Source organism: Vibrio injensis, from assembly GCF_001895205.1.
Taxonomy (GTDB): Bacteria; Pseudomonadota; Gammaproteobacteria; order Enterobacterales; family Vibrionaceae; genus Vibrio; species Vibrio injensis.
Genome location: NZ_BDJF01000011.1, coordinates 230,686 through 288,356 on the forward strand (window position 1 = coordinate 230,686; position 57,671 = coordinate 288,356).

Sequence of the window (57,671 nt, forward strand, 5' to 3'; positions counted from 1 at the left end):
GGAGGGCTGATCATGCTTTACCCCGCTGACGACGACAACGCTCTGAACAATAGTTCACTTCGTCCCAACAACGTTGCCATTTCTTCCGCCAACGAAAGGGGCGCTTACACACTACACAGAGTTTTTCAGGTAAAAAGGGCTTTTGATGACTTGTCATGACTATTGATCGCTAAGTTATCGTGATATTAACTACGTGAAGCTTTTAATCACGATCACGGTTTTAGCTAAAAAAGTGCTGTTTTATAAGCTAAAAAACCTTTCTTTTGGTTAAAAGGCACAAATTGTGAACAATTTAACACTGATTGGACCATTAAAACTTTTCTTGGGGCTATAATCGGCAACAGTTTTTATGAACAAGTGTTGATTATGCTGCTTAAACCTTATTTTTCATCTGCTGAACATCAATTTCAATTTACTCGCCAACAAGCGAGCCATTTTGCTAAAAAAGTGGCTGGTGATTTCAATCCGATCCACGACGAAGACAGTAAGCGTTTTTGTGTCCCCGGCGATCTGCTGTTTGCAGTGCTTTTGAAAAAGAACGGTATTAGCCAAAAAATGCGCTTTACTTTCTCCGGCATGGTCAGTGATGGCATTGCGCTGCATGTTGAAAATCAATGCAGCCAAATGAGTGCGTTGGTGGATGAATCTGGTAAAGAATATTTATTAATGCAACGCGAGGGAGAAGTTTCCCACGATGCCGTGTTTATTGAGCATGTGATAAAAAGTTATGTCCAGTTTTCCGGTATGAACTTTCCTCATATTATGGTGCCACTGATGGAGCAGCAACAAGTGATGATCAACTGCCAGCGTCCATTGGTGATTTATGAAAGTATGGAAGTGGAATTTGAGCGGTTGGATCTTAGTCATCCAGAAGTTGAATTTAGTGGCGCAACCTTCGAGGTGGATGGTAAACGAGGCGTCGTGACCTTGAATTTTACCTTTAAAGATCAAGGCCAATTAGTCGGTAAAGGCATCAAACGTATGGTTGCCAGTGGATTAAAGCCTTATAATCAAGCCGATATTGATGATTTAGTGCAGCGCTTTAACGACCGCAAAGTGCGTTTTCTGGCTGAGTTATCACAAGCTGCCTAATCATTTCCGCTCCGCCGTTATCGGTGGAGCTATATCCAACGCCTAACTCGCGCTTTATAATGGGTATAACGCTCACCAAACACCCGCTCTAATACTCGCTCCTCAGGCTGGATCTGAAACCGATTCATATAACCAACAAACCCAATCACGACCAATAAACTCACTATGTTGTGATGCCAATAAGCGATGCCAATCAATAGCAACAGTAATGCTAAATACATAGGATTACGGCTGTAGTTAAAGATCCCTGAATCGACAACAGTCGAAGCTTGGTCCGGTTTGGTTGGATTGACCGTAGTATTTGCACGACGAAATTGTACAACGGCAGAAATACCGACCACTCCCGATAACATAACGCACAAGACAAAGATGAGCTTAGTATATGGAAGCGCAAGATCGGCAAAACTAAATAGATGAGCTAACCGATTACAAAGTACCACTGCCACGATAAACAATGCCACCGGTGGAATTTTCAGTTCCAAATAACGCATAACTCCCCTCCTCATCAGTTAAACGGCCATCCGAAGATGACCGTTAGCGTTAGTTACAAAATCTCTAATAAAGCTTGGATAGGATGCCTTGGCTGGATTTCCTCAAAGCGTTTCACTTGGCTACGACAAGAATAACCCGTCATCAAACAGCGTTCTTTAGGAAGTTTATCCAAACTTGGCTGCCAGCTTAAGCCATAAATATCTTTCGACATCTGTAGCTTATCGACTTCATGACCAAAGGTACCCGCCATACCACAGCAACCTACAGGTACGGTCTGCAACTTGGCACCAAAATGACTGAAGATCTGTCCCCACTCTTTTTCAGCATTAGGTAACTTGGTTTTTTCGGTACAATGCGCCAATAAATACCAAGGCGCTTGTGGTGCCTGTCCTTGATCAATATTCGCTTGAGTAACGTTGGCTGGTGATGGTATCTCAGCCAAACGTGGCAATAACCATTCATGTGCAGTAAGCACCTCGAACTCACCCCGTTGTTGGCCCAAAATTTCCACGTATTCATCGCGATAACAAAGCACCAGAGCTGGATCAACCCCAACCATAGCAATATTAAGATCCGCGACTTGCGATAAAAATCCAGCCGTACTGGTTGCTGTACTCTTAAAGCGCTGTAAAAAACCCTTAATATGTTGCGCTTTACCGTTGGGCTTAAACGGCAGCAAGATGGGTTTTTTACCCAGCTTAATGACCAGAGCGATAAAATCTTCCACCACCTGCGCATCATAATAACTGGTGAACGGGTCTTGTACGATAATCACATGTTCAGAGCGCTGTTGCTGAGAAAGCGCCATCAATTGTTGGCGATCAAACGGCACAATATTATGGCGACGAGCGCGTGCCGCTAAGGTCGGGATAGATAATCGGGGGGTATCGACATAACCGACTGTCGCCGCCGTTAAGCGCTCAACCCATGGTTGACCAATAACCGCATTAACCATTTGTGGCGCTTTCGCCATCAGCGGTAACATGGTTTCAATGTTCGCGACTAAGTAATCTTTAACCGGACGTGGATAGCGCGTGTGATAAATATTTAAGAAACGGGAACGAAAACTCGGCACATCTACTTTAATTGGACATTGACTAGCGCAAGCCTTACAAGCTAAACAACCATTCATCGCTTCATACACTTCATGAGAGAAATCATACTCATGGGAGGGACGAATACGCTGCCGAACGCGATCCAGTAGCGTTTTAACACTGGCTGTTTTCTGCAAAGCTTGTTGCTCTAAATCGAGGATATCAATCCCTTGCTCAGTCAGTTGGCGCAACCATTCACGCACTAAACCCGCTCGACCTTTCGGTGAATGACGACGGTCGGCAGTGACCTTCATCGATGGACACATCGGAGAGCTGGTATCGTAGTTAAAACATAGCCCATTGCCGTTACATTCCATCGCTTGCTTAAAGCTATCACGGACTTTAACGTCAATCTGCCGATCAAAATAGCCACGCTTGGTATCCGATACTTTAACCAACTCAAAACTGCTATTAAGCGGCGTACAAATCTTACCGGGATTCATCTTATTGTGCGGGTCAAACGCCGCTTTTACTCGGCGTAATTCGGTAAAGAGTTCGGCTCCGAAAAACTCAGGTCCATATTCAGATCGATAGCCTTTACCGTGTTCCCCCCACATTAAACCGCCGTATTTGGCCACTAACTTAACGACTTGATCAGAGATCTCATGCATCATCAATTCTTGCTTGGGATCGCATAAATCAAGCGCGGGACGCACATGCAATACCCCCGCATCCACATGACCAAACATACCGTAACTGAGACCTTTTTCATCAAGCAGCGCACGAAATTCACTAATAAAATCCGCCAAGTGCTCCGGTGGTACACAAGTATCTTCGGTAAATGGAACCGGTTTAGCTCGTCCTTTGGCCGCGCCCAATAAACCCACCGCTTTTTTACGCATGGTATAAATACGGTTAATGCTGGCTAAATCATCACACACTTGATAACCAATAATCCCCGCTTGTTGCTGGCTGATCATCACATCTAAACGCTGGGTCAATTGCGTGACTAATTGTTTTACCTGCTCTGGGTCTTGGTCTGCATATTCAACCATATTGATGCCAAGTAATTCCTTGCCCGGAACATCGGTCAATAAATCACTGACGCTGTGCCAAACAATATCTTGCTTAGCTAAATTAAGCACGTTTGAATCTAGCGTCTCAACCGATAGTGCATTGGCTTCAATCATTAGCGGCGCATTACGTAATGCCGAGTCAAAACTGTCATATTTGATATTGACTAACGTGCGCGCTTTAGGAATTGGTGTGAGGTTAAGTTTCGCTTCGGTAATAAAAGCCAATGAACCTTCAGCGCCGCACAGCACACGAGTGATATTAAATTCCCCCGTTTGTTCATCAAGGGCATTTTTTAAATCATAACCGGTCAAGAAACGGTTTAAAGGCGGAAACTTGGCAACTATCTGCTCTCGCTGGTTACGGCAGACGGCTTCGGTAACTTGCATGGCTCTTTCAGCGTAGCTATTGACTTGCGGGTTGCCCCGTGAGCCGTCAGTTTCTAATATTGACCCATCGGCAAATACCGCTTGCAGCGAAAGTACGTGATCGGAGGTTTTACCGTATTTCAGTGAACCTTGGCCTGAAGCATCGGTATTAATCATACCACCCAATGTAGCTCGGTTACTGGTCGAGAGATCCGGGGAGAAAAAATAGCCATAAGGGCGCACCGCATCATTCAGTTGATCTTTAATCACACCAGCCTGAACCCTAACCCAACCTTGCTCTGAATTAATTTCAAGGATTTGATTCATATGGCGAGATAAGTCAACTACAATCCCTTTGGTTAAGGCTTGACCATTGGTGCCAGTGCCGCCTCCACGCGGAGAAAACGTGACACGTTCAAATTCTGGTTTAATACTTAACTGGCCAATAAGAGAAACATCGTGGCTGGTTTTAGGATGAACAACCGCTTGTGGAAGCTGCTGATAAACACTGTTATCAGTAGACACAGCTAAGCGACTGGCATACTGTGTTTCGATATCGCCCGTAAATCCAGCTGTTTTTAATTCGTGTAAAAAAGTTAAAACAACCGGATCAACATCAGATTGGAGGTGAAGTCTTGGTAACATTTGCTTCCTGCCCGAACTACGCTGATCCAATCAGCGCTACGTAATGGGTGAATTTTGATTTATTTTTTGAATTTGATCACTTTACAACATTTAAATCAGTGATCAAATCAGAATCTTAACAACAATAGCGTTAAGCCATTTTTTAGATAACGAAAGAGTTGAATGACTGCCAAATCCAGCTATCGTTAAGTAAACACATGGACATTTTCGTCACCCATTTTCCTAAGCGGTCACTGATTAACCACTTAGCCCTGACACATTCATGGACCTAGATATGAAAAAAAATAAAGTCGTTACCACAGAAGATATTCTTTTGAAACTTTGCCAATCGGTTTCAACGGTTCTTTCTTCAGCCACAGGCTCACAGATCACCTACTCAGCCATGGTGCAAAAAATCACCAAAACGTCCCTCAAGCCCGATTTCGGTTGTTTTGTGTTATTTGATGGCGGGTTTTCTGGTTTGGTCGTAATTAACTTTACCGCCAAAGCCGCTTTAGAAGTGTATACCCAATACATGCGCAACATGGGCATGCCAGAAGATGAACTCGCGGTATTACATACTTCTGACGAAGTTGGCGATGTACTCGGTGAGCTGATGAACCAGCTGGTGGGTGATTTCACCAATAAAGTGCGCAAAGAGTTACAAACCAACATCACCCAAAACCAACCAAAAATGTTATCGCTGAACAAACAAGTCAATTTATCAGTAGACACCAACTTAGATCGCCCACAAGCACGCCGCGTGACTTTCTCTACCGAAAACAACAATATCTTCTATCTAGAACTTGCGATGGATCGTACTGAGTTTATCCAATTGGAAGATTTTGAAATTCAAGAAGACGAAAGTCCTGATTCTATTCTTGCAGACACACAACAAAAAATGGCCAATAAAACCAAAAACAGTCAAGTCGATAATGACCTATCTTCAGACCTATTAGATGAACTAGGTATCTAACTCTCTACTAATCAAGCATAATCACGTTGCGGATAACTCCAATCCGCAACTTTTTCATCGTTAGTTATCAAAGCCTTACCGCGAGACGGAAAACAAGAAATCCCTTTCAGTCTAAATAGGCAGCCAGCTTCAATAAACTCAATCTAGCCCTCCACACTACAACGCCAAACCGCTTGGGTACCCCCAGTTAAAAGCCCCCATCATGACTGAATAATGGCATTTACTTTCACTACATCAATAAAAACGGTAAAATGGCTAACTTTTCTTAGTGCAGCGGAACCGATTTTATAATTCAATGGATAAACAAAAAGCGTTAAAAAAAATAGCTAAATGTCTTGAGTTGGGGAATTCAGCCAACGTTAATGAAGCCGCTAATGCTATCAAGATGGCTCATCGATTGATGCTCAAATATGGTCTTGATAAAGACGATATTGAATTTATTAAGATGGGGAAAACCCAATCGACTCATTTACTTCCCGCTTCAATCAGTTCAGCCATTTTACGCGTTATTCGTGGTATCAATACTAAGTTTGGCGTTGAAGCGGTATTGATTAACCATAAGGGTTTGAAGCGTGTTGAATTTATCGGAGAAGCCGATCGCGCTATTTTTGCTGCTTTTGCCTTTGATATTGTTTACCGTGAAATGAATGAACATACCGGACAATTTCGTAACAGCTTTGCAGGCAGTGGCACATCAAGTAGCGAAGTGACCCGAAGGGTTAATTCTTTCTTATCAGGTTGGATTGAAGGTGCACTGGAAAAACTGCCCATTATCACCCCCGATGAAAACTCAATGAATAAAATCAATAGCTACATTGATAAAGAATTCGAGAATATTGATCGAGAAACCTTTAAGCAACAGCTACGTGATGCGATGAAGAACATCACCGCAGATTATGAAGTCGGGCTCAAAAAAGGCCGTAAAGTTTCCGTTAATAGACCGATTGATGGTGCACAAGCGCCAAAACGACTTAAATAACCTTGTGTCTATAACGCTCAGTTAAGTGATGCGAATGTAAAATTTAGATCAATGGATTGACTTTATTCGATAAGTTTTGTTTATTTCAGGCTAATTCCAACCAAACTTAAAAAGTTTAAGGCTATAAACTACACATAGCGTAGCCAATAAGCGGAAATAAACTCATACTGCCAACACGGAGAGAAAACATTGAAAAAAATTACTTTGGCGATGGCATTGGTCATCACATTATCTGGCTGTGCGGCTACACAAAGGCAAAATGCTACAACAGGCGAAACAGAAACGAATGCCGCCACTCGTGGAGCATTAATTGGTGCCGTAGCGGGTGCGGCAGCAGGTTTGGCTACCGGAGATAACGCGAAGCAGCGTCGTCAACGCGCTTTAATTGGTGCGACGGGTGGAGCCGCTGTCGGGGGTGGCGTCGGTTACTATTTTGATCAACAAGAAGCCGCTTTACGAGAAGAGTTACTTCATTCAGGCGTACAAGTTCAACGTGTCGGCGACAACCAACTTTTATTGCGTATGGAAAACGGCATCGGTTTCCAAACCAACTCTTATCAGCTCGACTCAAGTATTCATCGTACACTACGCGGTGTAGCCAAAATTCTTGTTGAATATCCAGACACAAGTTTAGTGATTGATGGACATACCGATAGTACTGGTGGGGATACCACTAACCAAGTGCTATCAGAACGTCGTGCTGAGTCAGTACGCAGCTTCTTATTGTCGCAAGGTGTCGCTCCGGGACGCGCTATTGCGCGAGGCAATGGTTCTCGCTTCCCAATTTGTACTAACAGTACCGTGGAAGGCCGTGCTTGTAACCGCAGGGTAGACATTCAAATTTTGCCGCTAAAATAAACCTTCAACAAGGCAAGTTGAGTGAACAAGAGTATACTTAAAAGGCCTATCATTGGGCCTTTTTCTTATTACTGGCGATGCTGTTACTCCACCTTCAACTCATTAGGACACGCTAAGCATGCACCTTTTATCACCCTGGTTACTGCTGTTCTTCACCTTGGTGTGTTCATCACCTCTTGTCGCACAAACCAACGAAGTTCGCCAACAAGCTCGTTTAGGTAATCCTGAAGCACAATTTCAATTAGCATTAAGTTATCAACAAACGCAGCAGCCAGATCAAGCCTACTACTGGTTTCTACAAGCAGCGGAGCGCGGCTATCAACCCGCTATGACATCGCTAGCCGACGCTTATTTACAAGGGCTAGGCCACCCTGTTGATCCAACTCAGGCCCTACTTTGGTATACAAAATCAGCCACCTTAGGTGATGCTGAAGCCGCTTTAGCGATTGGGCGTTTATATCAGCAAGGAGAATATATTCCGCAATCCTTGATCATGGCGGAAATTTGGTATCACAGTATTGCCGATCGTCATCCGTTAGGTGAACAGCGCTACAATGAGCTATTACAACAACGATTCAATCAACGCCGAGCCAATCAATTAATTGCCTTACAAAATCTCGAAATACAAGCGCAACAGGACGATTTAAGGAACGAGGACGAAGATAAGGCGTTACAAGAACGCCAGACTCAAGATCATACGATGTCGTTGATGAGCGATTTTTTATTCGTTTTAATTGGCCTATTGTTAATTATGGGCATCTTGTCTCTCTACCGTTCAATCAAAACCAAACAACAGCATCAAGCTGAACAATTGAATCTGGAGCAAAAAGAGCAACTTCAACAACAAGCCGCCGTCATTAAACAACAAAAACGTCAACTTGATAAACTCTATCAAGAGTTTAAAAAACAACAACAGCAGCAAACCCATCATCAACACGATCAGACTTTTTCTTTGGCCTGTGCGTTACTCGGTTTCCACCCTCATCGATTACCCGATGAAAAAACCATCAAACAGCGCTATAAGCAGTTGAGTAAGATCTATCATCCCGATCTGCAAGGCAGCGAAGAAGAGATGAAACGCCTGAACGGCGCAATAAAAATCATTACTCAAAAGTTAAACAAAGGTTAGTATTTATAACAACCATATCGCAACCCCTTCTAAATAAATCACTAAGCAAACGATTAGCATCGCAAACTCAGTAACAGATACTTAACTTAATTACTAAGCATGTGCGATAATCTGCACAGATTAAACACCAAACAGAATAAGGTGGCAAAAGTGATGTTTACTGTGAGCGGTGTGTGCGATTGGTGCAAACTGTCAAACCAATTAACCAAGCATGAATATATTGATGGTAAAGCGCATTATTCTTGTCCAAATTGTCATGATCTGGCAAAAATGGACGTCAGATTATTCAACCTTGATGAACTTGCCTTCCGTGAACGACAAATACACCAAGCGTCCTAATCCTAAAGCGCCATCAGGGCGCTTTTTTGTTCCATAACATTTTTGCTTGTTCTCTCTCCTCCTTTCATAAACTGCCAATTTGATCACAAATTCACATCTTTGGCTTACTCTCTCGTTCAAAAAACAACCGCTTATTTATCAATCATCTAGGATAAAAGTCCTAGCTAAATACCAATGATGGACAAAAAACAAACACAATTATTGCTTGATCAATATCCATACTCAGATTACTGTATATTCATACAGCATGTATATGAGGACAGTATTATGCTTAACACGACCTTCCATTATTCAGATACTATTTATGACTCTTGCTCGGTCAATCGCCACTGCGTGCCACGACTCAATCATCCTATATTATCTCGTTTGGCGCAGTTATCCGAACAACGCCAATGGATTCTCTATACGGCACAATGTCCACGTCCTCGCTATCAACAATTAAGTATGCACCGGATTCAGTGTCATAAAATTATTCATATGAAGGCTTCACACTCCGACTCTGAAATAGACACAGTGATCAAAGCCATTAAATCGGGTAATGCCAGTGCCATTGTTGCCTCGGCAAATATCGATAAGGTTAATCAGCGTCGTTTACAACAGATGGCAAAGCTGCACCAATGTGAAGTTTTTTTCCTGAATGAAACCTCACCGATCTTCCATTAGTCACCATACTTAAAACAGACACAGAGTTTATCGATACCCCAGCAAAGCAAACGTTTGCTTTTTATCTGGCGACAGAAAATAATTCTGGTATGATGCGTGCAATAAACAAGACCCAATGTTCGGTTTGCAGACCAAAGGGTCTTTCTTGTCAACGCTGTTTAATCCAGATAGGAATGTTTCATGAGCCTTGCTGATCAAGTTCTTGCCGTCAATGACGACCTCCCCATTCGTACTCACCAGCCTGTACACAGCGGTAAAGTCCGCTCGGTTTACTGGCTCACTGAACAAGACAGCCAGCGATTGATCCAAGAAAAAGGTTATCCGATTGCCAAAGATGCGCCACTGGCGATTATGGTGATCAGTGACCGTATCTCTGCTTTCGATTGTATTTGGCATGCCGAAGGAGGATTAAAAGGCGTTCCAGGTAAAGGCGCTGCGCTCAATGCTATTTCTAACCATTGGTTTAGCCTTTTCAAACAACAAGGGTTAGCCGATAGCCACATCGTCGATATTCCCCATCCTTTAGTATGGATTGTACAAAAAGCCAAACCGATTAAAATCGAAGCGATCTGCCGCCAATACATCACTGGTTCGATGTGGCGTGCTTACGCTAAAGGTGAACGCGAATTTTGTGGCATTGCCCTTCCTGATGGATTGAAAAAAGATAGCCTACTCCCTGAACTTTTGATCACGCCATCAACCAAAGGCATTTTAACTGGGATCCCTGGTGTTCCTGAAGCCGATGACGTTAACATCACTCGACACGACATCGAACAGAATTTTACTGCATTTAACTTCACCAACCCTGCTGATATCGATCTTTACGAAACACTGCTTAAGCAAGGTTTTAACGTTATTAATGAAGCACTAAAAAATATCGGACAACTGTTTGTCGATACCAAGTTTGAGTTTGGTTATGTAAAAGATGCCAACGGACAAGAAAAACTGATTTATATGGATGAAGTCGGCACGCCTGATTCTTCACGTATTTGGGATGCTAAATATTATCAGCAAGGACAAATTGTCGAAAATTCAAAAGAAGATTTCCGTCAATTCTTACTTAGTTACTTCCCCGACCCAGATATTTTACTCAACAAAGAACGCATGGTAGAACGCGAAGCGTTGGCAAAAAATAACGCACTCCCAGTAGAAACGTTGATGGATATTTCACGCACGTATTTAAGTATTGCAGAAAAAATTGTTGGACACCCCATCAAGCTGAGCAGCAACCCAAAACAAGAGATCATCGCTATATTACGTGAACACTATGATTTGATTGTTTAATCTCATTTTATCTGCACTCATCATCGAATTGATGAGTGCAGATAATGATAGAAAGGTTAAATCGTAGGTGAAGATGGGGTAATGATCACCAAAAATTCATCCCCTTGAACAGGCTGCAGTACAACCTCAGCACTTTTCTCGATCAACGATATCTGAGCTGGTTCCAATGCATAAGGCATGATCAGTTTGAGCTCTTCTATCCCTTCTGATTTTGCTAACTTGAGCAATGCGATGAGATTGGCTTCATCACTTCTACGGCTAGATAAGGTACTGAACGCCAAATCCCATAACCGCTCTTCGTGGGTTTTACTCTGTTTAACCGTATCTTGCCAGACAGTACCAAAGATGGGAGCAAAAGAGGCTAATATTTCAGAAAAATTCCATCGTTTCGTACACGATGCACCTAAAAAGCTCGCATAATCAAACACGACAGAAACTCGTTGTGATTGTTGCATGTTTACCTCAATGTAAAAATCTATCCTAGCGCGCTTACTATTATGCAGGAATACTTATATAGCAATACGATATATAAAAACAATCTTTTATGCGAAGGATTCCCACCTAACTGGAATATAAACCACCAATCTTTTAACAAGATACAAACAACCTTAACCCACTATGTTTCTTCTTAGTATTTATCACGTCAACAGAAGGTTACTAATCAAAAGTGGTCGAAGGTGACCGATTTAAACTTCAATTGAGTCTATAATGAAAATAATCACTTAAAGGTAAAGGCTTATCTATTTACAACTTAGCTGATAAGCCGCTATCATTTTTAACCATCTGTTCCCACCTACCCTACATAGGCACCAAATGAATAACGATAAACGTCCGCTTTATATTCCTTATGCTGGTCCAGCGCTACTTAGCACCCCTTTATTGAACAAAGGCAGTGCCTTTAGTGCCGAAGAGCGTGCATCTTTTAACTTGGAAGGCTTACTTCCAGAATCAACAGAAACGATTCAAGAACAAGTCGTTCGCGCCTACCAACAATATTGTAGCTTTGAAAGTGATATGGATAAGCATATTTATCTGCGCAATATTCAAGACACAAACGAAACCCTCTTCTACCGTTTAGTGCAAAATCATATCTCTGAGATGATGCCAATCATTTACACTCCAACGGTTGGCGCCGCCTGCGAAAACTTCTCCAATATTTATCGCCGTGGCCGTGGGCTATTTATCTCTTACGCTAACCGAGATCGTATCGACGATCTGCTTAATAACGCTGCAAACCATAACGTTAAAGTGATCGTGGTGACCGATGGTGAGCGTATTCTTGGCCTTGGCGACCAAGGGATTGGGGGTATGGGCATTCCAATCGGTAAATTATCACTTTACACGGCTTGTGGCGGAATCAGCCCGGCCTATACCTTACCTATCGTATTGGATGTCGGTACCAATAATCCACAACGCTTAGCAGACCCGATGTACATGGGCTGGCGTCATCCTCGGATCACCGGAGCCGAATACGATAACTTTGTCGAAGATTTTATCCAAGCGGTACAACATCGTTGGCCAGATGCTTTGATTCAATTTGAAGATTTTGCGCAAAAAAATGCCATGCCACTGCTGGAACGCTACAAAAATCGCATTTGCTGCTTTAATGATGATATTCAAGGCACCGCGGCGGTCACCGTAGGTTCGCTACTGGCGGCGTGTAAAGCGGCTGGTAGCCAATTATCACAACAACGGATTACCTTCTTAGGTGCAGGCTCCGCTGGCTGTGGTATTGCCGAAGCGATTATTGCCCAGATGGTCTCAGAAGGGATCTCTGATGCTCAAGCTCGTTCACAAGTTTACATGGTCGATCGTTGGGGTCTGTTAGAAGAAGGGATGCCGAATCTGCTTGATTTCCAACAGCGCCTAGTACAGAAAAAAGACAATACTCAAGATTGGACTTCTGAAGGCAATGGTTACTCATTGGTCGATGTAGTACGTCATGCCAAACCAACAGTATTGGTGGGTGTTTCAGGTGCTCCGGGTCTGTTCAGTGAGGAAGTGATCAAAGAAATGCATGCGCATTGCCCTCGACCGATTATTTTTCCCCTCTCTAATCCGACGAGTCGAGTTGAAGCGACGCCTGCCGATATTATTCACTGGACCAATGGTGAAGCATTAGTCGCCACTGGTAGCCCGTTTGCTCCCGTCATCCATGATGGTAAGACGTACGCGATTGCCCAGTGTAATAACAGCTATATCTTCCCCGGGATTGGCTTAGGCGTACTCGCCGTAGGAGCGAAACGAGTGACCGATGAGATGTTAATGGAATCGAGCCGAGCCTTATCACTCTGTTCACCATTGGCGATTAATGGTCACGGGCCGCTTCTTCCTCCGCTAGAATCGATTCATTCTGTCTCGAAGAAAATTGCCTTTGCTGTTGCTAAAAAAGCGATAGAACAAGGTGTTGCGTTAGAAATTACGGATGAAGCTTTGGACGTTGCCATTGAACAGCATTTCTGGCAACCTGCTTATCGTCGTTACAAACGTACCGCTTTTTAATCCGTCCCGTTGAACAAAGCGTTAATAGGAGCTGTTAATGTTTGCGCTGTTTTGTCGTGCAACGTTAGCAGCTTCGAGGCTTTAATCACTAGAGTACCGATATGATGAGTTTTTTGGCCCCAGCCGGTCAGTATCTAGCCCCCTATCTCGCTGAAATCTCGATGGCGCTGATCGCCTGCTGGTTGGTGATGCTGGGTGGAGAAGTTAATGCCTTACTACGCCGCCTGATGCGTAACCAGCATTTTATTATCCGCACTTTAGTCTTTATTATCGTCAATGCGTTTGGCTATGGTTTACTGATTGTCAAAGCCAGCCCTTACTTAACTCGCACACTGGCCAACTTAGAGCGAGGCATGATGTTTAGTATCATCATGATCAGTTTTATTGTGATAGGTTTATGGGCACAAAAAAACCGACAAATTTAATGATTCGCCGACTGAAAACGCTTTTACGTTGGTTTCTTCGCGGCGTGGCTTTGCTGATACTGCTTGTCTTAATTGCAGTGACCGTCATTTTTTCCATTGACCGCTGGGTAAGCTGGCAGACACAACAATATATTATTAGTGATATCAATAAATTACCCAAGTTTGATGTCGCTGTTGTCTTAGGAACCAGCAAATACCTTGGCAGAACCTTAAACGATTATTATCTACACCGTATTGAGGCGGCAGTTGAGCTCTATCAACTCGACAAGACCGACTATTTTCTACTGAGTGGCGATAACGCTCATCGATCTTATAACGAACCTTGGACGATGAAGCGTGATTTACTCAAAGCGGGCGTGCCCGATGAGCAGATCTATCTCGATTATGCTGGCTTTCGTACTTTAGATTCGATTGTCCGAGCGAAACGCATCTTTGATACCGACGATTTCTTGATTGTCACTCAACGTTTCCATTGTGAACGCGCGCTCTTTATCGCTCAACATCACGACATTAATGCCACCTGTTTAGCGGTGCCGGGTCCTAAAAATCATCTGGGGTATAAAGTACGTTTACGTGAAGTCTTCGCGAGAAGTAAAGCCGTTTTAGATCTCTATTTACTCGATACGCAACCGAGATTCCTCGGCCCAAAAGAACCTATCCTGTCTGAATCTCGTGATAGTGGTACACTAAGCGAGAACACTGTCGATGAGTCTGATTGGACTCAATAATAAGCCTATAATTCCAAACCCAAACGACCGAAAACACATCGTTAATAACCTAAGCTCTGGCTTACGGATCTCAATAATCCGTTGATTAACTTGGCCATAAATAACGTAAGTGTCGGTCAGTAAGGGATAACAACACACAAAAGAGCGATGTCATGTCTTTAACTATACGCGGCGTATTACAAAAAATGCGTGCTCAACATCATCAAACGGTTCATTACCAACTTCCCGTTGGCGAGCATTTGGTCAACCTTAATCCGCTGATCGGCAAAACGCTGACACTTCATCATACGGGTAATATTTTTTGCAATTCATGCGGCAGAAAGACCAAAAAAAGTTACTCTCAAGGTCATTGCTTTGTATGCATGAAGAAGCTTGCTAGTTGCGATATGTGCATCATGAAACCAGAGACCTGCCATTTTGAACAAGGCACCTGCCGTGAACCTGAATGGGCACAAACTCACTGTATGGTCGATCACTATGTCTATCTGTCCAACACCTCAAGCTTAAAAGTCGGCATCACTCGCCATAATCAAATTCCGACACGCTGGATAGATCAAGGCGCTACTCAAGGATTACCACTCTATAAAGTCAAAACTCGACACATTTCAGGCTTACTCGAAGTCGAACTGGCTAAGCATATCGCGGATAAAACCAACTGGCGAACACTGCTCAAAGGAGATGGAGAACCTTTGCCTTTAGCCGAACATGCCGCAAAATTAACACCATTATTAACCTCAAAAATTGCAGAGTTAAGGCAGCAATTTGGAGCCGATGCAGTGATTGAGTTGGACGAGAACGGCACCGAAATTCGTTATCCAGTTGAACAACATCCAGTCAAAATCACCTCTCATAATTTTGATAAGCAGCCGTTAGTTAGTGGTGTGTTACAAGGTATTAAAGGTCAATATCTGATTTTTGATAGCGGGGTCATCAACATTCGCAAATACACCGCTTACGAAGTAGAAGTAAGTTACAACGAATAATATCGGAAATAATCCAACGAGCCATCGAGCAAACAAGTTTGCCCGATGGCGACTGACGGCGTTACTCGACGAGCGATACTGGCTCAACCAATGGCGCCAATACGTTAAAAAGCTGATCGATTTCTTCAACGGTGTTGTAATGCATTAAACCAATTCGCACTACCCCACCTTTCGCTTCTAACCCCAGTTGACGAATCAATCCCAGCGCATAAAAATGCCCATTCCAGACACAAATATTTTGTTCGCCTAACGTCTTGGCTATCCATTCTGGTGAATGATCAGCGATACGAATCGCAAACGTCGGGGTACGCTTATCGCTGTCTGCTTCCCATCGACCATAGAGTTGAACTTGCGGTAATTGTTGTAACTTACTAAGAAAATAACCACTCAACTTCTGCTCATGTTGATTAAATTGAGCAAAACTCTGCGCCAAACGCTGACGTAAAGGTGCACCGCTTTCTCCCCATTGAGCCAAATAATCAATCGCAGCCACTAAGCCTGCTAAGCTTTCAAAACTCTGCGTTCCCGTTTCAAATCGGCCGGGACCAATATTCGTTGCTGGCTCCACTTTATAAGGTTGCAAACTGTGTAACCATTGAGAGTGGATATAGGCAATACCGATGTGGGGCCCGAAAAATTTATACGCCGAACACGCTAAGAAATCACACTCCAAATCTTGGACATCAATCAAATGATGCGGCGCATAATGGACAGCATCCACGTACACTTGAGCCCCTACCGCATGAGCGGCCTTGACAACCCTTTTGACATCGACGATTGAACCTGTCGTATTCGAAGCATACGTCAGGGCGACTAAAGTAGTTTTGCTATTAATCAGGCTTAAAAGATGATCAACATCCAGCGTACCGTTTTCAGGGTTGATCCGCGCTTGATGAATCAGTGCGCCTTTATCTTGTGCGGCCTGCTCCCAGCTCGATACGTTAGAATAATGATCCAAGGCCGTAACAACCACTTCATCCCCAACTTGCCATTCTCGACTGATGGCTCGACTGAGTTGAAACGTCAAGGAGGTCATATTAGCACCAAAGATAATGTTGCCCGACGATTCAGCATTGAGTAGCGCTTGGGCCGATTCTCTTGCTTGTAACGTGAGATCCGTTGTCCGCTGACTCGAAAAAAAGTGACCACCAAGATTAGAATTAAAGTGCCCCAGATAATCCGTCATCGCTTGCAGCACCGAGCGAGGCACCTGAGAACCACCAGGGCCATCAAAGAAATAAACCGGCCTACCGTGATGGGTCTGACTTAAAGCAGAAAACTGCACCCGTGCTTGTTCAGGAGTGAAGCTCATGGCGACCATCCTTAGCGGTTAGAACAAAAACATCCATATGCCCTTCTTGAGTGTGATCCACCGAGCGAATGGGACTCGCGTTGTGCCATAACTTACTGTCTGCCAGTATAGCCACCTCGCCATTATCAAGCACTTTACGGAAAAATGGCGCTTCATGGCAGTCGTTATAAAGCATAATATCGCCACCCACGATGTTGTGGCGGTCAATACTGACTAAAGCGATATGATCAAAACCATCTTGATGAACCCCTTCTGGAGCCACTTGAGTTTCATCATAAATCGCCGTGACTCGAATTTGGTGAATCTCTATCTCTTGCCCATTCGGTAACTCATTTGCCTGCATAAATAACTCGCATACCTCTCGCATTCCCTCACTATTTAGAGTCTCGGCAAGAATAGGCTCAAACTGACGAACAATATCCCCTTGAAAATGGTTAATGTCCTCACTTTGCACAAACTCATTTTTTCCAAGAGAAACCACTTGACCATCTCGATACTGAATCACCGAATAACGACGCAAGCGATATTTACCGTCTGCATGCTCAGTATGGGGCAGCGTGGCAAACGATGGCGCTAATTGGCGTGTAGCCTCTGGACTTAAATGAGTAATTTGTAAGGTTGTTTCATGTGCAGATAACATTATTGACTCCTTAATGAAAACACATGCGAAATACTTTTCATTAACACTTCATTTACATAAAGAATACGGAGAAATAGGCTTTATTCAAGCCAGGCAGCCCACAAATTCCAACCATGGAAAGAAATAAGATATAAAAAACCATAATTTAAACTTATATTAGATATAAAATCTAAATCCATTCCTCTCAAGGGCTAAATTTTAGACCGACTGTCTAAAAAAATAAAAAGTTCAATAAATACATTACCTTAAAGAATAATAGCGAGCTTTAATCGATCCATTCTGCATACTGATGTACTCCCCATGCCATACCCAGAATTTGTACATACACAACTGAGCTTTAATTCTCTTGCATTCCCCACTTAGTTAGTTAGACTAACTAAATTAAAGTGAGGAGTAACATCGTGGATTTAAGACATTGTTTACAACATTTAGAATGGCATTTATGGCACCACTGGCGTGAATACGCGAAACAAAATGGTAATCTAGATTTAACAAGCAGCGAGTTACAATATCTATATACCCTGCTCACTCACGCCGAACAGGGTATACGTTTGACCGAATTGGCCGAGCAGATGAAAGTGAGTAAAGCTTCCGCCAGTACCATGGTTAACAAGTTAAAAAAGCAAGGTTACATTATTCGCGAACCTTGTCCTGAAGATGCCCGAGCGCAACGACTTTTCCCTAGCGCCAAAATGTTAGCCATGCGAGATTATGAACAAGATGTTTATCAACCTGCGCTATCACACTTTAAACAAACCTTAACCAGCGATGAACTAAAACTACTGGAACAGTTATTAGTCAAAGCTTGTCGTGATTTAGACCTTGGGGACATGGATCCACCTCAACTGGCCTCTCGTCCTTATTAATTGAGAAACAACATGATAAATTTACAGCGCACTTCAGTCGGTAAAGCGTTTTGGCACTACACGTTACCATCGATTGCCGCTCTGATGGTCAGTGGCACCTATCAAATTGTTGATGGTATTTTTGTTGGCCACTTTATCGGTGCCGATGGATTAGCCGCAATTAGCTTAGCGTGGCCATTTGTGGGCGTATTACTCGCCTTTGGTATGATGATTGGCATGGGTGCTGGCGCTCATACGTCGCTAAAAATGGGCGCAGGCGATATCTCGCAAGCGACTAATTATTTGATTCACGGCCTATTACTGCTGATCGGCGTCGGTTTACCGCTCGGGATCACACTGCACTTTCTAAGTCCCACATTTTTGCATTTTCAAGGCGCAACGGGTGGCGCTTACTCTCAAGGAGCCGACTATTTATATTGGATGATGGCAGGCGCTCCAATTGTATTAGCCAGCATTGCTTTACCTCTATTAGTACGCAACGCCGGAGCCCCACGTTTAGCCACACTCGCAATGGGAATTGGTGCGATCAGTAATATTGCCTTAGATGCGCTCTTTATTGGTTATCTCCGTTTTGGATTGCAAGGGGCCGCGATTGCCACTTTGTTGGGTGAGCTGATCTCAGTCATGATCTGTTTAAACTATCTACTAAGCCGTCGCAGCCAACTGCCGATCTCAAAGCAAGCTTTTCACTGGCAAGGTAAAGCGATGTTCGACATTCTAAAAACTGGCTTGTCGAGCATGTTGATGTATATGTACATCAGTTTTTCTATTGTGCTACACAACATGCTGCTGCTCAAACATGGTCAAGCCATCCATGTTGCTGCTTATAGTATTGCTGGTTATCTACTGACTTTTTATTATCTGATGGCTGAAGGTACAGCAGGAGGCATGCAGCCTCTGACCAGCTTTTACTACGGTGCCAATCTTAAACAACGCGTCAAAGCAACGTTTAAAATTGCTAGCGCATTTACCCTAGGCAGCGGTATTTTTCTGGTTCTAGCAATTCAATGGTCACCCAGTTTCTTTGCGCAATTTTTTATTGCTCAGGGAGATGAAGCGCTGCTCACCACCACCACATGGGCAATGCGGTTGTTTTTATGTGCCATGTTTTTAGACGGATTTCTGATTCTCACCGCAACGTGGTTCCAGTCCTTAGGACTAGGCAATAAAGCGACGTTTATCACTATGAGTAATATGATGATTCAGATTCCTTTTTTGTTAGTTTTACCCCATTTCTTTGGTTTAAATGGCGTATGGCTTGCGGTTCCAATATCCAACGTCTGTTTATCTTTATTGGTTGGTTTTATGTTATACCGCCAATGGAAAAAACTCGGTCATCAAGCAGATTCCGTTGTCATACCATAACCAGGCTTGAATGGCTTGCAGTAGCAGAGAAGGTAAATCATCTACACTGCTGCTGCAAATTCGGACAGGATATATGCCTTTCCATCCCGAACATTATTCCTTACAATCGATTAACTTTTTAGAACTCACAGCGGAGTCATCATGAGCGATGTAAAGCATTGTAAACTACTTATTTTAGGCTCAGGCCCAGCTGGCTACACCGCTGCCGTTTATGCAGCGCGGGCAAACCTAAACCCTGTGTTAGTCACAGGAATGCAACAAGGTGGTCAGCTTACCACCACTACCGACGTTGAAAACTGGCCAGGCGATCCAGAAGGGTTAACGGGACCCAATTTAATGGAGCGGATGAAGCAACACGCAGAGCGCTTTGAAACTGAAATTGTATTTGACCATATTAATCAGGTTGATTTTTCTCAGCGTCCTTTCCGCTTAAAAGGCGATAGCCAAGAATACACCTGTGACACGCTAATTATTTCAACGGGGGCTTCAGCAAAATACTTAGGCCTACCTTCTGAAGAAGCGTTTAAAGGCCGAGGGGTTTCTGCTTGTGCAACTTGCGATGGTTTCTTTTATCGTAATCAAAAAGTAGCGGTAGTCGGTGGTGGTAACACCGCTGTCGAAGAAGCCTTGTATCTTGCCAATATCGCTTCTGAAGTTCACCTTATTCATCGTCGAGACACTTTCCGCTCAGAGAAGATTCTCATTGACTGTTTAATGGATAAAGTCAACAACGGTAATATTGTCCTACATACTAATCGCACGTTAGATGAAGTGCTTGGCGATGAGATGGGCGTGACCGGGGTTCGTTTAAAAGATACTCAGTCTGATCAAACCGAACAACTCGATGTCATGGGAGTTTTCATTGCTATCGGTCATCAACCCAATACCGACATCTTCCAAGGTCAACTTGATATGAAAGATGGCTATATTTGGGTTCAATCTGGCTTAGAAGGTAATGCAACCCAAACGAGCGTACCTGGAGTTTTCGCTGCAGGAGATGTGATGGATCATAACTATCGTCAAGCCATCACTTCGGCTGGTACAGGTTGTATGGCCGCACTCGATGCTGAGCGCTACCTTGATAGCCTCAATAGCAAATAAATAACCATCGATTGTGCCTCTTGTGTGACAACTGACTAACCCAACGGTATATCCGTTGGGTTTTCTTTTGTATACTAGCCGACTTACCTTTCATAATAATGATCAATAAGCCTTTAAAATGGATAAGAAAAAGCAACGCAGCCTCAATCTTTGGCTCAAGCAGCAAAGCAAACTGGCCAAACGCTGGTTAATGCTTGCTATAGGGTTAGGCGTGATTTCTAGCTTGCTCTTGCTTGGGCAAGCCGCCTTGATCGCCAGCATTCTTCATCAGCTAATCATCGAGCAAGTAGATAAACAAACGTTAATCACACATTTCGGCTTACTGGCCATGACCATTGCACTGCGTGCAGGCTGCTCATGGGCGAGAGAAATGGCTGGATTTCGTGCAGGCCAAGAGATCAGAACCTACATTCGGCAACTGATCTTTAATAAACTTCGTGATTTAGGTCCCGCCTACATTAAAGGTAAACCTGCCGGTGCATGGGCAACCTTAACGCTCGAACAAGTCGAAGAAATGCATGACTTTTTTGCTCGTTACTTACCACAAATGGCTTTGGCTGTATTGATCCCTTTTATCATTTTAGTGGTGGTATTCCCTGTCAACTGGGCAGCAGGATTAATTTTCTTGATCACCGCTCCGCTTATTCCGCTATTTATGGCTTTAGTGGGCATGAAAGCCGCTGATGCAGGCAAGAAAAATTTTAAAGCGCTGCAACGATTGTCCGGTCATTTTTATGATCGTTTACAGGCCATGACGACGATCCGTTTATTTGATCGTACTCAAGCAGAAACTGAGCAAATGCTTGGCGCTTCGGAAGTGTTTCGTAAACGAACTATGGATATCTTACGTATTGCCTTCTTATCCTCTGCAGTATTAGAATTTTTTGCATCGGTCTCGATTGCTATCACCGCGGTTTATTTTGGCTTTAGCTTTATTGGCGAGCTCAATTTTGGATATTACGGTACTGGCGTGACTCTATTTGCTGGATTATTTATTTTGATCCTTGCACCAGAGTTTTACCAGCCTCTACGTGATTTAGGTACCTTTTATCATGCGAAACAACAGGCGATTGCGGCTGCTGAAAGTATGGTGGATTTCTTAAGCATTGATATCAAACAAGTCCAATCGGGTCATCAGGTTATGGACAATCCCTCTTCTATCGAGATTATTGCCAAAGATTTATCGGTATTAAGTCTAGAAGGCAAAACCCTCGTTGGCCCGATCTCTTTTCAATTAGCCCATGGTCAAACCACGGCGTTAGTGGGGCCCAGTGGCGCGGGTAAAACCAGCCTAGTCAATGCCCTGCTCGGCTTTATGCCCTATCAAGGTAGTTTAACCATCAATGGTACAGAATTAAGTCAAATCGACCATGCCTCTTGGCGAGCCTTGATCAGTTGGATTGGACAAAACCCGCTTTTAGTTCACGGAACCATTCGTGACAATGTCACTTTGGGTAAAGAAAGCGTTGACGATAAACAGTTAAATCAAGTGCTGGATGATGCCTTTGCTCGTGAGTTTGTCACCTCACATGGACTGGATTACCCCATTAGTGATCGATCTGGTGGCTTATCGGTTGGTCAAGCTCAACGCTTAGCACTGGCTAGAGCAATGTTACAAAACGGTAAATTCTGGCTCTTAGATGAGCCGACCGCTAGCTTAGATGCACAAAGTGAGCAGCTAGTGATGCGTAGCTTAACGCAACAAATTAGTGACAAAACAGCGCTGTTTGTGACTCATCAACTCGAACCTCTACGCTCTGTCGATCAGATCTTAGTGATGCAAGAAGGGCAGATCGTTCAACGGGGTGATTTTCATCAACTCAGTCAACAACCGGGACTCTTTTCTCGCCTGCTTAGTGCAAACCAAACCAGAAAAGATGCCGATAAGGGGAATTTAGATGCGTGAATTATTACCTTATCTCAAACTGTATAAAAAACATTGGTTTGGCTTATCACTGGGTATGTTATTGGCCTTTTTTACAGTGTGTGCGTCTATTGGCTTACTGACTCTATCTGGATGGTTTTTATCGGCGGCAGCGGTAGCAGGATTAACCATTGCCAGAGAAACGTTCAACTATATGCTACCTGGGGCTTTTGTCCGCGGATTTGCCATGCAGCGTACTGCTGGACGTTGGGGTGAGCGAGTGGTTAGCCATAATGCCACCTTTAAGCTATTGACCGATCTTCGCGTATTCTTTTTTACTAAATTAGCCCCCTTAATTCCGGGACGAATCAATAATCTGCGTGATGCGGATTTGCTCAATCGCTTAGTCGCTGATATTAACGCGATGGATCATGTCTACCTAAGACTGATTAACCCTGTAACCGTTGGTGTTTTTGGTATTGGTGCATTAACCGCCCTACTTTGCTGGTTTGATATGAGCTTAGGGTTAACGTTAGGCGCTATCTTACTGACGTTACTGCTCGTTTGGCCGCCGCTGTTTTACCTGCTCGGTAAACGAAATGGTCAAGCACTAACAGAACATAAAGCACAGATGCGTATTGCGACTCTAGACTGGCTGCAAGGCTATAGTGAACTGGTTATTTTTAATGCTGAACAGCGCTACCGTAGCGCGATTTTCACAGCCCAAGACAAGCTGTTATATAACCAAAAGATCAATACCCATTACACCGGACTTGCGCAAGCCCTCTTGCTTCTCGCTAACGGCTGGGCATTGCTACTCATGCTTTGGTTAGCGGCAGATGGCGTCAATGGTCAGGCTCCCGATCCGATGATTGCCTTAATGGCCTTTGCAACCATGGCCAGCTTTGAATTACTGATGCCGATTGCTGGTGCATTTCAATATTTAGGTCAAACCCTAACCTCCGCCCGTCGCTTGAACGAAGTCATCCTGAGTGAGCCCGAGGTTGTTTTTCCATTGTCATCGACTCAGCATTCTGAGCAATTGGATATCCAATTTAATGGCGTCAGCTTCGCTTATCCTGACACCACGAAAACTGTGGTTAATCAAATTAATCTAGCCATCCCAGCTGGAAAAAAAGTGGCGATTGTCGGTCAAACTGGATCGGGGAAATCAACACTCATTCAGTTGCTGTGTCGTTATTGGGATCCATCGCAAGGAGAAATCTCTATTGGTGGCACTCGCTTGCAAAATTGGCAAGAGAGCGATTTACGCCGGGCCATAAGTGTCGTTAGTCAACGAGTGGATATTCTAAACGGAAGTTTGCGCGATAATCTTCTGATGGCTAAACCTGATGTTACTGACGAAGAATTACAACAGCGACTTCATCAAGTCGGACTGGAAAAATTATTGGATGGTCCAGGGCTAGATACTTGGCTTGGTGATGGTGGACGTCAGCTCTCCGGTGGTGAAAAGCGCCGGATTGGTATCGCGAGAGCACTGCTTCATAATGGAAAAATTTTGCTGCTTGATGAGCCGACTGAAGGTTTAGATAAACAAACTGAACAACAAATTATGGCGCTACTGCAATCTCATTTCGCGGATAAAACGGTTATTTTTATCACTCATCGCTTGGTTGATCTTGAATCGATGGACACGATTTGCCTGATTGATCAAGGAGAAATTGTAGAGCAAGGCCATCATAACCAACTACTCGCTCAACAAGGTCGATACTTCCAACTGCAACAAACTTTATAACTAATCAATAAACAACGTATTGAATAGCATAGTTATTACTATATTATATGGTTTTTATTCTCGCCCTACATAACGTAGGGCGACTTATTTCAATCATAACTAAGCCCTCTTTAATCTCGGTTTATTGACGATTCATCGTAGGGACACAACGGAGTTGACAGTGAAAAAACTGATTCTTGCCGCGGCAATTACTGCCACGGCAGCGGCGGGTGGCTATTTTTACCATCTTGATTCTAAAGCCAATACTGATCTCGATCCTTTATTAACACTTATTCCAGCCGAATCGGCTTTTGTCTCTTTCACTACCGAAGAGTACGATCATTATCAATACTTACATGCTTTCGGTTATGCCCAAGAGAGTTTATACGACTATTTTGATGATAGAGAGTTCACTGCAGAACAAGCGTTTATTATTGATTATCTTGATGGTTATTTACAAAGTGCGGTCGATAAACAAACACTGAAAAACTACCTCGGCACACCAGATAGCATTCAGCCTATCATGTATACCTTAGGCTTAATTCCTGTATACAAAATTCAGCTCGAAAACAGTGATACGTTTTGGCGAACCATCTCACAAGTTGAACAAGAAACTGGAGCCACCTACCAAACAGGTCAGTTAGGTGAGGTCAATTATCGTCGTTATCGACTCACTGAAGAAGGGGATGAAGATATTGATCTGATCATTGCGGTCGACAATAAAATCGCTACCTTTACGCTTGATATTCCCATGTTAGGTGAAGAAAATCCGCTTAAATTAGCGTTGGGCATTGAAAAACCTCAGCTCTCTTTTGCGCAAAGCGATCGTTTTAGTAAGCTAAAAACTAAGTATGGAAAACAATACAGCAACTATGCCGACTTAGATCATCAAGCGATTATCCAAGGCCTCACTCAACCAGGAAGTAACCGTATTGCTCGTCAACTAGAGGCATTGCAACAACAAACCTCTGAACCATTTCTTGATGAGCTTCGTCACCCCAATTGTCAAGCAGAGTTAGCAGCCATTGGCCGTAACTGGCCACGCACTGTCGGGCTTGCTGAATATAGCATGCATAATGGGCAAGCGGCGATCAAGGGTAAATTGGTCATTGAAAGCCATAACCAAGTGATCATTAATGCACTCAAAGCAATACGTGGCTTTTTACCTGAAGTGACCGATCCTCAAGAGCGTATTTTTTCTATCGGCCTTGGTTTAGATATTTCAAAATTAGCCACTTCTGTTGGTAGTATTTGGAATGACCTACGCCAACCAAGCTACTCTTGTGAGTTTTTGGCTGATTTTCAACAGAGTTTAGGCGATGAAAATCCAGCAGCAATGCTAAGTCTAGGAGCAAGTATGCTTGGCAGTGTAAAAGGTATGCATTTTGCGCTGAATGATCTGTCCTTAGATACAGAACATCCTTTTGGCCCACAATTGGATAAACTCGATTTTCTCTTCACTCTTTCAGCAAATCAACCTGAAAACCTCTTACTCAGTGCTCAAATGTTCGTACCCGAATTAGCACACTTGGCGCTTGAAGCCAATGGTGAGCCAATGGATCTGTCGACACTGGTGAGTGCTGAAACGGGTATACAAACACCGTTATTTGCTCGTCTTAATGATAAACACCTTGCTCTGTATTCTGGCGCCCAATCAGCAACCTCCGCAGAAGCTATCTTAAAACAACCATTAACGTCTAAAGGACTGTTTCAGTTTGATGTTAATATGCCACGTTTTATGGAAGCAATGCGATTAGCAGCAGAATTCAGTGACGAAGAGCTTCCTGAAGAGTTAATGCATGGTGCAACGAGTAACACGGTTACTCAGTTTATCATCGACATTAACGATAACGGCATTGTACTTGACTATCATCAATATTCAGCCAAACCTGTACAATAATCATCTTCATTACTATAAAAATCCCGAGCATTGCTCGGGATTTTTATATTTAACTGTATCTGGATTGGCGACTTTTATTATCAAGCCAGCGACCGAATAACAATAAGTAGACTTAACCTTGGCGACGTGGCGCTTTCGCTTTACCGTTCGGCGCCCGAGTACCTTGACGGCTACTCTGCTCTTGTGCGCTATTACGGGTACTTGAACCCGGCTTTCGGCGACCACGTGCAGGTGCATTACCTGTCGAACCACCTGTCGTTGTCCCGTTAGTTACTCGGCTTTTCGGTTTAGCGGTAGTGGTCGTGATTCGCTCTTCATGACGTTTCACCGCTCGACGGATCTTCTGGCTACGTGAACGCTCACGTTTGCGTGATGTATTATCTTTCGATTCATCCAGCATGGTTTCTTTTTCTGGACGCAGTTCTACTAAATCACGTAAGTAGTTAACTTGCTTAAGATCCAACTCCGCCCAACCGCCACGTGGTAATTTCTTATCTAAGAAAATATCGCCATAACGAACGCGTTTCAAACGACTGACGGTGGTTCCTTGCGATTCCCACAAACGACGCACTTCACGGTTACGTCCCTCGTTAATCACCACATAGAAGGTATGGTTCATCCCTTCACCACCCGCATACATCACATCTTCAAAACGAGCCATGCCGTCTTCAAGCTGCACACCGCGCACTAAGTTACGAATTTTTTCTTCATTGATTTCACCAAAAACCCGCACTAAGTATTCACGTTCAACCTGACGACTTGGGTGCATCAAACGGTTAGCCAGTTCACCATCAGTAGTGAACAGCAATAAACCAGAGGTATTGGCATCAAGACGCCCAACTGAAATCCAGCGTGAGCCACGAATTTTTGGCAAACGATCAAACACGGTACGACGGCCTTCCGGATCGTGACGAGTACACAACTCACCTTCCGGTTTATAGTAAGCCAGCACACGACAGATCACTTCTTCTGGTGCTTTAGCAGAAACGGCATGCCCATCAATACGTACTACGGCGCTTTCATCTTCTAGACGTTCACCGAGTATAGCTACCTTGCCATTAACACTTACACGTCCAGCTCGGATCAGAGCTTCAAGCTCTCGACGAGAACCATGACCAGCACGTGCTAAAACTTTTTGTAACTTTTCGCTCATTTATCTACCTATGATGTCGTCTTCTCAGACGTCGAATGACAATATGCGATCTTAAAATCGCGGTCGAATATTATTGCAAATAATCCAATAAAAAGCACTCGTTTTGTGACTGATACGATCATTGAAATGGGGTTGGGTCACCCGCACCTAAGCGTGCAACAACCATTTCGTCCTCACTGAAATCAATCACCGTCGTAGGTTGCTCTCCTAAGTAACCACCATTGAGAATCACATCCACAACGTGCTCTAAACGATCGCGAATCTCTTCTGGGTCAGACTCGGTTGTTTCTTTACCAGGCAAAATCAATGAAGTGGACATCAAAGGCTCACCTAAAGCTTCTAATAAATCGAGAGCAATTTTATTATCGGGTACACGAATGCCAATCGTTTTGCGTTTAACATTCATTAAACGACGCGGCACTTCTTTAGTCCCTTTAAAAATAAAGGTGTAAGGCCCTGGCGTATTATTTTTGAGCAAACGAAACGCTGTGTTATCTACCCGTGCGTATAACGACAGCTCCGATAAATCACGACACAAAAGCGTGAAGTTATGCTTATCATCTAAACGGCGAATTTGACAAATCCGCTCTAAGGCCTGTTTGTTTTCTAATTGACAACCCAACGCATAACCAGAATCGGTGGGATAGACAATAACACCACCGCTACGAATAATGGCGACCGCTTGATTAATCAAACGCGCTTGTGGATTTTCAGGGTGAACATAAAAAAATTGACTCATGATTATTCCTCTTCGCTGAGTCTCACGACTCTCTGGTTTGGCAGGTGTTGCCACGACTCCCAAACCGCTGCTACGCCCGCTGGCAACCAAAGATTCCGACCAAGCTCCATCCACGGAGAGGGGTAATGAAAATCACTGCCTTGCGATGCGAGTAAATTAAAATGAATGGCGTAATCACCAAGAGTGCGCTTTTCTTGCGGCGCTTGTTGAAGCTGAGCGACTTCCATAGCATCTCCTCCCGCTTCAACAAATGCGCTAATTAAGCGCTTAAGCCATTTCGCCGTCAAGTCATATCGCCCAGGATGAGCTAAAACCGCTTGCCCCCCAGCGGCGTGAATCGCGTCAATAGCCTCACTCATACTGCACCAAGTCGGTGGTACATAACCGGGATTATTACGGGTTAAGTATTTCTTAAACACCTGCTGCATGGATTTGACATAGCCTTGATCGACAAGCCATTTAGCAAAATGAGCACGTGTAATCGGCGCATCACCAGCAATTTGCTTAACTTCATCGAGCACACCATCTCGAGTCGCTTTGGCGAGTCGCTCAGCGATTAATTCAGCCCGTCCAACGCGATGCTGTTTTTGCTCAGCAATTAATTGAGTCAAAACCATGTTCTCAGGATCAATATTTAAACCAACAATGTGAATATCTTTATTTTGCCATACGGTAGAAAACTCAATACCGTTGATTAAGGTGATGGGATGTTGCCCAGCGTCAATATAAGCTCGAGCTGGAGCTAAACCGTCGATCGTATCGTGATCGGTGATTGCCAATACATCAACATTAAATTCTAACGCGCGGTCAATCAATTGCTCAGGGCTAAATCGACCATCTGAAGCCGTGGTATGACTGTGGAGATCTATTTTCATATCTATTGCCTGTTATTTAGGCTTGACTTTCTGCTCTCGAACTAGTTAACTAGTACGCAAATACAAAAGTACCGTATTAAGGCTTCCTATGTTACAAGAATTTAACCAAAACCATAATCACAATTTTAGTGCAGCTTCTGCTGAACTCACTTGGTGGCGCGCTTGGACACGTTCTTGGTGGGCAACGGTGTACTTTTAAATCGAATACACAATCAAAGCCCGCCGATACTGAGCGGGCTTTTTTATTGACTCCGGTCGCTGACTTTCACTATACCCTAGCAATACAACAGACGACGATTGGGTCAAATACAGGATTATGCGAGTATGCAAAGCAGGAAGAAACCTATTCATCAAGGAGGCTTTATGAATAAAGCCATTGAGATAAAACAACTAGGCAAGCTTGAGGTGATAAAAGCCACCTTACCTTACACACAAGATCCAACGCGTTTATTCCATGCCTTGTGTGCCAATAAAGCCGACTGCTTATTACTTGAATCCGCCGATATTGAGTCAAAACAAGACGTCAAAAGCTTATTACTGATTGATGCCGCGGTGCGCATTACTTGCGTCGGTCATAGCGTCACCTTTCTCGCCTTAACCGATAACGGCAAACAACTGATCGAGTTACTCAGCAATAACCTTGCTGCTGACGTTTGCCATCAGTTAGACCATAATAATAGCTTAACTCTGAACTTTGCTCCGCTCAGTGATCAATTAGATGAAGATTCACGCTTGCAAGAAGCCAGTGTATTTGATGCCTTGCGCTTGGTGCAACACAGCTTTGATCTGAGTGAACAAGATAAATATGCAATTTTCCTCGGCGGCTTATTTGCTTATGACTTAGTGGCCAACTTCGAGCCTTTAGGCAGCGCAGAAGCTCTCGATCAATGCCCAGATTATGTGTTTTATGTCGCTGAAACCTTAATGGTGATTGATCATAAAACTGAGCACTGCCGCTTACAAGCGACGCTGTTTAGCGCCCATCAAGAGCAGCGCCAACGCTTAACAACTCGCTTACAAACCATTGCTAGGCTTAGCGCAGAATCAACACCGCTGCCGCCAGCGCAAACCGTTGCTGAGATCAATGTCACCAGCACACTTTCAGATGCGGAGTTCTGCAACACAGTGGATTACTTGAAAACCTTGGTTGTGCAAGGTGATATCTTCCAAGTGGTTCCCTCTCGCCGCTTTCGATTGCCTTGCCCATCACCATTGGCCGCGTATAAAAAGCTCAAAGAAAACAACCCGAGTCCGTACATGTTTTACATGCAGGATGCACACTTCACTCTGTTTGGTGCTTCACCAGAAAGTGCCTTGAAATACGCCACAGAGACTAACCAAGTAGAAATTTATCCGATCGCCGGCACCCGCCGCCGCGGTAAACGCGCCGATGGATCCCTTGATTATGATTTAGATAGCCGTATCGAACTTGAACTGCGCGCTGATAGCAAAGAGAACGCGGAACACATGATGCTGGTTGATCTGGCAAGAAATGATGTGGCGCGCATTGCCGAAGCTGGTAGCCGTCACGTAGCTGATTTATTAAAAGTTGACCGCTACAGCCATGTGATGCATTTGGTCTCTCGCGTTGTTGGTCAGTTACGTCGTGATCTCGATGCCCTACACGCTTATCAAGCTTGTATGAACATGGGCACATTAACGGGGGCACCGAAGATCCGTGCCATGCAAATTATCCGTGAAGTAGAAAAAACCAGACGTGGCAGCTATGGCGGTGCGGTGGGTTATTTAACCGGAGAAGGTGACTTAGACACCTGCATCGTCATCCGTTCAGCGTATGTGGAAAATGGCATCGCACAAGTACAAGCAGGGGCCGGCGTTGTTTATGACTCTGATCCGCAATCTGAAGCCGATGAAACACGTAGTAAAGCTCAAGCCGTGATAGCGGCGATTCAATCCGCGCATCAGGAGTAACCCCATGGCGAATATTTTGTTTGTCGATAACTTTGACTCATTTACCTACAATTTGGTCGATCAATTTCGTACCTTAGGTCATCAAGTGACCATTTATCGTAACCACATTGCGGCGCAAACCATTGAACACGCCATCACGCAACTGGATAATCCTTTGCTGGTGTTATCACCAGGACCTGGTGCGCCATCTGCCGCGGGTTGTATGCCTGAGCTATTACAGCGCTTAAAAGGTAAAGTGCCGATCATTGGCATTTGCCTTGGCCATCAAGCGATTATTGAAGCCTATGGTGGCACCGTTGCTGGTGCCGGTGAAATCGTACATGGCAAAGTGTCAATGATGGAACATCAGCGTCACGCGATTTATGGCCAGTTACCCTCACCGATGGCTATCGCCCGTTATCACTCACTGGTCGCAACCCAAATCCCTGAGTGTTTAACCATCACAGCACAAGTAGACGGTTTGGTGATGTCGATTGTTCATGAGCAGGACAAAATTTGTGGTTTTCAGTTTCATCCTGAGTCGATCATGACCACCTATGGCGCCACATTGCTTGCCAATGCCATTGATTGGGCGCTGAGCAAATAAGTTCAACCACGATTCTCCGCCTACATTTAGAGACACAGATTGATAGGGATATTTTATGCAACATATCATCGATAAACTGTATGCCCAGCAGTCACTTTCACAATTGGAAAGTCAGCAGTTATTTGACGTCATCATTCGTGGTGAACTTGACCCCATTTTAATGGCAGCAGTCTTAACCGCCTTAAAAATGAAAGGCGAAACACCGGATGAAATCGCTGGCGCGGCGCAAGCTTTGCTTGCTAATGCTGAGCCGTTCCCGCGTCCAGACTATGACTTTGCCGATATCGTCGGTACTGGTGGTGATGGTGCGAATACTTTTAATATTTCCACCACTGCCGCTTTTGTCGCCGCTGCCTGCGGCGTGAAAGTCGCCAAGCACGGTAATCGAGGCGTTTCCAGTAAATCGGGCTCTTCTGATCTGTTAGACTCGTTTGGTATCAACCTTGCGATGAGCGCTGAGCAAACTCGTCAAGCCATGGATGAGTTAGGCGTGGCTTTTTTATTTGCACCTCAATATCACAAAGGGGTTCGCCATGCGATGCCCGTGCGTCAAACTCTGAAAACACGCACCATTTTCAATATCTTAGGGCCTTTGATTAATCCGGCTCGGCCATCGATCCAACTGATGGGCGTTTACAGCCCTGAGCTCGTGCTACCCATCGCGCAAACCATGTTACAAATGGGGCTGCAACGTGCTGCCGTAGTACATGGCAGCGGTCTGGATGAGGTCGCTATTCATGGTGAAACTTTAGTTGCAGAAATTCGCCATGGTGAGATTATTCAATATACCTTGACCCCTGAAGATTTTGGCCTCGATTCATACCCTCTCTCAGCTATTCAAGGGGGTGAGCCGGCAGAAAATCGCGCCATTATTACTCATCTTTTAACAGGGAAAGGTAGCGATGCTCAACTGGCTGCGGTTGCGGTGAATGTCGCACTGCTACTACGCCTGTTTGATCGTGACGATCTCAAAGCGAACGCCCAGTTAGCCATCGACGTGATGAACTCGGGTAAAGCGTTTCAACTGGTTCAACAATTAGCACAAAGAGGTTAAATTCTATGTCTGAGCAACTCTCTGAACATATTTCAATCCAAGATACTCAGATGGCCGAAGTATTAGCTAAAATCGTGCAAGATAAGTACCTCTGGGTGGAACAGCGCAAAATCAAACAACCGCTGGCGAGTTTTCAAGCCTTGCTGACACCAGCCGATCGCTCATTTTATGACGCCCTCAGCCCAGATAAGACGCGCTTTATTTTAGAATGTAAAAAAGCCTCGCCTTCGAAAGGGTTGATTCGCGAAGATTTTGATTTGGATTATATTGCCTCGGTTTATCATCAATACGCGGATGTCATTTCCGTCTTAACCGATGAAAAATATTTCCAAGGCAATGTCGAGTTTATCCCGCGCATCCGGGGGCAAGTGAGTCAGCCAATCCTGTGTAAAGATTTTATGGTTGACCCTTATCAAGTGTATTTGGCTCGTCATTATGGCGCTGATGCGATTTTATTGATGTTATCGGTACTTGATGATCAGCAGTATCAGCAGTTAGCTAGGATTGCTCACCAACTGGGCATGGGCGTATTAACCGAAGTCAGTGACCACGCTGAACTAACGCGTGCCATCAACCTAGAAGCTAAAGTGATCGGCATTAATAATCGTAACTTGCGCGATCTCTCCACCGATCTCAATCGCACTAAACAGTTAGCGCCTTTATTACCCAAAGGGGCCATCATCATTTCAGAATCGGGGATCTATCACCATCAACAAGTGCGTGATCTCGCCCATTATGCCAGTGGCTTTTTAATCGGCAGCTCACTGATGGCCGAACAAAATCTTGAACTGGCGACGCGCAAAATCATCCTCGGTGAAAATAAAGTCTGTGGCTTAACCCATGCCGATGATGCCGCCAAAGCTTATCAAGCCGGAGCCGTCTTTGGCGGATTAATTTTTGTGTCTAAGTCACCACGTTATGTCACTATCGAACAGGCTCGGCTCGTCATGAGCGGCGCACCTCTGCATTACGTAGGGGTATTTCAAAATCACCCACTGCAAGAGGTGGTCGATATTGCGCAGCAATTATCACTCAAAGCGGTACAGTTGCATGGCGATGAAGATCAAGCTTACGTTGACCAATTAAGAATGCAATTAGCCACTGAGATTGAGATCTGGAAAGCCTATGGTGTTCGTGATAGCAAGCCAACAACTCTGCAACAGCATATTGATCGTCATCTGTTTGATAGCCAAATTGGCGCTCAATCGGGTGGCACAGGGCAAGTGTTTGACTGGCAACTGCTCGATGAGATTAATAACGTAATGCTCGCGGGAGGAATTAACCCAGACAACGCGCAACAAGCGGCAAGCCTTGGCTGTTTAGGGTTAGATCTGAATTCAGGGGTAGAAAGCCAACCGGGTAAAAAAGATCAACATAAACTGAATTTAGCCTTTTCTGCCATTAGGCACTATTAAATCACCGACTTGCGCATGACCAATAGCCCAAACCACCCATCATTATAGCCGTGGTAAAGTGCTACCGGTAAGAGAATCATGCGCAACCAATAACAAGATAAAGGATATCACTCATGGCAAAACTTAATGCCTATTTTGGCGAATACGGTGGTCAATATGTGCCACAAATTTTAGTCCCTGCGCTGGATCAGTTAGAACAAGCCTTTATTGATGCGCAGGAAGACCCTGACTTTCGCGCTGAATTTATGACCTTGTTGCAAGAGTATGCGGGTCGCCCAACCGCTCTAACCCTAACCCGCAATCTCACCAAGGGCACCAAAACCAAGCTATATCTAAAACGAGAAGATTTATTGCACGGCGGCGCGCATAAAACCAACCAAGTTCTTGGCCAAGCCTTGCTAGCAAAACGGATGGGCAAACATGAAATCATCGCCGAAACCGGCGCCGGGCAACACGGAGTAGCCACCGCGCTCGCTTGCGCGCTGCTTGGACTGAAGTGTCGGGTTTACATGGGAGCCAAAGACGTTGAGCGGCAAAGTCCCAATGTCTTTCGCATGAAACTCATGGGCGCCGAGGTGATCCCCGTTCATTCTGGTTCAGCAACCTTAAAAGATGCCTGTAATGAGGCGCTACGTGATTGGTCTGCCACTTATGAAACCACCCACTACTTACTCGGTACTGCGGCAGGCCCGCACCCTTTCCCGACCATAGTCCGTGAATTTCAACGCATCATTGGTGAAGAAACTAAGCTGCAAATTTTGGCTCGTGAAGGACGCTTACCCGATGCCGTATTGGCCTGTGTCGGCGGCGGCTCAAACGCCATTGGTATGTTTGCCGATTTTATTGATGAAGCTAACGTGCGTTTGATTGGTATCGAGCCAGCAGGGAAAGGCATTGATACCCATCAACACGGCGCGCCACTCAAACACGGTAAAACGGGGATCTTTTTTGGGATGAAAGCGCCACTGATGCAAGACTCTTATGGCCAAGTCGAAGAATCCTATTCGGTTTCTGCTGGATTAGACTTTCCATCCGTTGGCCCGCAGCACGCACACCTGAATGCCATTGGCCGCGCCGAATATGAAAGCATTACCGATGATGAGGCGTTAGAAGCGTTTCAATCCATTGCGCGTAACGAAGGCATCATCGCGGCTTTGGAATCCTCACACGCGCTCGCTTATGCGATCAAAATGGCGTATGCCGATCCAGATAAAGAGCAGTTACTGGTGGTCAATTTATCTGGTCGTGGTGATAAAGATATTTTCACCGTCCATCAATTATTAGAAGAGCGAGGCGCACTATAATGGATCGTTATCAACATTTATTCCAACGTTTGGCTGCGCACAACCAAGGCGCTTTTGTTCCGTTTGTTACCATTGGTGACCCTAACCCACAGCAATCGCTGCGCATTATGCAAACCCTAATCGAAGCCGGAGCGGATGCATTAGAGCTGGGTATGCCATTTTCAGATCCCTTGGCGGATGGCCCCACTATTCAAGGGGCGAATATTCGCGCATTAGACTCCGGCACCACCCCCGATCAATGCTTTGAGCTGATCAGCACCATTCGAGCACAGTATCCTGATTTACCTATTGGTTTATTGATGTATGCGAACCTCGTTTACGCTCGTGGTATTGACAATTTCTATCAACGTTGCCAACAGGCAGGTGTTGATTCAGTCCTGATCGCTGATGTCCCCACCAATGAAAGTGCTGAGTTTGTCTCAGCGGCGAAAAAATACGCCATTCATCCGATTTTTATTGCCCCTCCCACCGCCAGTGATGAGACCTTACAGTCCGTTGCAGAATTGGGTAGCGGCTATACCTATCTGTTATCTCGCTCTGGAGTGACAGGCGCGGAAACCAAAGCCAATATGCCGGTCCACGCATTATTAGATCGCCTTAACCAATTTTCAGCGCCTCCAGCGCTACTTGGTTTTGGTATTTCTGAGCCAGATCAAGTGAAACAGGCCATTGAGGCTGGCGCTGCTGGGGCGATTTCTGGCTCGGCGGTAGTAAAAATTATCGAGCAACATCTTGCCGAGCCCGAAGTGATGCTGGACGAACTGAAAACTTTTATTTCGGCAATGAAAAACGCCACTCTACGCGATAACTAATTATCCGCTAAGCACTTAGCGTTTCACTGAGGCGGCCTTATGGTCGCCTATTTTTTCGCTTCCTTTTATCTACAAACCCAGTCTATTTTTCTCTCATTTCCTCTTCTGGCGACAAATGTGAACTGACTCCAAGTATTCACTTTTCATCCTTCAATTTACGTTCCAATTCGGAAATCCCGATTGTTAAACAAGATTTAATCGATATAAACGAGACGAATATTTTCACAGTCAACTATCATAGGCTCAGATGTTGAGTTTTTACTCTGACAATGCCCAAGACCAATGTTGATAGAAGACTTAACGTTTCATTAAACGACTAGATTGAAACTATCGGCTATAGCAATACTAAAAAAATAACAATGGAAGAATGACAATGTATAAAAGGATTAAATATTTTCTCACCAGTGATCCTGCCAGTGGTATCTTACTCCTGCTTGCCGCTATCACCGCACTTGCCATCGCTAACTCACCACTACAACACTCTTATCAACAATTTTTAAACTTTTATGTTTTTGGGATCAGCGTCAGTCATTGGATCAATGATGGCTTAATGGCTTTATTCTTTTTAATGATTGGCTTAGAAGTAAAACGTGAGTTGATTGAGGGATCATTAAATAGTCGCTCAAAAGCCATGTTACCAGCAATGGCCGCTTTAGGTGGCATGCTATTCCCTATCGCTATCTTCTTGTTTTTTAATTATCAAGATCCGATTGCCATCAATGGTTGGGCAGCTCCAGCTGCGACAGATATTGCTTTTGCTTTGGCAATTCTAAGCTTACTCGGTAAACGAGTGCCAGTTGAATTGAAAGTCTTCCTGTTGGCTTTGGCCATTATTGATGACTTAGGGGTGATTTTTATTATTGCTTTATTCTATAACAGTGAGCCTTCAGGCATGATGCTGCTGTTCGTCCTCACTATCAGTTTGTTTTTATTCTTTTGTGGCAAGAAGCAATTTTCCTCTCTCGCGCTGTATTTTGTTTTATTCCTTGTGCTTTGGTTTACCGTTTACCACTCAGGCATTCACGCCACACTCGCTGGTGTTATCGCTGGTTTCTTGATTCCCCTGACTTGTCGAGCAGGAAAGAGCCCGGCGAAACGGGTTGAGCATTTATTGAACCCTTATGTCGCATTTTTAATCTTACCGCTGTTTGCCTTTGCCAACTCTGGTGTCACGTTTTCATCGATTAATATCGTCAGTAGTAACGCACACTTACCGCTCGGCATTGCGCTAGGATTATTTGTCGGAAAACCTATCGGTGTCTTCTTGTTCAGTTGGTTAGCGATTAAGCTTGGAGTCGCTCAACTGCCCCCTACTGTCAACCTACGCATGATTCTATCGGTAGCGGTACTGTGTGGGATTGGTTTTACTATGTCTATTTTCATTTCCACTCTCGCGTTTACCGCAGAACAAAGTGCGATGGTCGATTACGCCAAAATCGGTATTTTGATGGGCTCAACCGCTTCAGCCATCTTGGGGTTTTCTATGTTAATCAAGGCGCTTCCAGTATCAACGCCACACATTGTCACTAGCCAAGCCAGAGTAAGTGAGTTGCAACAAAGCCGAATTAAATAATCATGGTTACTTCTATACTCAAACCACTTGGAATGATAATTAGGCGCTAACTGAGTGAACCCCCAATCATATAAATAAACGATGTGATTGGGGTAAGCCAACACCACGGCGAGAGATTATCTGTTTTGCTTTAGTGATTATTTCGCTAGACTGTCGCCATCGTCTCCTTTTGGGCCTCATCTGATAATGAAACAACTGCTCGACTTTATTCCGCTCATTATTTTCTTCGTACTATTTAAGCTTTACGATATCTATATTGCGACTGGCGCGCTGATCGCCGCAACCGCACTGCAAGTGATGATTACTTATTTTTTGGTCAAAAAAGTCGAAAAAATTCAGCTGATCACCTTTGCTCTTGTGGCTATTTTTGGCGGCATGACCATCTTCTTACATAATGATAACTTTATAAAATGGAAGGTGACTATTGTCTATCTGGTGTTTGCTATCGGACTTGCTATCAGCCATAAACTGGGTAAATCAGCGATTAAAGGTATGCTTGGCAAAGAAATTTCACTACCGAATGATATTTGGGCCAAAATCACTTGGGCATGGGTAATGTTCTTCATTGTTTGCGCCCTCCTCAACACTTACATCGCCTTTCAACTTTCGTTAGAAGTCTGGGTTAACTTCAAGGTATTTGGCTTACTTGTCGCAACGTTTGCCTATACTTTACTCACTGGTTTTTATATCTATAAGCACCTGCCTAAAGAACACAATGATGCTGAGTAGTATCACGGTCGAACGTCATAGGTTAACGCTTTTGAGCTTGATCCTTTTTTAAGGGTATAATCTGATCTCTTTTTTCAGCGACCGTTTTGGTCGCTGTTTTGTTTATTGTGGATGTCGAAAATGAATCAGGATGCACACTCTCCTAAAGGCCAGCTATTATTAAGAACCCTGGCCATGCCCGCCGATACTAATGCTAATGGTGATATCTTTGGTGGCTGGATTATGTCACAACTCGATCTTGCAGGTGGTATTCTCGCTAAAGAAATTTCCAGCGGACGTATTGTCACCGTCTCTGTATCGAGTATTACTTTTAAAAAACCGGTTAAAGTTGGTGATGTGGTGTGCTGTTATGGTGAATGTACTAAAATTGGCCGAACCTCGATGTCAATTAATCTTGAAGTGTGGGTAAAACCTATCAAAGAAGATGGGGTACTTGATCGCTTTCAAGTTTGTGAAGCCACGTTTAATTATGTCGCGATTGATGCAGATGGTCGGCCTCGAGTAATAAAACATAGAGGCGCGTGATCACATAACTAAGGATTAATGATATTAATCCTTAACGGGCATTTTCAAATTGGTTTACTTTCAGTACATTAACATCAATCTATACTGACCCAAACGAAAGTGATGAGTAGATGGATAATCTACTTTTACACACGAACAAGGATATTAATATGTGGTACGTGATTTTTGCTCAAGATGTGCCTAATTCTCTTACATTGCGTCTTAGTGCTCGCCCTGCTCATTTAGCCCGTTTACAGGAATTACGCGATGAAGGTCGGCTACTTACTGCAGGCCCGATGCCTGCCATCGATGCAGAAAACCCCGGAGAAGCGGGATTCACTGGCTCAACAGTGATTGCTGAATTTCAATCTCTGCAAGCCGCCCAGCAATGGGCCGAAAGCGACCCTTACGTCACGGCGGGCGTTTATGCTCAGGTGATCGTCAAACCCTTCAAAAAAGTGTTTTAATTATGAATAAGTCCATATTGTCCTGTGTAGGACTAACAATGCTACTGTTGGCTGGTTGTAGTTCAACCGCTGATCAACAAAAACACCTAGAATTGCTTGCTGCTAATCGCGCCAGCGTATTAAACGCCGAACTCCCGATTGAACAAGGCCCTTTGACTATCATGCGTGCCAGCGCCAAGGGGACAATGATTGAAATGATGATGATTTATAACAACGACCAACAAGGTGCAACCCCAATTAATCAAGTGATGCAATCCAGTTTACAACGTTTTTGCTCGACACCTGATATTCGTGCCAATCTTGATGTCGGCATTAGTTATCGTTTCTTGGTACGCAACCCACGAGGACAAACCATGGTTGACCAATCGATGACGAAAAGCAGCTGCAAATAAACGCTAAATTCGGCTTTCCTATCGATGAGAATTCAGTCGTGGGCAAACTCAAATGAACAAGGTCTCACCATTCAGGTAGACCTTGTTTCTCTAACAAGTCAGCGCTTCTTGCTGCTCAATCAATAATGGAGATAAATCAATATACTTACCCAAATCTCGGCACTTAATGCTTGGCATGTAGGGAATCTCACCTAACTTTGGTGCATCAATCCGATGTTCTAGTAATTGAATAATATCTGCATAGTGCTCGGTTCCAGGATTGACTCGATTCGCCACCCAGCCAACTATCTTTAATCCATCTGCGCGAATACTTTCAGCGGTTAATAAAGCGTGACTTAAACAACCCAGTTTGATACCAACGACTAAAATCACCGCTAATTGCTCTGTCTGCACCCAGCTAGACAAACTGTCCTTATCCGATATAGGAACCCGCCAGCCGCCAGCCCCCTCCACGAGTACGACATCAGCATGAGATTGTAACTTGACTAACTTTTCGCTCAATAGAGTAGTATCTATGGTTACTTGCTCATGCTTGGCGGCAATATGAGGCGAGGCAGGTAAAGCTAACGGATAGGGATTAATATCTTCATACGGCATTTTTACTGTTGCTGCTTGCAACAAATGTAAGGCATCGCCGTTACGCATTCCTTCTTCTGTCTGTTCGCATCCAGCCGCCACTGGTTTATAGCCTATGGTAGACAAACCACGAGCGGCCAATGCTTGCAAAATTGCTTTTGAGGCCACGGTCTTACCCACATCGGTATCCGTACCGGCAATAAATATTGCGTTAATCATCGCTGTAATACCCCTAAACAAACTTGATACGTTGCAGGTAAAAGCCCTTGCTTACCAGCAAACTGCTGATAGGCTTGTTCTACCTGAGCAAGCGTGTGGCGACTCGTTAGCCCTTGAGATCGGCCATGGATATGGGTTGCCCCAATGCCTTTTAGATCGCGCATTAATTGATAAGCGCTCTCATACCACACGGTTATTGTCGGTAAGTCTAAGTGATATCGCGTAAAGTCAGATTGCGCTAACGCAAGGTTTATCTTATTCACATCCGCAAAGCGTTTAACGTGTTGATGTACATCAACCTTCTGCCACGCTTGTTCTAACTCGGTTAATGATCCAAACAATAAAGTGGAAAATCTTGCTTGTCCTTGAGGTTTGAGAATGCGATGAATTTCTTGCAGCGGAACGACTAAATCCTCACACCACTGCAAGGCTAAACTCGAAAACACCAGATCAAAGTGAGCAGCTTTAAAGGGGAGCGCCTCTGCATCAAGCTGTACATAGTGCATTCGATAATGCCCACAACGCTGTTTAGCCTGATACAACATTGCTGATGAAAGATCCGCACAGACGACAGTCGCCCCCCGTGATCGCAGTTGCTGAGCGAAATAACCCGTACCACATCCCAAATCCAGCACCTGCCAATCAACCAGTTGTTTGGGCAAAGTGTCCAATAACCGTTGCCCAACATCACGTTGAAAAGCCGCATATTGATCGTAACGAGATGCCGCTTTGCTGAAGGCTTGAGCAATGGCTTTTTTCGTTGCCCCTTGCTCAGTGTGCTCTACCCCAACCGCGAGGTTCATAATTGCCCCTCCATCGCCATCATTAAAGCGTCAGCCAGCTTTGTGACTTGTTGGGCACTATGATTCGCCGTTAAAGTAATGCGCAATCGCGCCTTATTCGCAGGGACAGTAGGAGAGCGAATCGCACTGAGCCAAATTCCATGTTCACGCAGACGATCGGCGACCGTGATAGCAAGTTGGTTAGTTCCGAGTATCAATGGTTTGATTGGCGTTGCCGTGGCAACAAACCCAGCGACATCAGCAAGCTTCTGATCATAAATAGCAGAAAGCTCTTGTAGCTTCTCTCGTCGCCACTTTTGTTGCTGCACCATCTGAATCGAGTGACAAAGCGCATAAGCTTGTGCTGGCGGCATCGCCGTAGAGTAAACATGATGACGAGCAAACTGGGTTAGATAATCGCCCAACGCCTCACTGCATAAGATTGCCGCTCCCGATAAGCCAAGCGCTTTACCAAAGGTGACGACCAAAATGTCGGGTTGAATTCCGGCTTGTGCGCAGCTTCCTCGGCCTTGCTCGCCCAAAACGCCAATCCCATGTGCATCATCCACCATAAGCCATGCTCGTTGATCAATATGCTGCTGGATTGCTGATAAGGGAGCCATATCACCATCCATACTAAATACACCTTCAGTGACCACCAAACTGCGGTTTGATGAATAGGTGCTCAACAGTTGACTAAGATGTGCAATATCGTTATGCCGAAAACGGCGTAATTGAGCAGCAGAAAGTAAGCCAGCTTCAATTAACGAGGCATGATTAAGCTTATCTTGTAATAGCAGATCGCCCTCCTCTAGTAAGGTGAACAGCAGGGCTTGATTGGCACTAAAACCAGAGCTAAACAAAACCGCCCTCGCATAGCCTAGCCACTCACAAAGCATGGCTTCAAGACGCTGATGAGCAGGTGAAAAACCTGTCACTAATGGCGACGCACCACTGCCAGCACCATAACGAGCTAAGCCTTGTTGCCACGCTGCGACTAATGATGGGTCACTCGCTAATCCTAAATAATCATTACTTGCAAAATGATCATACTTTCGCCCAGCGTGAACTAATTGCGCTGAATCTGTGGTTTGTACTGCAGACAATTGGCGGGTTAAGCCTTGTTGGTTTCGCTCATTGAGCGCACGATCAATCCGTTGCTCAAAGGCTAGCATCGTAAAATAGATCCGTATGACTTGGTCTTGATGCAACACGTTCAATCACTTGATCGAGCAGAGCGTTTTCTGTCACTTGATCCGGTTTTTGAATCGCTTGTTGACGGTTAATACCTAACTTATTAAACAGTTGCAGATCACTGTCTTCAGCAGGGTTTGGTGTAGTTAATAATTTGCAACCATAGAAGATTGAGTTGGCACCAGCCATAAAACAGAGTGCCTGCATCTGTTCATTCATCTTCTCTCTCCCTGCGGATAAACGCACCGCAGATTTCGGCATCATGATCCGTGCAACGGCAATCAAACGAATGAAATCAAATGGTTCCACTTCTTCAGCACTGGCGAGTGGCGTTCCTTGCACTTTAACCAGCATATTGATCGGCACACTTTCAGGCTGAGTCGGTAGATTAGCCAGCTCAACTAATAGACCAGCACGGTCATGAACACTTTCTCCCATACCGATAATGCCACCAGAACAAATCTTCATACCAGAGTCACGAACATGCGATAAGGTGTCTAGTCGGTCTTGATAAGTACGGGTGGTGATAATGTTGCCGTAAAATTCAGGAGAGGTATCCAGGTTATGGTTGTAATAATCTAATCCTGCTTGCGCTAACTCTTGCGCTTGTTCAGCGCTGAGCATGCCTAACGTCATGCAGGTTTCCAGCCCTTTTTCTTTGACACCAGCAATCATCGCCTTGAGTAATGGCATATCACGCGCTTTGGGGTTTTTCCAGGCTGCTCCCATACAAAAACGAGTTGATCCTGATTGCTTGGCTTTTTCCGCCGCGTCTAAAACACGCTCTACTTCCATAAGTCGCTCTTTATCAACATCAGTCCGATAATGAGCACTTTGTGGACAATATTTGCAATCTTCCGGACAAGCCCCAGTTTTGATCGACAATAAGGTACTGACCTGAACATGGTTATGCGGATGAAACTGACGATGAACTTGCTGCGCAGTAAATAACAAATCCATAAATGGTTGATCAAGCAGCGCAGTAACTTCCGCCCTTGTCCAATTGTGACGAACTTCCACGTGTAATCCTTAGCAATGTGCCTTGCTTGGTGACATTTATGCGCTGTAGTCTACTGAAGCGACACTGACTGTCAACATACAAATCGACCACAGGTTTACAATAGAGTGCAAATAGACCATTATTGATGGCCTATTTTCTTATTCTTATCCTATTCCGTACCATTTATGTTTGGTCCAATGTTTAACCAAGGTTAAACTGTAAACCAAAGATTAATAATAATATTTACAACAGATGACTTTAAGCTCTCACTTAAATATGGACTTTTCATGGATTTAGCCTTTGATCGCCAACATATTTGGCATCCCTATACATCAACCATTAACCCGCTAACTTGTTATCCTGTCACTCATGCCCAAGGCGTTACACTCTACTTAGAAGATGGTAAAGGATTGATTGATGGCATGTCGTCTTGGTGGGCAGCCATTCATGGTTATAATCATCCGGCTTTAAATCAAGCGGTGCATCAGCAAGTGGATAAAATGGCCCATGTCATGTTTGGTGGCCTCACTCATCAACCAGCGATTGATCTCTGTAAACAGCTATTAGCATTAACACCTGATAATTTGCAGCACGTGTTTCTCGCCGATTCCGGCTCAGTGGCCGTGGAAGTCAGCCTAAAAATGGCGCTACAGTACTGGCACGCCAAAGGTGAACGACGCTCGAAGTTTCTTACCCTACGTCATGGCTATCATGGTGATACCTTCGCCGCGATGTCAGTGACTGATCCTGATAACTCAATGCATAACCTATATAAAGGCTTTTTACCTGAGCACATTTTCGCTGATTCACCAAAGACTGGTTTTTATGATCGTTGGCAAGAGTCTGATATCGACGATTTTCGCAGCAAGATTGCGCTCCATCATCAACAGATTGCCGCAGTGATCCTAGAGCCTATCGTTCAAGGGGCTGGCGGAATGCGTATCTATCATCCGCAATTTCTGCGTGAAGTACGCCGACTTTGTGATCAGTATAATGTGCTGTTAATCGTTGATGAAATTGCTACCGGTTTCGGAAGAACAGGGAAATTGTTTGCCTGTCAGCATGCAAACATACAGCCAGATATACTGTGCCTTGGTAAAGCCTTAACTGGTGGCTATATGACGCTTGCGGCAACATTAACCAGCAAAGCAGTCGCCGACACCGTTTGTAGTAGTGAAGCAGGATGCTTTATGCATGGGCCAACGTTTATGGGTAACCCTTTAGCTTGTGCCGTCGCTTCCGCGAGTCTCGCACTGATTGCCAAAGGAGATTGGCAAACGCAAGTGGCGAATATTGAAAACCAATTTGCCGAGCGTTTACCCAGTTTTACCGCCTATCGGCACGTCAAAGACTTACGCTGGCTTGGTGCTATTGGCGTTATAGAAACCCACCACCCTGTTAACATGAGCGTAATTCAAGCGTTGTTTGTCGAGCTTGGCGTATGGATCCGCCCTTTTGGCCGCTTAATATATTTAATGCCACCTTATATTAGTAACGCTAAAGATATTAATAGCTTATTAGATGCTATCGAGATGGCTGTGCAAAATGACGCCTGTTTTCAACTAAGTTAGCACTGATCGAACACTCGTTTTAAGCGATAGCGTGTTGCTTAGCGCCCAATAAAAAACCGACGCGTTGGGCGTCGGTTTCAGATAACAATACAACAGGAATTAACCGATGTGGGTTAAACCGCCCATGTATTTTTGTAATACCGCAGGGATTTCAATACGGCCATCCGCTTGCTGATAGTTTTCCAAAATCGCCACCATGGTACGGCCAACCGCTAGACCAGAACCATTCAGAGTATGCACAAGTTCAGGACGCTTTTCTGCTTTACGACGAAAGCGTGCTTGCATACGACGAGCTTGGAAATCCCACATGTTTGAACATGATGAAATCTCACGGTAAGTTTTTTGTGCTGGAACCCAAACTTCTAAATCGTAAGTTTTACAAGCACCAAAGCCCATATCACCGGTGCACAGTACAACCTTGCGGTAAGGCAGCTCTAATAATTGCAGCACTTTCTCAGCATGGCCGGTCAACTCTTCCAACGCCGCCATTGAATCTTCTGGTTTAGTGATTTGTACTAACTCAACTTTGTCGAATTGGTGCATACGGATCAAACCACGGGTATCGCGCCCGTAAGATCCCGCTTCAGAACGGAAACACGGTGTGTGAGCGGTCATTTTCATTGGCAGCTCAGCTTCATCCAAAATCACATCGCGAACTAAGTTAGTCACCGGTACTTCTGCCGTTGGGATCAAAGAAAAACGACGTGGCTCCTCATCACTGGCTTTCTCTGTCAATGGCTCGGTGTGGAACAAATCTTTACCAAATTTAGGCAGTTGTCCTGTACCAAACAACGTCTCTTGGTTGACTAAGTAAGGAACGTATAGCTCAGTATAACCATGTTGTTCAGTGTGCAAATCAAGCATAAATTGGGCAATCGCACGATGCAAACGAGCAAACTGGCCTTTCATGATCACAAAACGAGCACCGGTAATTTTGGTTGCACTGGCAAAGTCTAAACCACCGCCCATTTCACCTAAGTCGACATGATCTTTCACTTCAAAATCATACTCTTTCGGTGTTCCCCAACGAGACACTTCCACGTTGTCGTCTTCATCTTTACCATCTGGTACAGAACTATCAGGAATATTCGGTACAATTTGCGTAATCGCTTCTAATTCAGCTTGGATTTTATCTAACTCAACTTTCTTATTGTCGAGATCCTCACCGAGAGTACCAATTTGCTGTTTGATGGCTTCCGCGCCCGCTTTATCGCCTTGCGACATTAGCTGGCCAATTTGCTTGGAGATGGAGTTACGCGTGGATTGTAAATTTTCAACTTCGACTTGAATCGACTTACGTTGCTCTTCAAGGGTGCGAATGGTTTCAACGTCAAGCGTAAAGCCACGACGTGCTAATTTTGCAGCTGTTTCATCCAGCTCTGTGCGAAGTAATTTAGAATCCAGCATTGCTAATCCTATGCTTTAATGTTGTGAAGAAACGTAGGCGTTGTTTTTTTGAACAACATCACACGTATTGAATTTACTCAGCCAAAGATAACCAAAAGCCACTACTTTTCATAGCGCTTTTGTGGGCTTTTTGCATCTAAATCGGCTAGATACTGGAGTTTTTCCGCAATCTTAGTTTCTAAGCCACGATTGGTTGGTTGATAATAACGCTTACCTATCATTTCTGGTGGTAAGTAATGCTCACCTGCCGCAAATGCTCCCGGTTCATCATGGGCATATCGATACTCAGCGCCATACCCGAGATCTTTCATTAAATGCGTCGGTGCATTACGCAAATGTGCTGGCACCTCGTATTCCGGTAAATTACGGGCATCATTAAGTGCTTGTTTCCAAGCAGTGTAGACCGCATTGCTTTTCGGAGCACAGGCTAAATAAACCGCCGCTTGAGCAATCGCCCTCTCCCCTTCAGCGGGGCCTACACGATTGAAACAATCCCACGCCGCCAAAGCGACTTGCATGGCTCTTGGATCGGCATTACCTACATCTTCAGAAGCAATCGCCAGTAAACGGCGGGCAATATAGAGCGGATCACAACCAGCAGTGATCATTCGTGCAATCCAATAGAGAGCTGCATCAGGGTTTGAACCACGGATCGATTTATGTACTGCAGAGATGAAGTCATACCAAGCATCGCCCTTGTTATCAAAACGGGCAACTTTTTCTCCCGCCACTTCAGCCAATAAACTGAGCGTGATCTGTTTACGACCTTGCGCATCTTGGCTTGCCATGTCATACAACAGTTCTAAATAATTGAGCGACATTCGAGCATCGCCATTAACCAGCTCGGCTAGCCGTTGTAAAACGTTATCATGAAAATCGGCCTGATGAAGGCCAAGGCCTCTTTGCGGGTCATCAATGGCTTGCTGTAGCGTTTGTAAAATCTCATCAACACTTAATGAGGTAAGTTTGTAAACCCGAGCACGAGATAACAAGGCATTATTTAATTCAAATGAAGGGTTCTCTGTGGTCGCGCCAATAAAGGTCACGGTGCCATCTTCAATATGCGGTAAAAAAGCATCTTGCTGCGATTTGTTAAAACGATGGACTTCATCAACAAAAAGAATCGTTCTTCGACCGGCGCGCTGATTTTCTCTCGCCCTATCGATAGCCGCACGAATCTCTTTAACACCGGACGTGACGGCTGAGACACGCTCGACCTCGGCATTTGCGTAATTGGCGGCAACTTCAGCTAGAGTCGTTTTTCCAGTTCCCGGCGGGCCCCAAAGAATCATCGAGTGAAGATGCCCGCTCTGCAGCGCACGGCGCAGTGGTTTGTCTTGACCAAGAATATGTTGTTGACCAATATATTGCTCAATGGTTTGCGGCCTCATACGTGCCGCTAGAGGACGAAAATCTTCATCCCCTGAAAAATCTAAACGGTAATTACTCACGATTACTCATTCATTCCCTGATTAGCGTTGGTCATCAACATCAACCCCATCAGGGATAACAAATTGAAAACGGCTGACCGGTGGCTTTTGCAAAGTGACGTCATGAAACGTGAAGCGACTTTGCTGACCATCTTGCTCGATGACAGTAAATCCGGTCACCTTACCTTGTGCATCAATCGTGATCTGAAAGCGTCCTTGATTAGACTCAAAGGTAATCGGTGTTAAGGTAAAAACATCACCTTCCGCTTCCACTTGGTACGCATTCCAATCACTGGCTTGATTACGAGTGAGTAGTATAAATGGTGTCTGCTCCGTGGCTTGTTGCTGATTGTAAATTGAAACCTGCTCGATAAATGGGCTGTAATACCACAGTGTTTGGCCATCAGACACCAAAATATTTTCATCCGGTTCAACGGTTTCCCAGCGAAACAATCCTGGACGAGCCACGTCAACAGTGCCCTTACCTTCCATAACCGTTTCCCCATCTGGACTCAGCACTTGTTGATCAAACTGGGCAGAAAAACCTTCGGTTAAAGCTAGGCGCTGACTCAGCGTCTCTTTGGGACTTGCCAACACCGAAAAACTACAAAAGAGCAAGACTATCCATTTTTTCATTTTATTTTTACTCCTAACAACCTGACCTAAAGATAAACTCGGAATGATTAACCGTGTCGATCTATTCACCCATAAGGTATAAAGGCTTTCTTTGCTTTATATGTCAATATTCGGTAGAAAAAGTTCGAGTCTAAGTGCACGTATGACTAAAGTTATGCGTTCTCGTCTGGCTACTGACCACAGCAGTGCTTGAATTTTTTACCACTCGAACATGGACATGTATCATTACGTCCCACTTGTTTATAAGGATTGATGTTTTGTGCTTTAGCACCAAGCATCACTTCATCGGCAGCTAACGCCACCTCATGAACCATTAAATCCAGTTGTTCAATCATATGCGCTAACGTGGGCAATGATTGATAACCCGCTGCTTGCATCTGCTGGTGAGTCCCCGTTTCATCAATCGCTAACATCAAGGTCGTCAATAGCGCTTGCAGCATACGTAATGCACCATCGGAATGATTCATCGTCTGCCATTGCGGTTCAATCATCGGCCATAAATTCATAAACCCTTGAGCAAAGTCGGCTAAGCCTTGTTCACGAGTCTTGGCGTGTTGCGATAAAAGGTTCAACAACGCATATTGATTCGCTTTTAACTGCTGATATTGTGCATTGATCTGGGCGGTAATCAAAGGTTCCAGCTCATCAACATGGTCTGGAAACAACTCACTTAACCACTGCTTAGGGTCTAGTGGCTGAGTAGCAAAATTCGCCGCTAATATAACGCCCTCGATAAACAAAGGAGATACTGAGCAGAAGGTTTTAGGAAGCGTTATCAGTGGGTAGTTCATAAATTATCGGTATCGGTCAATTAAGATTGACACAGTATAAACGTAAACCGTTGTCAGTTGCAGCCATGATCCGCGTATCACTTGCTACAATCGACAATTAAGAGGACAAAAGAGGATGACTCATCGCCCGTCAACCACTACAATCTCGCGTCTTTATTATTGGCGGTACCAATCTTTATTATGCGTGTTGTTTTAGGCCCAATGGAGGGCGTTCTGGACCATTTGATGCGTCAAATGCTCACCGAAATCAATGATTACGATTTCTGCGTCACGGAGTTTGTTCGCGTAGTCAATTTATTATTACCGGATCATGTCTTCTATCGTCTTTGTCCTGAGCTTAAACACGCTTCACGCACTCAATCCGGTACCCCCATTAAAGTCCAACTTTTAGGCCAAGAACCACAATGGATGGCAGAAAATGCCGTGCGCGCCGCTGAATTGGGCGCCTATGGCGTTGATCTCAATTTTGGTTGTCCAGCGAAAATGGTCAATAAAAGCAAAGGCGGTGCTGCACTGCTGCAACACCCTGAATTGATCTATCAAGTGATTAAAGCCTGCCGTGACGCGGTGCCCAAACACATTCCGGTTAGTGCCAAAATTCGCTTAGGATGGGAAGATCCTAATGACTGTTTTGACATTGTCGATGCGGTAACTCAGGCAGGGGCCGATGAGCTGACCGTTCATGCGCGTACCAAAGCGGGTGGCTACAAAGCCAGCGAAATTCAATGGGATTATATCGAGCAAATCCGCCAGAAAACGACTATCCCGCTCATTGCTAATGGTGAGATTTGGAATCATGCAGATGCACAAGCCTGCATGAATACCACAGGCGTTGATTCTTTGATGGTTTGTCGCGGCGCGCTGAATATACCGAATCTAGGCAACATGGTTAAATATAACCACCCACCAATGGTTTGGGCGGATGTCGTCGATTTATTATTAGCATACTCAGCGTATGAAGTACGCGGAGATAAGGGACGTTATTACCCCAACCGAGTTAAACAGTGGTTTTCCTACTTACGTCAAGCGTATCCAGAAGCGGCAGAGCTATTTAGAGAGATACGCACGCTGACTGACGTCAACGCCATCGTAAGCCACTTTCAACGCTATCGCGATCAACTGCGCTAATCGGCTCCCCAAAACAAAACACCGCGCGGCTCAATCAGCGGCGCGGTGTTATTCGTGTATATGGTCATATGACCGTCGATATCTTAGTTAAAACCAGCGCTCTAACGCCCCTTTGTCTAACTGACGAAAAGCGCGGTTAAGCACTAAAGCCAGTTCTTTATAACGGGGTTTCGCTTTGAGAGGCTCCAGCGCAAAACCCGTCTCAAGGATCTTTTGATGCAATTCACGATACCAACCAGCCAATGAAGGAGGTAATTGGGTATTCGCACGACTGCCCAACCACCAAATACCTTGTAAAGGCAAGCTGATCGCAAATAAAGCGATGACGATAGTTTGCGGCATAGCTTGGAGATTGTGAAAACTCATTTGAGTCAGAACACTAATCGCCGCAATGGCTGGCATCACTTTAATGCCAAAACGAGTCGCTTTGATAATACGTGCTTCGGGAAACAGTAAATTGAGCTCTTTACGCATTGGCCAGGTATCCATGTACTTTTGGCCATCTTTTAAACTATGGATGATTCCTGCTCTGTTGGCCATACCCTTTCTCCTTCACTGTTGATGAACCTTAGACTAAAAAATAGTTTAATGATTCAACAAATGGCGTAAAAATTTGACGAAAGCTAATATTGTTTCAAATTTTTTTTGTTATACTGAGCTATTATCGCTATCCTCTGCGGACTCTCAATCTTATTGTTGCTGTTATTTACAATTTAGGCAACCGTAAGACGAAATCAGCATGGAATGCGTCGACGATTATACTGATTCAGTCACGTCCCTATTATACGGATATTCACCGTGTTATTGATCAAGATTAGTTCTCACTTTTTACGGGTTCAGCTATTCTTGTGGTTAAATTTTATCCTAACTGATTATACAGGTAGTTATACATGTCCAAGCTAGTTTTAGTTTTAAACTGCGGTAGTTCTTCGCTAAAGTTTGCGGTTGTTGATGCAGAAAACGGTAATGAGCATCTCTCCGGTCTTGCAGAATGTCTGCACCTTCCTGAAGCGCGCATCAAGTGGAAACTTGATGGTAAACATGAAGCCCAATTAGGTCATGGCGCAGCTCACGAAGAAGCGCTCGCATTTATGGTTGATACCATTCTTGCTTCAAAACCTGAACTAGCTGAAAACCTTGCAGCTATTGGACACCGAGTGGTACACGGTGGTGAGCAATTCACTCAATCTGCTTTAATCGATGATTCGGTATTAAAAGGGATTGAAGATGCTGCAACTTTCGCTCCTTTGCATAACCCTGCACATATCATTGGTATCAATGCGGCTAAAAAAGCTTTTCCAGCGCTGAAAAATGTTGCTGTATTTGACACTGCATTCCACCAAACCATGCCTGAAGAAGCTTACCTATACGCACTACCTTACCATCTTTATAAAGAGCACGGTATCCGTCGCTATGGTATGCATGGAACTTCTCACCTATTTATTGCTCGTGAAGCCGCTGAGCGTTTAGGTAAACCTGAAAATGAACTAAACATCATTAACTGCCATCTAGGTAATGGTGCTTCAGTTTGTGCCATTAAAAACGGTCAATCGGTTGATACTTCAATGGGCTTAACACCACTTGAAGGTCTAGTCATGGGTACTCGTTGTGGTGATATCGATCCTGCGATCATTTTCCATCTACACGACGCATTAGGTTACTCGGTTGAGCAAATCAACACGATGCTAACCAAAGAGTCTGGCCTACAAGGCTTAACTCAAGTAACTTCAGACTGCCGTTTTGTTGAAGATAACTACGGTGAAAAAGAAGAAGCGACTCGCGCAATGGACGTATTCTGCCACCGCCTAGCGAAATATGTTGCTGGTTACACTGCAAGCCTTGATGGCCGTTTAGACGCTATCGTCTTTACTGGTGGTATCGGTGAAAACTCGGGTCCAATCCGCGAAATGGTTCTAAATCGTTTAGCGATTTTTGGTATTGAAGTCGATAGCGCCGCTAACCTCAAAGCTCGCTTTGGCGGTGAAGGTGTGATCACCACAGCAAACAGCCGCATCCCTGCAATGGTTATCTCAACCAACGAAGAGCTGGTGATTGCTGAAGATACTGCGCGCTTAGCAGGCATCTAATTGTCCTTGTAGGCGACTCTTCCTTCCTTGCCGATAGTGTTACTTATCGGCAAGGTTTATCTAGCGTCTCAAGATGTAGCCTATTTTTTAGGGGCTCAAGACCTATTCTTACGGAATACGGCGTTGGGCTTTGTTCCTTTCAATCTAACTCATTTAGATTGTATCGATAGTGTTGAGGTACTTTACGTATGTCCCGTACTATTATGCTTGTCCCAATCAGTGCCGGTGTTGGTTTAACCAGCGTGAGCATGGGCCTTTTACGCGCCATGGAGCGTAAAGGTGTAAGCGTTTCTTTTTACAAACCAATTTCACAGCCACGTAGCGGTGGCGATCAGCCAGATTTAACATCAACCATTATTCGTCATAGTAGCGATATCAAAATTGCAGAACCAATGGCCATGTCAGCCGCCGAAGCACTGATTGGCGGCGAAAAAATGGATGTACTACTGGAAACGGTTGTTGAACGCTATAACCAAATTATTGTTGATGCCGAAGTCACGTTAATCGAAGGTTTAGTTCCGACACGTAAGCATCCTTTTGCCAACCAAGTTAATGCAGAGATTGCTAAAACGTTAGGCGCTGAAATTGTTTTCGTTGCCACGCCTGGGACTGATAATCCAACTCAGCTCAAAGAGCGTATTGAAGTCGCTTGCTCTAACTTTGGCGGCACTAAGAATAAAAACATCTCTGGTGTGATTATTAACAAACTCAATGCGCCAGTCGATGATGCGGGTCGTACTCGTCCCGATTTGTCAGAGATTTTTGACGATGCCGATGGTGCAAAACAGGCCAACCTTGAAGTAATGCAAATCTTCAACAGTAGCCCAATTCGTGTACTCGGCTGCGTGCCATGGAGCATTGACCTTATCGCGACTCGTGCGATTGATATGGCGAAGCACTTAAATGCTGAAATCATTAATGCCGGTGAGATCAACAGCCGTCGTATTAAGAGCATTACTTTCTGCGCTCGCTCTATTCCAAATATGATCGAGCATTTCAAGCCTGGTTCACTGTTAGTAACATCAGCAGACCGTCCAGATGTGATTGTTGCTGCTGCACTTGCTGCAATGAATGGGGTAGAAATTGGTGCGGTATTGCTAACCGGTGGTTATGATATTCCTCAAGAACTCGTATCACTCTGCAAGCCAGCTTTTGACACTGGCCTACCGATTTTCAAAGCGCAAGGCAATACTTGGCAAACCTCATTGAACCTACAAAGCTTTAGCCTTGAAGTTCCAGCGGATGATAAAGAACGCGTTGAGTTTGTCAGTGAACATGTTGCTAGCCACATTGATGGCCCATGGATTGATTCGCTTACTGAAGGTACACAAGCAACACGTCGCTTAAGTCCACCAGCGTTCCGTTACCAGCTAACTGAATTTGCTCGTCGTGCTAACAAACGTATTGTGCTACCCGAAGGTGATGAGCCACGTACCGTTAAAGCCGCTGCGATCTGTGCAGAACGCGGTATTGCAAAATGCGTACTGCTTGGCAACCCAGAAGAGATCAAACGCGTTGCTGCTCTACAAGGCGTTGAGCTTGGTGCTGGTGTGGAAATTATTGACGCCGAAGCCGTTCGTGAAAATTACGTTGCCCGTTTGGTTGAGCTGCGCGGCGCGAAAGGCATGACAGAAGTCGTCGCCCGTGAAAAACTGGAAGATTCGGTATTCCTCGGCACCATGATGCTTGAAGCGAATGAAGTCGATGGTCTTGTTTCTGGTGCGGTTCACACTACAGCCAATACTATTGTTCCACCATTCCAGATCATCAAAACAGCACCGAACGCTTCAATCGTCTCTTCCGTGTTTTTCATGCTGCTGCCTGACCAAGTTTTGGTTTACGGTGACTGTGCGATTAACCCAGATCCAACCGCTGAACAATTGGCGGAGATCGCGATTCAATCGGCAGACTCTGCGGCTGCATTCGGTATTGAGCCTCGCGTCGCGATGATCTCTTACTCAACAGGTACATCGGGTAAAGGCGCGGATGTGGATAAGGTGCGCGAAGCAACACGTATCGCACAAGAAAAACGTCCTGATTTAATCATTGACGGACCTCTGCAGTACGACGCTGCCATCATGGAAAATGTCGCGGCTTCTAAAGCACCAAATTCTCCAGTTGCAGGTAAAGCAACGGTGTTTATCTTCCCAGATCTGAACACGGGTAACACCACTTATAAAGCAGTACAGCGTTCAGCGGATCTGGTTTCTATCGGTCCAATGCTGCAAGGCATGCGTAAGCCAGTGAACGACTTATCACGTGGTGCTTTGGTTGACGATATCGTCTACACCATCGCGTTGACCGCGATTCAAGCAGACCAAGAGCAAAAATAATTGAGATAATGATTGCTCAAGGTTAATGAAAACAAAAAGCCCTCGATGTAATTCGAGGGCTTTTTTAATCATGACGACCAAATGTCGATTAACTTAACTGTTCACGACCATGAGCACTATCAAGATCAAGTTCTGGACCTATTGGCACCACTTGCGTTGGGTTAATCATGCTATGGCTAAAATAATAATGCCGCTTAATATGATAAAAATCCGTCGTTTCACGCACTCCCGGATGCTGATACAACTCTTTAAGATAACCATTAAGATGAGGATAATCAGCAATCCGTCGCTTATTGCATTTAAAATGACCCACATACACCGCATCAAAACGAATCAAGGTCGTAAACAACCGCCAATCCGCTTCAGTTAACACTTTTCCAGCCAAATAACGATGCGTTGCCAAATGTTGTTCGACCTTATCTAAAGCAGCAAAGAGTGCTTCATACGCTTCTTCATATGCTTGCTGGGTAGTAGCAAAACCACAGCGATAAACGCCATTATTAATATTGGGATAAATAAAAGCATTCCAATCATCAATGACTTCTTGCAATGCCAATGGGTAATAGTCGGTATCATTGCCAGTTAATGAATTAAACGCCGAGTTAAACATTCGGATAATATCCGCAGATTCATTACTGACGATGGTTTGGGTTTGTTTATCCCATAATACTGGCACAGTAACTCGTCCGGTATAATCTGCTTTGGCTTGGGTATAGAGTTGATGCAAGAAACGATGGCCAAATAAAGGTTCGGGGATCCCAAACTGCCAACCATGGCTAAGCATATCAGGGCACACGACCGTTACGTCAATGTGGTCAGTCAGCTGTTTTAACTCTCGAAAGATCAACGTGCGGTGCGCCCATGGGCAGGCTAAAGAAACATACAGATGATAACGACCTGAATCGGGAGTGAATCGAGCATTCGGTGTGTTTTCTATCCAATGGCGAAAGCCTGCGTCTTCACGCACAAATTGCCCATCACTCTGTTTCGTATCGTACCAAACGTCCTGCCATTGGCCTGCGACTAGTCTACCCATGCTTGACCTCTCTCTTTACGTATTTCGTCACTCAGTATTGATACGCTAGTATAAAATGAAGCCGTAAGAAGAGAACCGTAGGGAATTGGCCTAGATGTTCAAAATTTTTGATGGGGAAGCAAATAAAACCATTTGAATATCACCCCGAAAGACGATCTATCTTTCGGGGTGATGTGGTAGAGATGGGCCTTGAGGCTATATTTCGACGTGTAGGCACGACACTGCGTGAATATCATTACCTTTTATTTGCGGTTTGGTTTGCGCACATTCTGCCGTGGCTTGTGGGCAACGGGTGCGGAATACACAACCAGATGGAGGATTGATCGGCGAAGGCAGATCCCCTTCTAACATCTGAATGGTTTTGCTGCGCTCTTTCTTAGGATCAGGGATCGGTACTGCCGACATCAAGGCTTTAGTATAAGGATGGAGCGGATTGGAGAATAGAGCTTCCGAAGTACCCAGCTCAACCGCATTACCTAAATACATCACCAATACCCGATCGGAAATATGCTTTACTACCGACAAATCATGAGCAATGAACACCAGAGACAAGCCCAGCTCTTTTTGCAACTGCTGCAATAAGTTAACCACCTGAGCCTGAATCGACACATCCAGCGCTGAGACAGGTTCATCACAGATGATCATTTTCGGATTTAAGATCAACGCACGAGCAATACCAATACGCTGACATTGCCCTCCTGAAAATTCATGAGGATAACGGTTAATCACGTTCGGCAACAAACCGACTTTGGCCATCATCTCTTTAACGCGATCTTTCACTTCTTGCTTGGATAGCTCAGGGTAAAAGGTTTGTAGTGGCTCAGCGATAATATCGCCCACCGTCATCCGTGGGTTGAGTGATGCTAATGGATCTTGGAAAATCATCTGAATATCTTTACGAGTATTGCGTCGCTTAACAGCATTCAGACGGGTTAAGTCTTGCCCTAACCAAACCACTTGCCCTTCAGTCGCTTCGACTAGACCAATGATTGCCCGCGCAAAGGTCGATTTACCGCATCCTGACTCACCGACCACGCCTAGGGTTTCCCCTTCGTACAAACGCACATTCACGCCATCGACCGCTTTCAGTGTGAATGGTTTTGCCCATGGCCACGGTGATTTAGCTGGAATGCTAAAATGTACTTTGAGATCTTGCACATCCAACAATAGGTTGTTTGCTACTTTCATTTATTCCATCCCTCCCAATCCGAAAAACAGGCGCGCTGACGATTATCGGCAAAAGTCAGCAGCGATGGTGCCTCACGTTTACAACGATCGGTCACCCGATGACACCGCTCTTGGTAAGGACAACCAGGTGGTAGACGTAATAAATTCGGTGGGTTACCCGGAATGGTCGGTAAAATATCCCCTTCTGTATCCAAACGAGGAATGGCTTTTAATAACCCTTCTGAATACGGATGACTTGGATTATAAAAAATATCGTCCACTTCAGCGTATTCCATGGTCCGTCCGGCGTACATGACCAGCACTTTGTCACATGAGCCAGCGACAACACCCAAGTCATGAGTAATCATAATGATCGCGGTATTAAACTCTTTTTTCAGCTCATTAAGTAAATCCATGATTTGTGCTTGGACAGTCACATCCAGTGC

General features: G+C 44.6%; 56 protein-coding genes and 1 other annotated feature (2 of these 57 only partly in view). Of the genes, 34 read left to right on the forward strand and 22 right to left on the reverse strand.

Annotated features, from left to right (window positions below; genetic code table 11):
* On the reverse strand, positions 1–14 hold the 5' portion of the coding sequence (locus tag BSR11_RS04370; RefSeq protein ID WP_072669247.1) for an FAD-binding domain-containing protein. The gene continues 1,465 nt to the left of window position 1, outside the view; 14 of the gene's 1,479 nt are visible here — the first part of the coding sequence; it begins with the start codon at positions 12–14; its stop codon lies off the left edge, out of view.
* Positions 11–157 (reverse strand): DUF2256 domain-containing protein, encoded by a 147-nt coding sequence (locus BSR11_RS04375; protein WP_072669248.1) that lies wholly within the window; start codon positions 155–157, stop codon positions 11–13. The genes BSR11_RS04370 and BSR11_RS04375 overlap by 4 nt, the downstream gene beginning before the upstream one ends.
* Positions 158–366: 209 nt before the next feature.
* Here BSR11_RS04375 and BSR11_RS04380 point away from each other — a divergent pair, with 209 nt between their 5' ends.
* Positions 367–1,092, forward strand: coding sequence for a DUF3581 domain-containing protein (locus BSR11_RS04380; RefSeq protein WP_072669249.1), 726 nt, complete (start codon positions 367–369; stop codon positions 1,090–1,092).
* Between the two features lie 29 nt (positions 1,093–1,121).
* Here the strand turns inward: BSR11_RS04380 and BSR11_RS04385 are convergent, their stop codons facing one another.
* Positions 1,122–1,583 carry a methyltransferase family protein gene (locus tag BSR11_RS04385; protein ID WP_072669250.1) on the reverse strand — a complete coding sequence of 154 codons (462 nt, stop codon included), beginning with the start codon at positions 1,581–1,583 and terminating at the stop codon, positions 1,122–1,124.
* 53 nt (positions 1,584–1,636) lie between these two features.
* On the reverse strand, positions 1,637–4,705 hold the full coding sequence (gene ydiJ / locus BSR11_RS04390; RefSeq protein ID WP_072669251.1) for a D-2-hydroxyglutarate dehydrogenase YdiJ: 3,069 nt from the start codon (positions 4,703–4,705) through the stop codon (positions 1,637–1,639).
* Between the two features lie 274 nt (positions 4,706–4,979).
* Here ydiJ and BSR11_RS04395 point away from each other — a divergent pair, with 274 nt between their 5' ends.
* The 7 genes from BSR11_RS04395 to BSR11_RS04425 all read left to right on the forward strand — a co-directional run bounded on the left by BSR11_RS04395 (position 4,980) and on the right by BSR11_RS04425 (position 10,912).
* Positions 4,980–5,660 carry a DUF3334 family protein gene (locus BSR11_RS04395; RefSeq protein ID WP_072669252.1) on the forward strand — a complete coding sequence of 227 codons (681 nt, stop codon included), beginning with the start codon at positions 4,980–4,982 and terminating at the stop codon, positions 5,658–5,660.
* A gap of 295 nt (positions 5,661–5,955) precedes the next feature.
* Positions 5,956–6,639: a DUF2786 domain-containing protein gene (locus BSR11_RS04400; RefSeq protein WP_072669253.1), complete on the forward strand. Its 684-nt coding sequence runs from the start codon at positions 5,956–5,958 to the stop codon at positions 6,637–6,639.
* 189 nt (positions 6,640–6,828) lie between these two features.
* Positions 6,829–7,497, forward strand: coding sequence for a YiaD family glycine zipper/OmpA-like lipoprotein (locus tag BSR11_RS04405; protein ID WP_072669254.1), 669 nt, complete (start codon positions 6,829–6,831; stop codon positions 7,495–7,497).
* Between the two features lie 118 nt (positions 7,498–7,615).
* A complete protein-coding gene (locus BSR11_RS04410) occupies positions 7,616–8,626 on the forward strand; it encodes a J domain-containing protein (protein ID WP_072669255.1) in 1,011 nt (336 codons plus the stop codon).
* A gap of 153 nt (positions 8,627–8,779) precedes the next feature.
* Positions 8,780–8,965, forward strand: a complete 186-nt coding sequence (locus BSR11_RS04415; protein ID WP_072669256.1) for a hypothetical protein — start codon at positions 8,780–8,782, stop codon at positions 8,963–8,965.
* 267 nt (positions 8,966–9,232) lie between these two features.
* On the forward strand, positions 9,233–9,628 hold the full coding sequence (locus BSR11_RS04420) for a SulA-like leucine-rich domain-containing protein (RefSeq protein ID WP_072669257.1): 396 nt from the start codon (positions 9,233–9,235) through the stop codon (positions 9,626–9,628).
* A gap of 180 nt (positions 9,629–9,808) precedes the next feature.
* Positions 9,809–10,912, forward strand: a complete 1,104-nt coding sequence (locus BSR11_RS04425; RefSeq protein ID WP_072669258.1) for a phosphoribosylaminoimidazolesuccinocarboxamide synthase — start codon at positions 9,809–9,811, stop codon at positions 10,910–10,912.
* 56 nt (positions 10,913–10,968) lie between these two features.
* Here BSR11_RS04425 and BSR11_RS04430 read toward each other — a convergent pair whose 3' ends face one another.
* Entirely contained in the window at positions 10,969–11,367 is a 399-nt protein-coding gene (locus tag BSR11_RS04430) for a transporter (protein ID WP_072669259.1), read from the reverse strand.
* A gap of 358 nt (positions 11,368–11,725) precedes the next feature.
* On the opposite strand from BSR11_RS04430, the gene BSR11_RS04435 reads away from it, so the two are divergent.
* The 4 genes from BSR11_RS04435 to BSR11_RS04450 all read left to right on the forward strand — a co-directional run bounded on the left by BSR11_RS04435 (position 11,726) and on the right by BSR11_RS04450 (position 15,550).
* On the forward strand, positions 11,726–13,414 hold the full coding sequence (locus tag BSR11_RS04435; protein ID WP_004395448.1) for an NAD-dependent malic enzyme: 1,689 nt from the start codon (positions 11,726–11,728) through the stop codon (positions 13,412–13,414).
* Between the two features lie 101 nt (positions 13,415–13,515).
* The gene (locus tag BSR11_RS04440; RefSeq protein WP_072669260.1) at positions 13,516–13,839 is read left to right on the forward strand and encodes a DUF3392 domain-containing protein; all 324 of its coding nucleotides are present in this window, start codon (positions 13,516–13,518) and stop codon (positions 13,837–13,839) included.
* The gene (locus tag BSR11_RS04445) at positions 13,812–14,567 is read left to right on the forward strand and encodes a SanA/YdcF family protein (protein ID WP_072669261.1); all 756 of its coding nucleotides are present in this window, start codon (positions 13,812–13,814) and stop codon (positions 14,565–14,567) included. Before BSR11_RS04440 ends, BSR11_RS04445 begins: the two co-directional genes overlap by 28 nt.
* A 152-nt stretch (positions 14,568–14,719) precedes the next feature.
* Positions 14,720–15,550 (forward strand): DUF2797 domain-containing protein, encoded by an 831-nt coding sequence (locus BSR11_RS04450; RefSeq protein WP_072669262.1) that lies wholly within the window; start codon positions 14,720–14,722, stop codon positions 15,548–15,550.
* 61 nt (positions 15,551–15,611) lie between these two features.
* Here the strand turns inward: BSR11_RS04450 and BSR11_RS04455 are convergent, their stop codons facing one another.
* Both BSR11_RS04455 and BSR11_RS04460 read right to left on the reverse strand, forming a co-directional pair.
* Positions 15,612–16,862, reverse strand: a complete 1,251-nt coding sequence (locus tag BSR11_RS04455) for a cysteine desulfurase-like protein (protein ID WP_072669263.1) — start codon at positions 16,860–16,862, stop codon at positions 15,612–15,614.
* On the reverse strand, positions 16,846–17,502 hold the full coding sequence (locus tag BSR11_RS04460; RefSeq protein WP_072669264.1) for a 2OG-Fe dioxygenase family protein: 657 nt from the start codon (positions 17,500–17,502) through the stop codon (positions 16,846–16,848). Before BSR11_RS04460 ends, BSR11_RS04455 begins: the two co-directional genes overlap by 17 nt.
* Before the next feature lie 401 nt (positions 17,503–17,903).
* Between BSR11_RS04460 and BSR11_RS04465 the strand changes: the two genes are divergently transcribed.
* The 6 genes from BSR11_RS04465 to BSR11_RS04490 all read left to right on the forward strand — a co-directional run bounded on the left by BSR11_RS04465 (position 17,904) and on the right by BSR11_RS04490 (position 26,333).
* Positions 17,904–18,368, forward strand: coding sequence for a MarR family winged helix-turn-helix transcriptional regulator (locus BSR11_RS04465; RefSeq protein WP_072669265.1), 465 nt, complete (start codon positions 17,904–17,906; stop codon positions 18,366–18,368).
* A 12-nt stretch (positions 18,369–18,380) separates the two neighbouring features.
* The gene (locus BSR11_RS04470; protein WP_072669266.1) at positions 18,381–19,733 is read left to right on the forward strand and encodes an MATE family efflux transporter; all 1,353 of its coding nucleotides are present in this window, start codon (positions 18,381–18,383) and stop codon (positions 19,731–19,733) included.
* A 141-nt stretch (positions 19,734–19,874) separates the two neighbouring features.
* Positions 19,875–20,834, forward strand: a complete 960-nt coding sequence (gene trxB, locus BSR11_RS04475) for a thioredoxin-disulfide reductase (RefSeq protein ID WP_072669267.1) — start codon at positions 19,875–19,877, stop codon at positions 20,832–20,834.
* Between the two features lie 118 nt (positions 20,835–20,952).
* Positions 20,953–22,740 (forward strand): heme ABC transporter permease/ATP-binding protein CydD, encoded by a 1,788-nt coding sequence (cydD, locus tag BSR11_RS04480; RefSeq protein ID WP_072669268.1) that lies wholly within the window; start codon positions 20,953–20,955, stop codon positions 22,738–22,740.
* Entirely contained in the window at positions 22,733–24,454 is a 1,722-nt protein-coding gene (gene cydC / locus BSR11_RS04485) for a heme ABC transporter ATP-binding protein/permease CydC (RefSeq protein ID WP_072669269.1), read from the forward strand. Before cydD ends, cydC begins: the two co-directional genes overlap by 8 nt.
* A gap of 160 nt (positions 24,455–24,614) precedes the next feature.
* The gene (locus BSR11_RS04490; RefSeq protein WP_083544854.1) at positions 24,615–26,333 is read left to right on the forward strand and encodes a hypothetical protein; all 1,719 of its coding nucleotides are present in this window, start codon (positions 24,615–24,617) and stop codon (positions 26,331–26,333) included.
* 112 nt (positions 26,334–26,445) lie between these two features.
* Here BSR11_RS04490 and rluB read toward each other — a convergent pair whose 3' ends face one another.
* From rluB to rnm, 3 genes are all read right to left on the reverse strand, one after another.
* The gene (gene rluB, locus BSR11_RS04495) at positions 26,446–27,486 is read right to left on the reverse strand and encodes a 23S rRNA pseudouridine(2605) synthase RluB (RefSeq protein ID WP_072669271.1); all 1,041 of its coding nucleotides are present in this window, start codon (positions 27,484–27,486) and stop codon (positions 26,446–26,448) included.
* A 118-nt stretch (positions 27,487–27,604) separates the two neighbouring features.
* Positions 27,605–28,225 carry an L-threonylcarbamoyladenylate synthase gene (locus BSR11_RS04500; protein WP_072669272.1) on the reverse strand — a complete coding sequence of 207 codons (621 nt, stop codon included), beginning with the start codon at positions 28,223–28,225 and terminating at the stop codon, positions 27,605–27,607.
* 2 nt (positions 28,226–28,227) lie between these two features.
* Positions 28,228–29,100: an RNase RNM gene (gene rnm / locus BSR11_RS04505; RefSeq protein ID WP_072669273.1), complete on the reverse strand. Its 873-nt coding sequence runs from the start codon at positions 29,098–29,100 to the stop codon at positions 28,228–28,230.
* An 88-nt stretch (positions 29,101–29,188) separates the two neighbouring features.
* Between rnm and trpL2 the strand changes: the two genes are divergently transcribed.
* The 12 genes from trpL2 to BSR11_RS04565 all read left to right on the forward strand — a co-directional run bounded on the left by trpL2 (position 29,189) and on the right by BSR11_RS04565 (position 39,868).
* Positions 29,189–29,299 (forward strand): tryptophan operon leader peptide, encoded by a 111-nt coding sequence (gene trpL2, locus BSR11_RS04510; RefSeq protein ID WP_072669274.1) that lies wholly within the window; start codon positions 29,189–29,191, stop codon positions 29,297–29,299.
* Positions 29,246–29,346: a sequence feature (Trp leader region), on the forward strand. (Overlaps the previous gene by 54 nt.)
* Before the next feature lie 117 nt (positions 29,347–29,463).
* Positions 29,464–31,032 carry an anthranilate synthase component 1 gene (locus tag BSR11_RS04515; RefSeq protein ID WP_072669275.1) on the forward strand — a complete coding sequence of 523 codons (1,569 nt, stop codon included), beginning with the start codon at positions 29,464–29,466 and terminating at the stop codon, positions 31,030–31,032.
* 4 nt (positions 31,033–31,036) lie between these two features.
* Positions 31,037–31,618, forward strand: a complete 582-nt coding sequence (locus BSR11_RS04520; protein ID WP_072669276.1) for an aminodeoxychorismate/anthranilate synthase component II — start codon at positions 31,037–31,039, stop codon at positions 31,616–31,618.
* A 55-nt stretch (positions 31,619–31,673) separates the two neighbouring features.
* Positions 31,674–32,672, forward strand: coding sequence for an anthranilate phosphoribosyltransferase (trpD, locus tag BSR11_RS04525; RefSeq protein ID WP_004395465.1), 999 nt, complete (start codon positions 31,674–31,676; stop codon positions 32,670–32,672).
* Between the two features lie 5 nt (positions 32,673–32,677).
* Complete coding sequence (gene trpCF / locus BSR11_RS04530) at positions 32,678–34,087, forward strand: bifunctional indole-3-glycerol-phosphate synthase TrpC/phosphoribosylanthranilate isomerase TrpF (RefSeq protein WP_072669277.1); 1,410 nt, start codon at positions 32,678–32,680, stop codon at positions 34,085–34,087.
* A 113-nt stretch (positions 34,088–34,200) separates the two neighbouring features.
* On the forward strand, positions 34,201–35,391 hold the full coding sequence (trpB, locus tag BSR11_RS04535; protein ID WP_072669278.1) for a tryptophan synthase subunit beta: 1,191 nt from the start codon (positions 34,201–34,203) through the stop codon (positions 35,389–35,391).
* Positions 35,391–36,203, forward strand: coding sequence for a tryptophan synthase subunit alpha (gene trpA, locus BSR11_RS04540; protein WP_072669279.1), 813 nt, complete (start codon positions 35,391–35,393; stop codon positions 36,201–36,203). Before trpB ends, trpA begins: the two co-directional genes overlap by 1 nt.
* 373 nt (positions 36,204–36,576) lie before the next feature.
* Positions 36,577–37,776 carry a Na+/H+ antiporter NhaA gene (gene nhaA, locus BSR11_RS04545; protein ID WP_072669280.1) on the forward strand — a complete coding sequence of 400 codons (1,200 nt, stop codon included), beginning with the start codon at positions 36,577–36,579 and terminating at the stop codon, positions 37,774–37,776.
* Positions 37,777–37,962: 186 nt separating this feature from the next.
* Positions 37,963–38,505, forward strand: a complete 543-nt coding sequence (locus BSR11_RS04550; RefSeq protein ID WP_072669281.1) for a septation protein A — start codon at positions 37,963–37,965, stop codon at positions 38,503–38,505.
* A 120-nt stretch (positions 38,506–38,625) separates the two neighbouring features.
* The gene (gene yciA, locus BSR11_RS04555; RefSeq protein ID WP_072669282.1) at positions 38,626–39,030 is read left to right on the forward strand and encodes an acyl-CoA thioester hydrolase YciA; all 405 of its coding nucleotides are present in this window, start codon (positions 38,626–38,628) and stop codon (positions 39,028–39,030) included.
* A gap of 149 nt (positions 39,031–39,179) precedes the next feature.
* Positions 39,180–39,476 (forward strand): YciI family protein, encoded by a 297-nt coding sequence (locus tag BSR11_RS04560; protein ID WP_072669283.1) that lies wholly within the window; start codon positions 39,180–39,182, stop codon positions 39,474–39,476.
* Positions 39,477–39,478: 2 nt separating this feature from the next.
* Positions 39,479–39,868 (forward strand): GspS/AspS pilotin family protein, encoded by a 390-nt coding sequence (locus BSR11_RS04565; RefSeq protein ID WP_072669284.1) that lies wholly within the window; start codon positions 39,479–39,481, stop codon positions 39,866–39,868.
* Between the two features lie 90 nt (positions 39,869–39,958).
* Here the strand turns inward: BSR11_RS04565 and bioD are convergent, their stop codons facing one another.
* From bioD to bioB, 4 genes are read right to left on the reverse strand one after another with little or no spacing between them, the layout of a single operon-like run.
* On the reverse strand, positions 39,959–40,663 hold the full coding sequence (gene bioD / locus BSR11_RS04570) for a dethiobiotin synthase (protein WP_072669285.1): 705 nt from the start codon (positions 40,661–40,663) through the stop codon (positions 39,959–39,961).
* Positions 40,660–41,466 (reverse strand): malonyl-ACP O-methyltransferase BioC, encoded by an 807-nt coding sequence (gene bioC, locus BSR11_RS04575; RefSeq protein WP_072669286.1) that lies wholly within the window; start codon positions 41,464–41,466, stop codon positions 40,660–40,662. The genes bioD and bioC overlap by 4 nt, the downstream gene beginning before the upstream one ends.
* Entirely contained in the window at positions 41,463–42,620 is a 1,158-nt protein-coding gene (gene bioF / locus BSR11_RS04580) for an 8-amino-7-oxononanoate synthase (RefSeq protein WP_072669287.1), read from the reverse strand. Before bioF ends, bioC begins: the two co-directional genes overlap by 4 nt.
* Positions 42,607–43,659 carry a biotin synthase BioB gene (bioB, locus tag BSR11_RS04585; protein WP_072669288.1) on the reverse strand — a complete coding sequence of 351 codons (1,053 nt, stop codon included), beginning with the start codon at positions 43,657–43,659 and terminating at the stop codon, positions 42,607–42,609. The genes bioF and bioB overlap by 14 nt, the downstream gene beginning before the upstream one ends.
* Before the next feature lie 267 nt (positions 43,660–43,926).
* Between bioB and bioA the strand changes: the two genes are divergently transcribed.
* Positions 43,927–45,210: an adenosylmethionine--8-amino-7-oxononanoate transaminase gene (bioA, locus tag BSR11_RS04590; protein ID WP_072669289.1), complete on the forward strand. Its 1,284-nt coding sequence runs from the start codon at positions 43,927–43,929 to the stop codon at positions 45,208–45,210.
* Positions 45,211–45,309: 99 nt separating this feature from the next.
* On the opposite strand, the gene serS is transcribed toward bioA, so the two are convergent.
* The 4 genes from serS to BSR11_RS04610 form a co-directional block, all read right to left on the reverse strand.
* Positions 45,310–46,617, reverse strand: coding sequence for a serine--tRNA ligase (gene serS, locus BSR11_RS04595; RefSeq protein WP_072669290.1), 1,308 nt, complete (start codon positions 46,615–46,617; stop codon positions 45,310–45,312).
* A 101-nt stretch (positions 46,618–46,718) separates the two neighbouring features.
* Positions 46,719–48,068 carry a replication-associated recombination protein A gene (locus BSR11_RS04600; RefSeq protein WP_072669291.1) on the reverse strand — a complete coding sequence of 450 codons (1,350 nt, stop codon included), beginning with the start codon at positions 48,066–48,068 and terminating at the stop codon, positions 46,719–46,721.
* Positions 48,069–48,089: 21 nt separating this feature from the next.
* On the reverse strand, positions 48,090–48,683 hold the full coding sequence (gene lolA, locus BSR11_RS04605) for an outer membrane lipoprotein periplasmic chaperone LolA (RefSeq protein ID WP_072669292.1): 594 nt from the start codon (positions 48,681–48,683) through the stop codon (positions 48,090–48,092).
* 170 nt (positions 48,684–48,853) lie between these two features.
* Positions 48,854–49,474 carry an SEC-C metal-binding domain-containing protein gene (locus BSR11_RS04610; protein ID WP_072669293.1) on the reverse strand — a complete coding sequence of 207 codons (621 nt, stop codon included), beginning with the start codon at positions 49,472–49,474 and terminating at the stop codon, positions 48,854–48,856.
* Positions 49,475–49,654: 180 nt separating this feature from the next.
* Here BSR11_RS04610 and dusC point away from each other — a divergent pair, with 180 nt between their 5' ends.
* A complete protein-coding gene (gene dusC, locus BSR11_RS04615) occupies positions 49,655–50,602 on the forward strand; it encodes a tRNA dihydrouridine(16) synthase DusC (protein ID WP_072669294.1) in 948 nt (315 codons plus the stop codon).
* 87 nt (positions 50,603–50,689) lie between these two features.
* On the opposite strand, the gene yfbV is transcribed toward dusC, so the two are convergent.
* Positions 50,690–51,142 carry a terminus macrodomain insulation protein YfbV gene (gene yfbV / locus BSR11_RS04620; RefSeq protein ID WP_072669295.1) on the reverse strand — a complete coding sequence of 151 codons (453 nt, stop codon included), beginning with the start codon at positions 51,140–51,142 and terminating at the stop codon, positions 50,690–50,692.
* A 350-nt stretch (positions 51,143–51,492) separates the two neighbouring features.
* Between yfbV and BSR11_RS04625 the strand changes: the two genes are divergently transcribed.
* Together BSR11_RS04625 and pta are read left to right on the forward strand one after the other, a co-directional pair.
* Entirely contained in the window at positions 51,493–52,689 is a 1,197-nt protein-coding gene (locus BSR11_RS04625; RefSeq protein ID WP_072669296.1) for an acetate kinase, read from the forward strand.
* Between the two features lie 188 nt (positions 52,690–52,877).
* Positions 52,878–55,022 carry a phosphate acetyltransferase gene (gene pta, locus BSR11_RS04630; protein ID WP_072669297.1) on the forward strand — a complete coding sequence of 715 codons (2,145 nt, stop codon included), beginning with the start codon at positions 52,878–52,880 and terminating at the stop codon, positions 55,020–55,022.
* Positions 55,023–55,110: 88 nt separating this feature from the next.
* On the opposite strand, the gene BSR11_RS04635 is transcribed toward pta, so the two are convergent.
* From BSR11_RS04635 to BSR11_RS04645, 3 genes are all read right to left on the reverse strand, one after another.
* Positions 55,111–56,058, reverse strand: a complete 948-nt coding sequence (locus BSR11_RS04635) for a glutathione S-transferase family protein (RefSeq protein WP_072669298.1) — start codon at positions 56,056–56,058, stop codon at positions 55,111–55,113.
* A 195-nt stretch (positions 56,059–56,253) separates the two neighbouring features.
* Complete coding sequence (gene oppF / locus BSR11_RS04640) at positions 56,254–57,246, reverse strand: murein tripeptide/oligopeptide ABC transporter ATP binding protein OppF (RefSeq protein ID WP_072669299.1); 993 nt, start codon at positions 57,244–57,246, stop codon at positions 56,254–56,256.
* On the reverse strand, positions 57,243–57,671 hold the end of the coding sequence (locus BSR11_RS04645) for an ABC transporter ATP-binding protein (RefSeq protein ID WP_072669300.1). It continues 543 nt past the right edge of the window; the window shows 429 of its 972 coding nt (coding positions 544–972); the start codon falls outside the window, past its right edge; it ends in the stop codon at positions 57,243–57,245. Before BSR11_RS04645 ends, oppF begins: the two co-directional genes overlap by 4 nt.

Coding starts and splice junctions, on each gene's coding strand:
- BSR11_RS04375 (WP_072669248.1), bottom strand. CDS start 157: ATGACAAGTCATCAAAAGCCCTTTTTACCTGAAAAACTCTGTGTAGTG.
- BSR11_RS04380 (WP_072669249.1), top strand. CDS start 367: ATGCTGCTTAAACCTTATTTTTCATCTGCTGAACATCAATTTCAATTT.
- BSR11_RS04385 (WP_072669250.1), bottom strand. CDS start 1,583: ATGCGTTATTTGGAACTGAAAATTCCACCGGTGGCATTGTTTATCGTG.
- ydiJ (WP_072669251.1), bottom strand. CDS start 4,705: ATGTTACCAAGACTTCACCTCCAATCTGATGTTGATCCGGTTGTTTTA.
- BSR11_RS04395 (WP_072669252.1), top strand. CDS start 4,980: ATGAAAAAAAATAAAGTCGTTACCACAGAAGATATTCTTTTGAAACTT.
- BSR11_RS04400 (WP_072669253.1), top strand. CDS start 5,956: ATGGATAAACAAAAAGCGTTAAAAAAAATAGCTAAATGTCTTGAGTTG.
- BSR11_RS04410 (WP_072669255.1), top strand. CDS start 7,616: ATGCACCTTTTATCACCCTGGTTACTGCTGTTCTTCACCTTGGTGTGT.
- BSR11_RS04415 (WP_072669256.1), top strand. CDS start 8,780: ATGTTTACTGTGAGCGGTGTGTGCGATTGGTGCAAACTGTCAAACCAA.
- BSR11_RS04420 (WP_072669257.1), top strand. CDS start 9,233: ATGCTTAACACGACCTTCCATTATTCAGATACTATTTATGACTCTTGC.
- BSR11_RS04425 (WP_072669258.1), top strand. CDS start 9,809: ATGAGCCTTGCTGATCAAGTTCTTGCCGTCAATGACGACCTCCCCATT.
- BSR11_RS04430 (WP_072669259.1), bottom strand. CDS start 11,367: ATGCAACAATCACAACGAGTTTCTGTCGTGTTTGATTATGCGAGCTTT.
- BSR11_RS04435 (WP_004395448.1), top strand. CDS start 11,726: ATGAATAACGATAAACGTCCGCTTTATATTCCTTATGCTGGTCCAGCG.
- BSR11_RS04440 (WP_072669260.1), top strand. CDS start 13,516: ATGATGAGTTTTTTGGCCCCAGCCGGTCAGTATCTAGCCCCCTATCTC.
- BSR11_RS04445 (WP_072669261.1), top strand. CDS start 13,812: ATGGGCACAAAAAAACCGACAAATTTAATGATTCGCCGACTGAAAACG.
- BSR11_RS04450 (WP_072669262.1), top strand. CDS start 14,720: ATGTCTTTAACTATACGCGGCGTATTACAAAAAATGCGTGCTCAACAT.
- BSR11_RS04455 (WP_072669263.1), bottom strand. CDS start 16,862: ATGAGCTTCACTCCTGAACAAGCACGGGTGCAGTTTTCTGCTTTAAGT.
- BSR11_RS04460 (WP_072669264.1), bottom strand. CDS start 17,502: ATGTTATCTGCACATGAAACAACCTTACAAATTACTCATTTAAGTCCA.
- BSR11_RS04470 (WP_072669266.1), top strand. CDS start 18,381: ATGATAAATTTACAGCGCACTTCAGTCGGTAAAGCGTTTTGGCACTAC.
- trxB (WP_072669267.1), top strand. CDS start 19,875: ATGAGCGATGTAAAGCATTGTAAACTACTTATTTTAGGCTCAGGCCCA.
- cydD (WP_072669268.1), top strand. CDS start 20,953: ATGGATAAGAAAAAGCAACGCAGCCTCAATCTTTGGCTCAAGCAGCAA.
- cydC (WP_072669269.1), top strand. CDS start 22,733: ATGCGTGAATTATTACCTTATCTCAAACTGTATAAAAAACATTGGTTT.
- rluB (WP_072669271.1), bottom strand. CDS start 27,486: ATGAGCGAAAAGTTACAAAAAGTTTTAGCACGTGCTGGTCATGGTTCT.
- BSR11_RS04500 (WP_072669272.1), bottom strand. CDS start 28,225: ATGAGTCAATTTTTTTATGTTCACCCTGAAAATCCACAAGCGCGTTTG.
- rnm (WP_072669273.1), bottom strand. CDS start 29,100: ATGAAAATAGATCTCCACAGTCATACCACGGCTTCAGATGGTCGATTT.
- trpL2 (WP_072669274.1), top strand. CDS start 29,189: ATGTTACAAGAATTTAACCAAAACCATAATCACAATTTTAGTGCAGCT.
- BSR11_RS04515 (WP_072669275.1), top strand. CDS start 29,464: ATGAATAAAGCCATTGAGATAAAACAACTAGGCAAGCTTGAGGTGATA.
- BSR11_RS04520 (WP_072669276.1), top strand. CDS start 31,037: ATGGCGAATATTTTGTTTGTCGATAACTTTGACTCATTTACCTACAAT.
- trpD (WP_004395465.1), top strand. CDS start 31,674: ATGCAACATATCATCGATAAACTGTATGCCCAGCAGTCACTTTCACAA.
- trpCF (WP_072669277.1), top strand. CDS start 32,678: ATGTCTGAGCAACTCTCTGAACATATTTCAATCCAAGATACTCAGATG.
- trpB (WP_072669278.1), top strand. CDS start 34,201: ATGGCAAAACTTAATGCCTATTTTGGCGAATACGGTGGTCAATATGTG.
- trpA (WP_072669279.1), top strand. CDS start 35,391: ATGGATCGTTATCAACATTTATTCCAACGTTTGGCTGCGCACAACCAA.
- nhaA (WP_072669280.1), top strand. CDS start 36,577: ATGTATAAAAGGATTAAATATTTTCTCACCAGTGATCCTGCCAGTGGT.
- BSR11_RS04550 (WP_072669281.1), top strand. CDS start 37,963: ATGAAACAACTGCTCGACTTTATTCCGCTCATTATTTTCTTCGTACTA.
- yciA (WP_072669282.1), top strand. CDS start 38,626: ATGAATCAGGATGCACACTCTCCTAAAGGCCAGCTATTATTAAGAACC.
- BSR11_RS04560 (WP_072669283.1), top strand. CDS start 39,180: ATGTGGTACGTGATTTTTGCTCAAGATGTGCCTAATTCTCTTACATTG.
- BSR11_RS04565 (WP_072669284.1), top strand. CDS start 39,479: ATGAATAAGTCCATATTGTCCTGTGTAGGACTAACAATGCTACTGTTG.
- bioD (WP_072669285.1), bottom strand. CDS start 40,663: ATGATTAACGCAATATTTATTGCCGGTACGGATACCGATGTGGGTAAG.
- bioC (WP_072669286.1), bottom strand. CDS start 41,466: ATGAACCTCGCGGTTGGGGTAGAGCACACTGAGCAAGGGGCAACGAAA.
- bioF (WP_072669287.1), bottom strand. CDS start 42,620: ATGCTAGCCTTTGAGCAACGGATTGATCGTGCGCTCAATGAGCGAAAC.
- bioA (WP_072669289.1), top strand. CDS start 43,927: ATGGATTTAGCCTTTGATCGCCAACATATTTGGCATCCCTATACATCA.
- serS (WP_072669290.1), bottom strand. CDS start 46,617: ATGCTGGATTCTAAATTACTTCGCACAGAGCTGGATGAAACAGCTGCA.
- lolA (WP_072669292.1), bottom strand. CDS start 48,683: ATGAAAAAATGGATAGTCTTGCTCTTTTGTAGTTTTTCGGTGTTGGCA.
- BSR11_RS04610 (WP_072669293.1), bottom strand. CDS start 49,474: ATGAACTACCCACTGATAACGCTTCCTAAAACCTTCTGCTCAGTATCT.
- dusC (WP_072669294.1), top strand. CDS start 49,655: ATGCGTGTTGTTTTAGGCCCAATGGAGGGCGTTCTGGACCATTTGATG.
- yfbV (WP_072669295.1), bottom strand. CDS start 51,142: ATGGCCAACAGAGCAGGAATCATCCATAGTTTAAAAGATGGCCAAAAG.
- BSR11_RS04625 (WP_072669296.1), top strand. CDS start 51,493: ATGTCCAAGCTAGTTTTAGTTTTAAACTGCGGTAGTTCTTCGCTAAAG.
- pta (WP_072669297.1), top strand. CDS start 52,878: ATGTCCCGTACTATTATGCTTGTCCCAATCAGTGCCGGTGTTGGTTTA.
- BSR11_RS04635 (WP_072669298.1), bottom strand. CDS start 56,058: ATGGGTAGACTAGTCGCAGGCCAATGGCAGGACGTTTGGTACGATACG.
- oppF (WP_072669299.1), bottom strand. CDS start 57,246: ATGAAAGTAGCAAACAACCTATTGTTGGATGTGCAAGATCTCAAAGTA.